Source organism: Mycobacterium sp., assembly GCF_046091765.1.
In the GTDB taxonomy this organism is placed as follows: Bacteria; Actinomycetota; Actinomycetes; order Mycobacteriales; family Mycobacteriaceae; genus Mycobacterium.
The window spans coordinates 1-57671 of sequence record NZ_JBJTCF010000011.1 but is presented as its reverse complement, the minus strand read 5'-3'; the positions used below and the strand labels follow the sequence as shown (position 1 = coordinate 57671).

Sequence of the window (57671 nt, the reverse complement as noted above, 5' to 3'; positions counted from 1 at the left end):
CCGGGGCCACCAGCGCGACCAACCACGCCACCGGGGCGCGGCTGGAAGCGGTCGGCGACGACCGGGTGGTGCTCAGCGTCCCGCTGTCGGGGGCCTGGATCGACATCGCCTTCACACTGCCGGCGACTGTTGTCGACGGCGGCGCACCTGTGGTGGCCACGGCCGACGCCGCCGCCGCGATGCGCGCCGTGTTGGCCGTCGCGGCCGGGGCGGAACGACCCGATGCGCTGCCCGAACTGGTCAACGCCACCGCGACCGTCACGGTGGACTGGGATCCCGAACGGGTCGCCGACCACACCGGTGTCACCGCGACCTTCGGGGCTCCGCTGGCCCCGACCCTGCACACCGTGCCCGACGCTCTCGTCGGGCGCTGCTGGCCGGCGGTGTTCGCCGCGATCGGCGCCGCGGTCACCGACACCGGTTCTCCGGTCGTCGAAGGTCTTCTCAGCCTGGTGCACCTCGACCACGCGGTCCGATTGCTACGCCCGCTGCCGACGCATCCGACCCGGCTGGTCGTGACCGCCACACCGTCGACGGCCGTCGACACCGAGGTCGGCCGGGTGGTGCCGGTCACCGTCAACGTCAGCGACGACGCCGGAGCGGTGCTTGCCGTGCTGGAAGAGCGGTTCGCCGTGCGCGGCCGGACCGGCCCGGTGAAACTGACCGACCCGGTGCGCGCCGGGGGAGCGGTGCTCGACGCCACCGAAACCCCGCGGCGGCGCCGCCGCGAGGTCACCGTCAGCGCGCCGGTCGACATGCGGCCCTTCGCCGCGGTCTCCGGTGACCACAACCCGATCCACACCGACACGACCGCGGCGCTGCTGGCCGGGCTGGAATCGCCCATCGTGCACGGCATGTGGCTGTCGGCGGCCGCTCAGCACGCCGTGACCGCGACCGACGGCAAGCCGGCCCCGCCCGGTCGGCTGATCGGCTGGACGGCCCGCTTCCTGGGCATGGTCAGGCCCGGCGACGAAGTCGACTTCCGCGTCGAGCGGGTGGGCATCGACTGCGGTGCAGAGGTGGTGGAGGTCGCGGCCCGCGCCCGCGGGGAACTGGTCATGTCGGCCACCGCGCGGCTGGCCGCACCCAAGACCGTGTACGCGTTTCCCGGCCAAGGCATCCAGCACAAGGGCATGGGCATGGAGGTGCGGGGCCGTTCCAAGGCGGCCCGCAAGGTGTGGGACCGGGCTGACCGGTTCACCCGCGACGCTCTGGGTTTCTCCGTCCTGCACGTCGTGCGCGACAACCCGACCACGCTGATCGCCGGCAGCGTGCACTACCAGCACCCCGAGGGGGTGCTCTATCTGACCCAGTTCACCCAGGTCGCCATGGCGACGGTGGCGGCGGCGCAGGTCGCCGAGATGCGCGAGCGGGGGGCCTTCGTTGACGACGCGATCGCCTGCGGTCACTCGGTCGGCGAGTACACCGCGCTGGCCTGCGTCACCGGCGTCTACGAACTCGAAGCCCTGCTGGAGGTGGTCTTCCACCGCGGCAGCAAGATGCACGACATCGTCCCGCGCGACGAGCAGGGCCGGTCCAACTACCGGCTCGCCGCGATCCGGCCGTCCCAGATCGATCTCGACGACGCCGACGTGAAGGACTTCGTGGCCGAGATCGCCTCGCGCAGCGGGGAATTCCTGCAGATCGTCAACTACAACCTGCGCGGCTCGCAGTACGCGATCGCCGGGACGATTCGCGGCCTGCAGGCACTCGAGAACGAGATCGAGAAGCGCCGGGAGGTCACCGGCGGTAAGCGCGCCTACATCCAGGTGCCCGGTATCGACGTGCCGTTCCACTCCGACGTGCTGCGGGTGGGCGTCGATGAGTTCCGCCGCGCACTGGACCGCATCATCCCGCAGGACAGCGACGCCGCCATCCTGATCGGCCGCTACATCCCGAATCTGGTGCCCCGGCTGTTCAGCCTGGACCGCGACTTCATCCAGGAGATCCGCGACCTGGTGCCCGCCGAACCGCTCGACGAGATCCTCGCCGACTACGACACCTGGATCGCCGAGCGCCCGGTGGAGCTGGGCCGTCGCGTGATCATCGAACTGCTGGCCTGGCAGTTCGCCAGCCCGGTGCGCTGGATCGAGACCCAGGATCTGTTGTTCATCGAGGAAGCCGCCGGAGGCCTCGGCGTGGAGCGGTTCGTCGAGATCGGAGTGCGAAGCGCGCCGACCGTGGCGGGCCTGGCCGCCAATACCCTCAAACTTCCCGAATACGCCTACAGCACAGTCGAAGTGCTCAACATCGAGCGCGATGCCGAGGTGCTGTTCGCCACCGACAGCGACCCCGAACCCGAATTCGAGCCCGAGTCCGAGCCCGAGTCCGAGCCCGAGTCCGCCGGTGCGCCTCCGGAGGCACCCCCCGCCGTACCGACTGCCGCGCCCGCACCCGCCGGTGCGCCCCGGCCGGACGACATCGTCTTCGACGCTGCCGACGCCACCTGCGCGCTCATCGCGCTGTCGGCGAAGATGCGGCTGGACCAGATCGAGGCGCAGGACTCGGTCGAGTCCATCACCGACGGAGCCTCCTCGCGCCGCAACCAGTTGCTGGTCGACGTCGGCACCGAGCTCAACCTCGGTGCCATCGACGGCGCCGCCGACGCCGACCTGTCGACGCTGCGCGCTCAGGTCAGCAAGCTCGCGCGCACCTACAAACCGTTCGGGCCGGTGCTCTCCGACGCGGTCAACGATCAGCTGCGCAACGTGCTCGGGCCCTCGGGCCGCCGGCCGGCCGCGGTGGCCGAACGCGTCCGCAAGACCTGGGAGCTCGGCGAGGGCTGGGTCCCACACGTCACCGTGGAACTGGCGCTGGGCACCCGTGAAGGCACCAGCGTCCGGGGCGGCCCCCTGGGCGGCCTGTGCGAGGGCGCCCTTGCCGATGCGGCTGCCGTCGACGCCGCCGTCGACGCCGCGGTGGCCGCGGTCGCCGCCCGGCACGGCGTCGCGGTGTCGCTGCCGTCGGCGGGCGGGCCGGCCGCGGGCGCGGTCGACTCGGCCGCGCTGAGCGAATTCGCCGAGACGCTGACCGGCCGCGACGGCGTGCTGGCCGCGGCGGCCCGGCTGGTGCTGGACCGCCTCGGCCTCGATGAGGCGGTCAGCGCAGCCCAGACCGGCTCGGAGCGGGAGTTGGTCGATCTGGTGACCAACGAGCTGGGCCCGGACTGGCCGCGTCTGGTCGCGCCGTCGTTCGACGCCCGCAAGGCGGTGCTGCTCGACGACCGCTGGGCCAGCGCCCGGGAGGATCTGGTCAGGCTGTGGCTTGCCGACGAGCAGCACATCGACGACGACTGGCAGCGGCTCTCCGAGCGCTTCGAGGGCGCCGGGCACACCGTGGCCACCCAGGCCGACTGGTGGCGGGCACGCGCCCTGGCCGAGGGGCGCCTCGTGCACGCGACGCTCTACGCGCGGATCGCCGCCGGCGCGGAGAACCCGGACACCGGCCGCTACGGCGACGAGGTCGCCGTCGTCACCGGTGCGTCGCAGGGATCCATCGCCGCCGACGTGGTGGCCCGATTGCTCGACGGTGGCGCCACCGTAATCGCCACCACCTCCCGACTCGACGACGAGCGGCTGGACTTCTACAAGACGCTCTACCGCGACCACGCCCGGTTCGGCGCGGCGCTGTGGGTGCTGCCGGCCAACCTGGCCTCCTATGCCGACATCGACGCGCTGGTCGCCTGGGTCGGCAACGACCAGACCGAGAACCTCGGGCCGCAGTCCGTTCACGTCAAGGACGCCCAGACCCCCACGCTGCTGTTCCCGTTCGCCGCGCCGCGGGTGGCCGGTGACCTCTCCGAGGCGGGTTCGCGCTCGGAGCTGGAGATGAAGGTGCTGCTGTGGGCCGTCGAGCGGCTGATCGGCGGCCTGTCGTCGGTGGGTGCCGAACGTGACATCGCGGCGCGGCTGCACGTCGTGCTGCCCGGCTCACCCAACCGCGGCATGTTCGGCGGGGACGGAGCCTACGGCGAGTCGAAGTCCGCCCTGGACGCCGTGGTCAGCCGCTGGGGTGCGGAATCCTCCTGGGCCCAGCGGGTGACCCTGGCCCACGCCCTGATCGGCTGGACCCGCGGCACCGGCCTGATGGGCCACAACGACGCGGTCGTCGACGCCGTCGAAGCCGCCGGGGTGCGGACCTACAGCACCGCCGAGATGGCCGAGATGCTGCTGCAGCTGTGCACCCCGGACGCGCGGGTCGCGGCGGCGGCCGCGCCGCTGCGGGCCGACCTCACCGGCGGGCTGGGCGACGCCGACCTCGACCTCGCCGAGTTGGCCGCGCACGCGCGCGCGGAGTCCGCCGGGGCGTCCGCCGACACCGACTCCGGCGCAACGGAATCCGGCACGATCGCCGCCCTGCCGTCACCCCCGCGCGGGCAGCGGGGCGCCCCGCCGCCGGTGTGGCCCGACCTCGACGTCGACCCGGCCGAGTTGGTGGTGATCGTCGGCGCGGCCGAGCTGGGGCCCTACGGCTCCTCGCGCACCCGCTTCGAGATGGAAGTCGACAACCAGCTTTCCGCCGCCGGGGTTCTGGAACTGGCCTGGACCACCGGGCTGGTCCGGTGGGAGGACGATCCCAAGCCGGGCTGGTACGACACGGCCGGCGGTGACCTCGTCGAGGAGTCCGACCTCATCGAGCGCTATCACGACGCCGTCGTGCAGCGCTGCGGCATCCGCGAATTCGTCGACGACGGCGCCATCGACGCCGATCACGCGGCGCCGTTGCTGGTCAGCGTCTTCCTCGAGCGTGACTTCTCCTTCACCGTGTCCTCGGAGGCCGAGGCGCGCGCGTTCGAGAGCTTCGATCCCGAGCACACCGTGGTGCGCCCGGTGGCCGGCGCGGGCGACTGGGAGGTGATCCGCAAGGCGGGCACCGAGATTCGGGTGCCGCGCAAGAAGAAGCTGACCCGGACCGTCGGCGCGCAGATCCCCACCGGATTCGACCCGACCGTCTGGGGCATCAGCGCCGACATGGCGGACTCGATCGACCGGGTGGCGGTGTGGAACATCGTCGCCACCGTCGACGCCTTCCTGTCCTCCGGCTTCACCCCCGCCGAGGTGATGCGCTGGGTCCACCCCGGCCTGGTCGCCAGCACCCAGGGCACCGGCATGGGCGGCATGACGAGCATGCAGAAGATGTTCCACAGCAACCTGCTGGGCACCGCCAAGCCCAACGACATCCTGCAGGAGGTGCTGCCCAACGTCGTCGCCGCCCACGTCATGCAGTCCTACGTGGGTGGCTACGGCGCGATGATCCATCCGGTCGGCGCCTGCGCGACGGCGGCGGTCTCGGTGGAGGAGGCCGTCGACAAGATTTTGCTCGGCAAGGCCGAACTGGTGGTCGCCGGCGGATTCGACGACCTGACACAGGAGGCGGTGATCGGCTTCGGCGACATGGCCGCCACCGCCGACACCGAGATGATGCGGGCGCGGGGTATCAGTGACGCCCGGTTGTCCCGCGCCAACGACCGCCGCCGGCTGGGCTTCGTCGAAGCCGAGGGCGGCGGAACCCTCCTGCTCGCCCGGGGCGATCTCGCGCTGAAGATGGGCCTGCCGGTGCTGGCGGTGGTCGCCTACGCGCAGAGCTTCGGCGACGGCGTGCACACCTCGATTCCAGCACCCGGTCTCGGTGCGCTCTCCGCAGGGCGCGGCGGGAGCCATTCGGGGCTGGCCCGCTCGCTGTCGCGGCTCGGGGTGCGCCCCGACGACGTCGCGGTGGTGTCCAAGCACGACACGTCGACACTGGCCAACGACCCCAACGAGACCGAACTGCACGAGCGCCTGGCCGATGCGCTGGGCCGCTCGGCCGGCGCCCCGTTGTTCGTCGTCTCGCAGAAGAGCCTGACCGGTCACGCCAAGGGCGGCGCCGCGGTCTTCCAGATGGCCGGGTTGTGCCAGATCCTGCGTGACGGCGTCATCCCGCCCAATCGCAGCCTGGACTGTGTGGACGACGAGATGGCCGTGGCGGCTCACCTGGTCTGGCCGCGCGAGACCCTGCACCTGGACGGTCGTTTCCCGATCAAGGCCGGGCTGGTCACCAGCCTCGGCTTCGGGCACGTCTCGGGCTTGATCGCACTCGTTCATCCCGAAGCGTTCCTCGCCGCGCTGAAACCCGAGGAGCGCGCGGACTACCGCCGCCGGGCCGGAGAGCGGGCGCTGGCCGGCCAGCGTCGGTTGGCCGCCGCGATCGCCGGCGGTCCGCCGATGTACGAACGCCCCCCGGGCCGGCGTTTCGACCGCGACGAACCGGAGAAGAGTCAGGAGGCGGGCATGCTGCTCGACCCGGGCTCCCGGCTGGGTGCTGACGGCACCTACCGTCGCACCGACATCGGCTAGGGTCGCGGGGTGGCGATCGTGGGCGTGGGCATCGACCTGGTGTCCATCCCCACCTTCGCCGAGCAGGTCGACCAGCCCGGCACGGTGTTCGCCGAGACGTTCACCCCCGGTGAGCGGCGCGACGCGGCGGACAAGAGTTCCCTGGCGGCCCGGCACCTGGCCGCGCGCTGGGCCGCCAAGGAGGCCGTCGTCAAGGCCTGGTCGAGTTCGCGTTTCGCGCAGCGTCCGGTGCTGCCCGAGGGCGTCTACCGCGACATCGAGGTGATCACCGACATGTGGGGTCGCCCCAAAGTCCGGCTGACCGGGGCGATCGCCGAGCACCTGGCCGACGTCGTCATCCACGTGTCGCTGACCCACGAGGGCGACACCGCCGCCGCCGTCGCCATCCTCGAGTCGCCTTAACCCGCGAGCAGACACAAAAGGTCCCGTAATCTCGGCGTGTTGGGGACTTTTGTGTCTGCTCGCGCGAGAGGGAAACCGCGGTGACTGATCTGATCCAGAGCGTGCGTGGGGTACTGCCTGCGGTGCGCCGCGACCTCGAGGATCTGGTGCGCATCGAATCGGTGTGGTCGGACCCGGCCCGGCGGGGCGAGGTGCACCGCAGCGCGGACGCAGTCGCCGGACTGCTGCGTGACGCCGGGTTCGCCACGGTCGAGATCGTCGCCGAGGGCGGCGCCCCGGCGGTCATCGCCCGACACCCGGCCCCGCCCGGCGCGCCGACGGTGCTGCTCTACGCCCATCACGACGTGCAACCCGAAGGCGATGCCGCGCAGTGGGATTCACCGCCGTTCGAACCGACTCAGCGCGCGGACCGGCTGTACGGCCGGGGTACCGCCGACGACAAGGCGGGCATCGCCACGCATCTGGCCGCGTTTCGCGCCCACGGCGGCAATCCGCCGGTGGGGGTGACGGTGTTCGTCGAGGGTGAGGAGGAGAGTGGATCGCCGTCGCTGGGCCGGTTGCTGGCAGCCCATCGGGACAAGCTGGCCGCCGACGTCATCGTCATCGCCGACTCCGACAACTGGACGGTCGACATCCCCGCGCTGACCGTGTCGCTGCGCGGGCTGGCCGACTGTGTCGTGGAGGTCGCCACCCTCGATCACGGCTTGCATTCCGGGATGTGGGGCGGCGCGGTGCCCGACGCGCTCACGGCGCTGGTGCGGCTGCTGTCCACGTTGCACGACGAGGACGGCAACGTCGCCGTGGCTGGACTGCACCAGAGCGCCGTCGCCGAGGTGGACCGCGATTCCGACTGGGTGCGCGCCGAGTCCGGACTGCTCGACGGGGTCGGCGAAATCGGTTCGGGCACCGCGGCCCAGCGGCTGTGGGGTAAACCCGCGATCACCGTCATCGGCATCGACACCACTGCCGTTGCGGCCGCCTCCAACACGCTCATCCCGCGCGCTCGCGCGAAGGTGAGCCTGCGCGTCGCGCCGGGCGGGGATGCGACCGACCATCTCGACAAGCTCTGCCGTCATCTCGAACAACACGCGCCGTGGGGCGCGCAGGTGACGGTGACGCCGGGCGAGGCGGGCCAGCCCTACGTCATCGACGCCACCGGGCCGGTCTACGACGCCGCCCGTGAGGCCTTCCGGCAGGCCTGGGGAACCGACGCGGTCGACATGGGGATGGGGGGATCGATCCCCTTCATCGCCGAGTTCGCCTCGGCATTTCCGAACGCGACGATCCTGGTGACCGGCGTGGAGGATCCCGCAACGCAGGCGCACAGCATCAACGAGAGCCTGCACCTGGGCGTGCTGGAACGCGCCGCCGCCGCCGAGGCGCTGCTGCTGGCCAAACTCGCCGAGGGTTAGACCGACAGCTGGCCGCGCAGCTTGGCGACGTGACCGGTGGCCTTGACGTTGTACTGGGCGACCGCGACCTTGCCCTTCTCGTCGATGAGGAAGGTCGACCGGATCACGCCCTGCACGGTCTTGCCGTACATCTTCTTCTCACCGAACGCGCCCCAGGCGCTGAGCACCGTGCGGTCGGGGTCGGAGAGCAGCGGGAAGGTCAGTTTCTCGGCGTCGCGGAACTTGGCCAGCTTCTCCGGCTTGTCCGGGGAGATGCCGACGACGGCGATGCCGGCGCCGTTGAGTTGCGCGAGGCTGTCGCGGAAGTCGCAGGCCTCCTTGGTGCAGCCCGGGGTCAGCGCGGCCGGATAGAAGTAGACGATGACCTTGCGGCCCTTGAAGTCGACGAGCTTCACGGTGTTGCCGTCAGCGTCGGGCAGGCTGAACGCCGGCGCCTTGTCGCCCACCTCGAGTCGTGTTTCTGGCACCTTCTGTCCCTTCGTCGGCCGCAGCACCGTCTAGGGTAATGCCGCAGTGCGGGATCAGGCAGGGCGGAAGTGAGGGCGACGTGGCGGACCGGGATCCGGAGATCATCAAGCAGGAGATCGCCGACGCGCGCGACCAGCTTGCGCTGACCGTCGACTCGCTGGCCGAGCGTGCCAACCCGCAGCGCCTGGCCGACGACGTCAAATCCGCGGTGCTGCGTTTCCTGAAGAAACCCGCGGTGGCCGCGACGTTGCTCGGCCTGGGGACGGTGACCGTGGTGATCGTGGTACGCGGAATCCGAAACCGCTGAATCAGCGGCTCACGCGGTCGCCCAGCGAGGGGCGCGGGGGATTGGCCTGCCGCCCCAGTCGGTTGCAGCTGAACACCGCGACCAGACGCGAATCCGGATCGGGCGACGGGGCTGCGTCGCCGTACTGGCCGGAGGTCATGGCGTCCCCCCTCTGAATTTGCTGGACGTGCCTATGAGCAGGGTCTGACGATACCACAGATCGCCGGAAAAGATTTGCTGGCGCGGGGTATCCGTCGCCCTCAGTTCGGCTGACCCGTCGTCCGCCGCCGCCGCGGGATGCGTTCGGTAACGGCGGCCAGCGAGTTGACCATCCTGTTGAGAGTGTCGACGGCGGACTGCAGGGTTTCGGCGGTGGGCGTCAACTTCTCCACCGCGGGCTGCAACCGACTGAGAATCTCAGCCGTTTCGGTGAGTTGATCGAGCGGCCCGTTTTTGGCCGTCAGCTTGTCGATAATGCCGTCCTCGACGAACACCCGCTCGATGACACCGTCCTCGGCGAATATCCGCTCCAACGGCCCGTCCTCGTCGAGCAAGCGGTCGATGAGCCCGCCGGGCGCCAGAATCCGCTCCAGAGAACTGCCCTCAACGGACACCCGATCCAGCAGACCACCGGGCGCGGTCAACATGTCCATCACTCCGCCCGGACGGGTGAGCTTGTCCGCCGGCCCGCCCCGGGCCAGCACGCGGCCCAGCGCCCGGTCGGGCTCGGTCAACTCCGCAACCCGGTTGGCGCCGATGATCGCCCCGCGCAGCGGGAGTATCTCGGTGAGCGGGTCCACTGTCTGGCCCTCGACCGTCCGCGGACCGTCCTCGCCCAACGACTGCTTGATGACCCCGAGAGCCAGGGCGCCGACCGCGAGTCCGGTGTCGGCCGCCACCAGGCCGACCCGGATGGGGGCCAGTGCCGCGCCGGCGATGAACTTCCCGATGTCCACGCCGATGAGTGTATGGCCCGGCTGTCCTCTGCGTGCCGGGTCCGTCGGGGCCGGAACAGGTGGCGCGAACGCCTACCCGAGCACGTTGACGGCGCGGGCGATGACCAGGGCGAGAGTGGAGATGGCGACCGTGGCCTGCAGTGCCATCAACGTCTTGACGCGGCGCGTCATGGGCATGGCATCGGTGGGGGAGAAGGCGACCACGTTGGTGAAGCTGACATAGAGGTAATCGAGGAAGCGCGGAGACCAGCCCGGCGGGGCGAGGTGGGGGTTCTCGGTCTGGGGGAACATGAAATCGGGATAGCGCACCTCGTCCTGCTCGACCAGTCCGGCACGGGCGAACGGGCCGCCGCGGTCGATGTTCCAGTACCAGATTCCGAAGGCGATGACGTTGGTCAGGAAGATCGCGCTGCCGCTGCCCAGCAGGACGGCCGGGTTGTTACTGACCAGACCGCTCAGGATGGCGCGGTCGAGCACCACGGCTGAAGCGACGTTGTCGAGAGTGATCGCTGCCAGCAGGATCTTCGTGGCGGCCCGCTCCACCTGCGTCGAGCGGGTCAGGTGGGTGGGGTTGATCATGACCAGCACAACCACCAGCAGGGCCTCAAGGGTGATCAGCGGCCAGCGGGGCACCACCGTGTGCTGGCGGGGAACCGCCAACTGCAACGCCATGGCGGTGACCAAGGCGATCAGGACCGGCCAGCGGTTCTCCGGGTCACCGGGGCGCAGCCAGGCCGGCAGCCGCTCGTAGCCGTGTTCGAAGCGCCCTCCGGGCAGGCGTTGTCCGCCGACGTGCGGTGCGGATTCGCCGTCCATGGGGTGATTATCCCGTTGCGGTGCGCCGTCAGGGTTTCGAACAACGAACCCGCTGAAAGAGTTCTGCGTCAGTCCTGCGATAAACTACCTGCGGGCGCTTCACGGCTGGGTCCGTTTCCGATGAAGACCCCCGTCGGGCCGGCAGTGGCTCTCGGTTGCTCGCGTCCGCCTGCCCCTTTCGCATCCGCAAGGAACAATCGTGCAGATACTGCTCCCCGACGAAGTTCAGCCGGTCGTGGCCGGGCTGCTCGGCGGTATTTCGATCAGCAGCGGTCCGAGCGCTGAGCAGATGATCGTCCTGCAGTCCATCACCAGGGACCTCTGGGGTCGCGACGACATTGACGTCCAGAATCTGGTGCCACTGTCGGCACAGGGGGTGGCAAAGAGGCTGCAGCGGCCCGAGGCACGGCTGCGCTTCGCCGAGATGATGATGACGCTCGAACTCTGCCGCCACCCTATGTCGCTCGAACAGGCCGACCTGGCTGAGAAGTACGTCTCAGCCATGCAGGTCGACAACATTGAAATCGAGACCACTCGCACCGCAATTATCAAGGGCGCGGAGGCCGCAGCCACAGATCTCGAACGCTGCTATCAGCAGATCCTGCCGGAGATTTCTGAGCTGTCGCTGCGGGACCGGTATCTACGTCTCGACGAGCCCGACCACGCTCTCGCCGAACGGCTGAAGGTGTTGCACGACCTGCCCGAGGACACGCTGGGCTATCAGTATCTCGAATTCTACCGTCGCAACAATATCGAGCTGCCCGGCGATGACACCCACCTGCCCGCGCACTACGTCAATCACGACATGAACCATGTCATCACCGGCTACGAGCCGACCGCACCCGGGGAGATCGCCAGATCAGGATTCCTTCTGGCCACCAACGACTCTCGCCATAACTGGCTTGAGTTCCTGCTGACCATGTCGATCCATGAGTCCGGCGTCCTCAATCACGGCGACATCCGGGCCAAGGTAGCCACCCTGGACCGTGCGGGAGTCCCGGAATTCCTCGGCGAGGGTCTCGCGCGGGGTTCGAAATGCACGGCCGACCTCAGCCAGGTGGATCACTTGTCGATTGCGCACCTGCCCCTCGAACAGGTGCGCGAGCAGTTCTCGGTGGTGCCACTGAAGTCTCCGCAAGACCCGCCGGTCTAGCCCAGGGCGGCCCGCCAGTGGACGACGACCTTCAGACCCACCCGTGGTGGCCTGCCGCGCTGCGTTGACGTCGCTATGGCGATGCAGCCAAAGTGCCCGGCGCCTGAGCGATGGGCGTCGGTGAGATTCCGGAGATCGCCCGCTGGGTGCTGCAGCGCAGGAGTCCGCGCCGGGCAGAGCATGACCGTCATCCTGGTGACCCGCGACGGCCTGCGAACGGAAGCGATACCGCAGACCACCTGAGGATTCTCGGCGAAATGCTCTGCTCCGCCACACGGATCTCCCTCATTAACCGGAGTGTCGAGGATCAGCCGAAACAGCTGTCAAGCACCGGCCGAGGACGCAATGGCAGGTACCAAACGAAGTAGTACACCCGTTGCGGTGCGCCGTCAGGGTTTCGAACCCCGGACCCGCTGATTAAGAGTCAGCTGCTCTACCAACTGAGCTAACGGCGCGTCGACTGCGTCAGCGAGAATACACGACGCACAGCCCGGACAAACCTCCCGATGACCTGCGCAGTCGTCGCTGGCCTCGGACCGCCTTACAATAAGGAACCGGATTTCACCAGTACGGAAAGCGAGGTAGCGCGCGCCATGGGGCAGCTTTTTTCCCGGCTTCGGGCCCGAAAGCCGGTGCTCGTTGCCCTGCTGCTGGTGCCCGTAATGCTCGTCGGAATCAGCGGCTGTTCGGGTTCGTCCTCGGTCAAGACGCTGGTGGACAAGGGCACGCCGTACAGCGACCTGCTGGTCCCCAAGCTCACCGCGTCGGTCACCGACGGCGCCGTCGGGGTTCCGGTCGACAAGCCCATCACCATCTCCGCCCAGGGCGGCGTGCTGGGCAAGGTCAGCGTCGTCGACGAGGCCGGCGAGTCGCTGCCCGGAAAAATCAGCCCCGACGGGCTGAGCTGGCTGACCACTGAGCCGCTGGACTACAACGAGCGCTACACCATCACCGCCCAGGGTCTGGGTCTGGGCGGGCTGACCGCTGAGACCATGACATTCCAGACCCATTCCCCGGCCAACCTCACGATGTCCTATCTGGTGCCCGGCGACGGCGCCGTGGTTGGAGTGGGCCAGCCCATCGCGGTGCTGTTCGACGAGAACATCCCCGACCGCCTCGCCGCCCAGCGGGCGATCACGGTGAAGACCGTCCCCCCGGTCGAGGGAGCCTTCTACTGGCTGAGTAACCGCGAGGTGCGCTGGCGTCCGAAGGACTTCTGGGCCCCCGGCACCAAGGTGACGGTGAGCGTCAATACCTACGGCGTCGACCTCGGCGACGGGCTCTACGGTCAGCAGAACCTGACCTCGGAGTTCAGCATCGGCGACGAGGTGATCGCCACCGCCGACGACAACACCAAGACCCTGACCGTTCGGCGCAACGGCGAGGTGATCAAGACCATGCCGATCTCCATGGGCAAGAACAGCACGCCGACGTCCAACGGTGTCTACATCGTCGGTGATCGCTACCCGAACCTGATCATGGATTCGGCGACCTACGGCGTGCCGTCCAACTCGCCCAACGGTTACCGCCTCGAGGTGGACTGGGCCACCCAGATGTCCTACGGCGGCATCTACGTCCACTCCGCGCCATGGTCGGTCGGCTCGCAGGGGTACTCCAACGTCAGCCACGGCTGTCTGAACGTCAGTCCCGCCAACGCGCAGTGGTTCTTCAACAACACCAAGCGCGGCGACATCGTCGAGGTGCGCAACACCGTCGGGGGCACCTTGGGCGGCCTGGACGGGCTGGGCGACTGGAACATCCCGTGGGCGCAGTGGAAGGCCGGAAACGCCACTGAGGCCCGATAAGGGGCCCGATAGGTGGCCCGATAGGGGCCCCGATAAGGCGTCGGCGGCCCTCGTCGGGGTGGCTGACGGGACTCGAACCCGCGACACCCAGGATCACAACCTGGTGCTCTACCAACTGAACTACAGCCACCATCGCCGCGCTGCGCGGCATTTTCAGTGTAGTCGTCCGGTCGTTATTGACCGAATTCGCTCTGCGCGTCCGCGGTTCCGCTCAACTCGGCCGCGATCTCGGCGATCTCGCCGCTCGACGGTCCCGGCGGCGGGACGAACACCGTCCGCCGGTAGTAGCGCAGTTCGCGGATGGACTCCTCGATGTCGGTCAGGGCCCGGTGGGAGCGGTCCTTGTCCGGCTGCCCATAGTAGATCCTGGGGTACCAGCGCCGGCACAGTTCCTTGATCGAACTGACGTCGATCATGCGGTAGTGCAGGTAGCTGTCCAGCGTCGGCATGTCCCTCGCGATGAAACCGCGATCGGTGGCGATGGAATTCCCGGCCAGCGGCGCGGTCCGGGGTTGTTTGACGTGGGCGCGGACGTAGTCCATCACCTTCTCCTCGGCGGCGGCCAGGTCGAGTGTCGAGGCCCGCACCTCCTCGGTGAGCCCCGAGCGCCGGTGCATCTCGGCGACCACCTCGACCATCCCGTCGAGCGCGGCGTCGTCGGCGTGGATCACCAGGTCGATCCCCTCACCGAGGACGTTGAGCTGGGCGTCGGTCACCAGGACGGCGATCTCGATGAGCCGGTCGGAGTTCAAGTCCAGCCCGGTCATCTCGCAGTCGATCCACACCAGTTCGTCCCGCACAGCGCTCAACAGTAGGCGCACCGGCCAAGTAGGGTCGTAGCGGCTGAGCTCAGTGACGGCGGCAAGGAAGGAACGGGCAGATGACCGGCGAGTCGAGCGAAACCCCCGCCCAGCAGATCGCCGGCGGCTACGCCACCACCGGACAGGCGCTGGAACTGGGTTCAGTGGTGGTCGGGGGCGAGGTGGACCCGGCCGCCCAGATCCGCATCCCGCTGTCGATGATGAACCGGCACGGCCTGGTCGCCGGGGCGACCGGAACCGGAAAGACCAAGACCCTGCAACTGATCGCCGAGCAACTCTCCGCGGCCGGGGTCCCGGTGGTGATGGCCGACTTCAAGGGCGACCTGTCCGGGTTGTCGCAACCCGGTAAGGAGGGCGAGAAGACCGCCCAGCGTGCCACCGAGACCGGCGACGACTGGGTCGGCACGCCCTACCCGGTGGAGTTCCTGTCGCTGGGCACCGGCGGGATCGGGGTCCCGGTGCGCGCGACGATCTCCGCCTTCGGCCCCATCCTGCTGTCGAAGGTGCTCGGGCTCAACCAGAATCAGGAGTCCACCCTCGGGCTGATCTTCCACTACGCCGATCAGCAGGGCCTGCCGCTGCTGGACCTCAAGGACCTCCGTCAGGTGATCACCTTCCTGACCACCACCGACGAGGGCAAGAAACAGCTCAAGACGCTGGGCGCGGTCTCGCCGCAGACCGCCGGGGTCATTCTGCGCGCGCTGGTCAACCTCGAGGCCGACGGCGGCGACACCTTCTTCGGCGAGCCTGAGATCAAGCCCGCCGATCTGCTGCGGCTCGACGAGCAGGGTCGCGGCATCATCACCCTCTTCGAAGTCGGCGACCAGGCCGCCCGCCCGGTCATGTTCTCGACGTTTCTGATGTGGGTGCTGGCCGACCTGTTCAGCTTCCTGCCCGAGGTCGGCGACGTGGACAAGCCCAAGCTGGTGTTCTTCTTCGACGAGGCCCATCTGTTGTTCAAGGACGCCTCCAAGGCGTTCCTGGAGCAGGTCGAGCAGACCGTCAAGCTGATCCGCTCCAAAGGTGTCGGGGTGTTCTTCTGCACCCAGCTGCCCACCGACATCCCCAACGCGGTGCTCTCTCAACTGGGTGCGCGCGTGCAGCACGCGCTGCGCGCGTTCACCCCCGACGATCAGCAGGCCCTGGCCAAGACCGTGCGCACCTACCCCAAGACGGCGTTCTACGACCTGGCCGCGGATCTGACGTCGCTGGGCACCGGTGAGGCGATCGTCACGGTGCTCTCCGAGAAGGGGGCGCCGACCCCGGTGGCCTGGACCCGGTTGCGCGCACCGCGCTCACTGATGGACACCATCGGGACCGAGTACATCAAGTCCATCGCCACGGCCAGCCCCCTGTTCCTCACGTACGGCGCGTCCGTGGACCGCGAGTCGGCCTACGAGATGCTGATGAAGAACATGGCCCCGCCGCCGTCCGAACCCGCCCAGCCGACCGACCTGCCGCCGCTGCCGACCGGGATCGAGATCCCCCCGATGCCCGCGCCGGTGGAAAAAAACGAGCCGGGAATGCTGGAGAAGATGATGGAGAACCCGGCGTTCAAGAACGCGATGCGCTCGGCCGGCACGGTGATCGGCCGGGAGATCACCCGGTCCATCTTCGGCACCGGCAGACGCCGGCGCTGATTTCAGTCGCCGCCCAGTTTTCGGTACACCGCGCCGACGATCGGGGTGACAATCGCCCGCGGAGCGTATCCGCTGGCGACCGACATCAACTTGGACGTCACCCCCGGAACGACGCGCATCTTGTTGCGCGCCAAGCCATCCAGCGACAGCTGCGCGGTGTGCTCGACCGAGATCCACAGGAAGTCCGGGATCAGCCTGTCCACCAGGGACGCCTCGTCGGGGTCGGGGATCTCGGTGCGCACCGGACCGGGGGCCAGCAGGGTGACGTGCACACCGAAGTCGCGCACCTCGCCGCGCAGCGACTCGCTGAAGGTGTTGACGAACGCCTTGGTCGCCGCGTAGGTGGCGTTGTTGGGGATCGGCGAGTTGCCGGCGGCCGAGCCCGAGATCAGAATGCCGCCGGCCCGCCGCGACACCATGCCGGGCAGCACCGCCAGCACAAGATCGTGCACGCCGAGCACGTTGAGCGCGACCTGCTCGCGCTCACCAGCCGGATCCAGCCGGGCCACCGGACCGAAGGTGGCGGTGCCGGCGTTGGCGCACAGGATCGATATCTCCCGGCCGGCCAGTTCCTCGGCGAGCCCGGCGCGCTGCCCCGCGTCGGCGAGGTCGACGGCCCGCACCTCCACCGTCACGCGGTAGTCGCGGGTCAGCCGGGCTGCGAGTTCGTCGAGCACCGCGCGACGGCGCGCGGTGAGGATCAGGTGGTGGCCGCGGGCCGCCAACTCGGTGGCCAGCGCCTCACCGATGCCCTGGGATGCGCCGGTGACGACGGCACGGCCGTCGGGGGAGGGCTCGGGTACGGGCATGGGGCAATCGTAGGGGTCGGGAAAGCCTGGAAAGATCGTCCGGCATGAGCGGGCTCCGGCCGGCCGCGCGGTCGAAGGTCCTGGCGTGGGCGTTGTGGGACTGCGGCGCCACCGGACTCACCGCGATCACCGTGACGTTCGTGTTCTCGGTCTACCTGACCGGCACCGTGGGCCGGGATCTGCCCGGCGACGCCTCGCCGGCCAGTTGGCTGGGCCGGGCGCTGACGATCTCCGGGGTGGCGGTCGCTCTGCTGGCTCCGCTCACCGGCGTCATCGTGGCTGCTCCGCACCGCCGTCGGGTCGTGCTGACCACCCTGACCGTGTTGGCCGCGGCGTGCACCGCGTCGATGAGTCTGATTCGCGACGATCCGCGCTACCTCGTGGCCGGGCTGGCCCTGCTCGCGTTCACCGCCGCCTGCGGTGATCTGGCCAGCGTTCCCTACAACGCGATGCTGCGGCAGCTCTGCGACCCCCACACCGCCGGGCGCGTCTCGGGATTGGGCTGGGCTGCCGGTTACACCGGCAGCGTCGTGCTGCTCGGGGTGATCTACGTCGGCTTCATCCGCGGAGAGGGACCCGACCGCGGTCTGCTGAGTCTGCCCGTGCAGGACGGCCAGAACGTGCGGGCCGCGATGATCCTGACCGCGTGCTGGTTCGTGCTGTGCGCGCTGCCGTTGCTGCTGAGGGCCCACACGTTCGGACCCTCGTCATCAGAGCAGGTCCCCGCGGGACGCTTCCCCGGGGTGCTGGGCGGCTACCGGCAGCTGTGGGCCGACCTTGCCGCCGAGTGGCAGCGTGACCGCAACCTCGTCTATTACCTGGTGGTCAGTGCCGTGTTCCGGGATGGTCTGGCCGGCGTGTTCGCCTTCGGCGCGGTGCTCGGTGTTCGGGTGTACGGCATCTCCCCGGCCGACGTGCTGGTGTTCGGTGTCGTCGCGTCCACCTTCGCGGCCGCGGGCGCGGTGCTCGGCGGGCGGTTGGACGATCGCATCGGCGCCAAGCCGGTCATCGTTTTCTCGTTGGCCTCGATGATCGTGGTGGGCATCGTCATGATGGCGTTGTCGGGTCCGGTCGCCTTCTGGGTCTGCGGGCTGATGCTGTGCCTCTTCGTCGGGCCCACCCAGTCGGCCGCGCGGACCCTTCTGCTGCGGATGTCCGGAGAAGGCAAGGAGGGCATGGTGTTCGGGCTCTACACCATGACGGGCCGGGCGGTCGCCTTCCTCGCCCCGTGGCTCTTCTTCGTGTTCGTCGACCTCTTCGGCACCGACCGGGCCGGTCTGGCGGGGATCTGTCTGGTGCTGGCGGCCGGACTGCTGGGCATGCTGGCGGTGCGGGTGCCCCGCCACGCCCGGGCGGACTCTGGTTAGCCGGCCCCGGCGCAGATGGTCAGGCCCCGCCCGGAGCGCTGACGCACCTGTGCGCCGTCGATCGTGACACTGCACGTCACGTCGCGCCCCACATTCACGACGGCGACGCTCGCGGAGTTCTTGGCCGGTTCGGCGAGTTTGACCTCGCGGCGCCAGGGCAGTGCGACGTTGAACTCGGTCTGCATCACCCCGCCGGTGTCGACGTAGGTGATGTTGATGGCCCGGCCGTCGCCGGTCACGGAGTAGACGACGGTCTCAGTCGCGGCGGGATTGGCCGGCGTCCGGGGTCCGGGTGCGGTCGTCGGCGCCGGCCGCTCGGTTGCGGTCGGCAGCGGCAGGGGCAGCGGGATCGGGCTCTGGGTCGGCACCGACGTGGGCGCGCTGGTCTGCGGCAGCGGCGCCACCATCGTCGAGTCCTTGGTCGAGGTGCTCACGATCACCAGGGCGATCACCAGTGCGGTGACCAGCAGCACGGCCGCTGCCGCGGCGATCCACAACCATCGGGGGGACTTCGGCGGCGGCGGGGGCGGCGGCGGTCCGCCCGGATAACCCGCGCCCGGCTGCCAGTAGGTCGGCATCTGACCCGTCGCCGGTCCGGTCGCGGGTCCGGTCATCGGGGAGGTCACCGGCGCTCCGTAGCCGGCGGGATAGGTCGGCGGCGCCCAGTACTGCCCGGAATACGCCGGATCCGACGTGGCACCGTGTGCGTCGGCCTCGGTCGGGTCGGACCACCCTGTTCCGCGCGGGTCGCTCATCGGCTGCTCACGGTGAGCAGGCTACCCGTGCGGCACCCCGGCCGGACAGCGCCGCCAGGGTCATGGCCTTGAGCACGTCTCGCGACCGCTGCAGTTCAGCCGGGCGGGCGGGGGCCGGTTTGATGCTGTGCGGGGTGGAGTTGAGCAGTCCGAAAGCGGCGTGGGCCATCACCCTGGCGTCCGACTCGGCGAGGGTGGGGTCCAGCGCGCGCAGCGCGGACACCCACGTCTCGACGTAGCGGCGCTGGGCGCGGCGGACCTGAGTGCGCGCCGCGGCCGGGAGGTTGGCCAGGTCGCGGTCCTGAATGCGGATCAGGTCGGGCTCGCCGAGGGCGAAATCGAGGTGGAAGTCCACGAGCCCGTCCAGAGCGGCGGCGGGGTCCGGCGCCTGGGCCACCACGCCGCGCGCACCGGCCAGCAGTCGCGTGCTGATGCCGACCAGCAGTTCGACCAGCAGCGCCTCCTTGTTGGGGAAGTGCCGGTAAATGGCCGGTCCGCTGACTCCGGCGGCCGCGCCGATGTCCTCCAGCCGGACCGCCAGAAAGCCCCGCTCGGCCATCTGCGCCTCGGCGGCGGCCAGCAGCTGCGAGCGCCGGTCGGACTTCTGCCGGTCGCGGCGGGTCAGCGTCGTCACGCCGGCGTCCCGGCGGCCGGCTGTACGTTTGAGTTAATTGCGACTAACATGATCCCAATCTAGCATCAGTTAGCCGTGATTAACCAAGGATCCCGATGACGACCCTGGCCGCCAACCGCGAGGCCCACGAGCGCCTCGTCGGGCAGTTGCGGGCCAAGCTGGCATCGGTGGCGCGGGGCGGCCCGGCCACATCCCGCGAGCGCCACGTCGCCCGCGGCAAGCTGCTGCCGCGCGACCGGGTGGACGGACTGCTCGATCCGGGCAGCCCGCTGCTCGAGGTGGCCCCACTGGCGGCCGACGGGATGTACGACGGCGACTGCCCGGGGGCGGGGATCATCACCGGTGTCGGCCGGGTGTCCGGCCGCGAGTGCATGATCGTGGCCAACGACGCCACGGTCAAAGGCGGCACCTACTACCCGGTGACCGTGAAGAAACATCTGCGCGCACAGGAGATCGCCGCCCAGAACCGGCTGCCGTGCATCTACCTGGTGGATTCGGGCGGCGCCTTCCTGCCCCGCCAGGACGAGGTCTTCCCCGACCGGGAGCACTTCGGGAGGATCTTCTTCAACCAGGCCACCCTCAGCGCCGCGGGCGTGCCGCAGATCGCGGCGGTGCTCGGTTCCTGCACCGCCGGGGGAGCCTACGTCCCGGCGATGAGCGACGAGACCGTCATCGTCCGCGAGCAGGGCACCATCTTCCTGGGCGGTCCGCCCCTGGTGAAGGCGGCCACCGGCGAGGTCGTCACGGCCGAGGAACTCGGCGGCGGCGATCTGCACGCCAAGAAATCCGGTGTCACCGACCACCTCGCCCGCGACGATCGCGACGCGCTGCGGATCGTGCGGGACATCGTGGCCACCCTGGGCCCGCGTCCCGCGGCGCCGTGGGAGGTCCGCGCGCCCCTCGACGCCCCAGCCGACCAGCGCGAGCTCTACGACGTCGTGCCCGTCGACTCCCGAATCGCCTACGACGTTCGCGAGGTGATCACCCGCCTCCTCGACGGCGGTGAATTCGGCGAGTTCAAGGCCGAGTACGGCACCACGCTGGTCACCGGATTCGGTCACATCCACGGCCACCCGGTCGGCATCGTCGCCAACAACGGCGTGCTCTTCGGCGAGTCCGCGCTCAAGGGCGCGCACTTCATTCAGTTGTGCGACAAACGCTCGATCCCGCTGGTCTTCCTGCAGAACATCACCGGGTTCATGGTCGGCCGCGACTACGAAGCCGGCGGGATCGCCAAACACGGCGCCAAGATGGTCACCGCGGTGGCCTGTGCGAGGGTGCCCAAGCTGACCGTCGTCATCGGCGGATCCTTCGGCGCGGGTAACTATTCGATGTGCGGCCGGGCCTACTCGCCGCGCTTCCTGTGGATGTGGCCCAACGCGCGGATCTCGGTGATGGGCGGCGAGCAGGCCGCCTCGGTGCTGGCCAGCGTCCGCGGCGAGATGACAGCCGAGGAGGCCGAGGCGTTCAAGGTGCCGATCCGGGCCCAGTACGAGGAGCAGGGCAACCCCTATTACTCCAGCGCCCGGCTCTGGGACGACGGGGTGATCGACCCCGCCGACACCCGGACCGTGCTCGGCCTGGCTCTGTCGGTCGCGGCCAACGCGCCCCTCGAGCCGGTCTCCTACGGCGTGTTCCGGATGTAGCGATGAGCACAACTTTCAACACCGTCCTGGTCGCCAACCGCGGCGAGATCGCCGTGCGCGTGATCCGGACCTGTCGGGCACTGGGGATCCGCACGGTGGCGGTCTTCAGCGACGCCGACGCCGACGCACCGCACGTTCGCGACGCCGACATCGCGGTGCGGATCGGCCCGCCGCCCGCCCGGGAGAGCTACCTGAACATCGACGCCGTCATCGACGCCGCGCTGCGCACCGGTGCGCAGGCCGTCCATCCCGGCTACGGATTCCTCTCCGAGAACGCCGATTTCGCCGCCGCACTGCAGCGGGCCGGGGTGGTGTTCGTCGGACCGCCCGTCGGTGCCATCGCGACGATGGGTGACAAGATCGCCGCCCGGGCGGCGGTATCGACGTTCGGTGTCCCGGTCGTGCCGGGGGTCTCGCGGCCGGGCATGTCCGACGCCGAACTGGTCGCGGCAGCCGGGGAGATCGGGTTCCCGATTCTGGTCAAGCCGTCGGCCGGCGGGGGCGGCAAGGGCATGCGCCGCGTCGATGATCCCGGCGAAGTTCCCGCCGCGCTCGCCGCATCCCGCCGGGAGGCGAAGGCCGCCTTCGGTGACGACACCCTCTTCCTGGAGCGATTCGTGCTGGCGCCCCGGCATATCGAAGTCCAAGTCATCGCCGACGCCCACGGGACCGTACTGCACCTCGGTGAGCGGGAGTGCAGCCTGCAGCGCCGCCACCAGAAGGTGATCGAGGAGGCGCCCTCGCCGCTGCTGGACGAGCAGACCCGAGCCCGCATCGGAGCGGCGGCGTGCGAAACGGCCCGCAGCGTCGACTACGTCGGCGCGGGAACGGTCGAGTTCATCGTCTCCGCCGATCGCCCCGACGAGTTCTTTTTCATGGAGATGAACACCCGACTGCAGGTCGAGCATCCGGTCACCGAGATGGTGACCGGATGGGATCTGGTCGAATGGCAACTGCGGGTGGCCGCGGGTGAGCGCCTGCGCCACACCCAGGCCGACATCGCCTTGCGCGGCCACGCCATCGAGGCGCGTGTCTACGCCGAGGACCCGGCAGCCGGGTTCCTGCCGACCGGCGGGACGGTGCTCGCGCTCGAGGAGCCGGCGGGTGCGGGAGTCCGTATCGATTCGGGCCTGTCGGTGGGCATGACGGTCGGCTCTGACTACGACCCCATGCTGGCGAAGGTCATCGCACACGGCGGCGATCGCGCCTCGGCGCTGCGCGCACTGGACACCGCGCTGGCGGAGACGGTGGTGCTCGGCGTGGGCACCAACATCGACTTTCTGCGCTACGTGCTGACCGACCGTGACGTCGCGGCGGGACGGATCGACACCGGACTGCTTGAGCGGCTTGAGTATTCACCCGGCGATGCGTGCGACGAGGACCTGATCGCCGCGGCGGCCTACCGCTGGTTGCAGCGCTGGCCGAGCGGGCCCTCGGGGCTGTGGGATATCCCGTCCGGATGGCGGCTGGGCGAACCGGCCCCGACCGATTTCCGGCTGGGCGGCCGGACCCGTGTCGACCACGTGCGCATCACCGGAAACCCGCAGCGGGCGCAGGCGTGGATCGGCGACGGTGAACGGCGCTCCCTGGCCGCACACCTCGACGGCGGGAATCTTGCGGTGACCCTCGACGGGCTGCGTCGCCGCTACCGCGTCGCCGGCGGCGATCACCGGATCTGGCTGTGCGGCGAGGGGCGCACCGTCGCACTGGCCGAGGTCGCCGCGGAGCCGGTGCGGGCCGACGACGCGCACACCGGTGACGCCGAGCTGACCAGCCCGATGCCCGGATCGGTGGTCGCGGTCGGCGTCGACGACGGCGGCCAGGTGGACGTCGACGGTGTCGTCGTCGCGGTCGAGGCGATGAAGATGGAACACGCACTGCGCTCGCCGGTCGCCGGAGTCGTCGAACTACTCGTCGCCCTGGGCGACCAGGTCACCGTGGGCCAGCCGCTGGCCCGCATCACCGCTCGACAAGAAAGTGCCGAAAGATGACCGAATACCTCTCCACCGCAAGCCTGCCCGACGAGTACCAGCAGTTGGCGAAAACGGTGCGCGACTTCGCCCGCGAGGTGGTCGCCCCGGTGGCGGCCCAGCACGACGCCGAACACAGCTTCCCCTACGAGATCGTCGCCGGGATGGCCGAGATGGGACTGTTCGGCCTGCCCTTCCCCGAGGAGTACGGCGGGATGGGCGGCGACTACTTCGCGCTCTGCCTGGCGCTGGAGGAACTGGGCAAGGTCGATCAGAGCGTGGCGATCACCCTGGAGGGCGGAGTGTCCCTCGGCGCGATGCCGGTCTACCGCTTCGGCACCGAGGAGCAGAAGCAGCAGTGGCTGCCCCCGCTGGCGGGCGGGGTCGCGCTCGGCGCCTTCGGCCTCACCGAGGCCGGCGGCGGCACCGACGCCGGGGCGACCAAGACCACCGCCCGGCTCGAGGGCGGGCACTGGGTGATCAACGGCTCCAAGCAGTTCATCACCAACTCCGGCACCGACATCACCCGTCTGGTCACCGTCACCGCGGTCACCTCCACCTCCGGTGACTCCCGGGAGATCTCGGCGATCCTGGTTCCGGTGCCGACCCCCGGTTTCGTCGCCGAACCGGCCTACAACAAGGTCGGCTGGAACGCCTCAGACACCCATCCGCTGTCCTTCACCGACGTCCGGGTGCCCGAGGAGAACCTGCTCGGCGAACGCGGTCGCGGCTACGCCAACTTCCTGCAGATCCTCGACGAGGGCCGCGTTGCGATCGCCGCACTGGCCACCGGTGCGGCCCAGGGGTGCGTCGATGAGTCGGTGAAATACGCCCGCGAGCGCACCGCCTTCGGCGCCGCGATCGGGCGCTTCCAGGCCATCGAGTTCAAGATCGCCCGCATGGAAGCGCGGGCGCACGCCGCGCGCACCGCCTACTACGACGCCGCCGCGCTGATGCTGGCCGGCAAGCCGTTCAAGAAACAGGCCGCGATCGCCAAGCTTCTCGCCAGCGAGGCCGCGATGGACAACGCCCGCGACGCCACCCAGATTCACGGTGGCTACGGATTCATCAACGAGTTTCCGGTCGCCCGGCACTACCGGGACAGCAAGATCCTCGAGATCGGTGAGGGCACCAGCGAGGTCCAGCTGATGCTCATCGCGCGGGAGATCGGACTGCGCTGAGACTCAGGCCTGCGGATAGGGCGCGTAGCGCGCGCTGTACCCGAGCTGCCGTTGGGCGATCTGGGCTTGGCGCTGCAGCGGCGTGACGTAGACCGTGGTCGGCGGCAGCACAGTGGCGAGCTGATCGATCGGCACCACCTGCGTCTGCACCTTCGTGGTCCGCTCCGAGAGGAGAAAATCCTGGAATCGCATCGAGATCGTGCCCTGGTTGAGCCCGCCGGTGGAGACCCAGTTGGCCACTCCCGGATCGGTCGGGGAGACGACCAGGGTGTACCGGCCGTCCGGGTCGGCGATCGCCTGGTTGATGTTCAGACTGGTTTGTTCGTTCCAGTAATCCCCGGTGATGGTCCAGTCGTCGGTGACCGGCAGGTTGAAGTACCGGGCGTTGCCGGGATCGACGGTGACGACCAGCGCCTGATCGTCGTCCAGCTGGAAGTAGCCGGCGCTCTGCAGCTGGGTCGACAGGAACTGCGCGTTGCGGTCGGGGTCGGAGAGGGTATTCGGGGCGCGCAACTCACCACTGTCGGGGTCGGTGGTGGCCACCTGCATGTACTGGTTCTCCCCGCTGATGCCCAGCAGCAGCATGATCACCGCGGCTTCCAGCGACTGCACCGGGTTAGGGGTCGGCAGCGGCGGGATCAGCGACACCAGCGACGTCAGCAGCGGGTTCGCGGCGACCAGCGACCCGATCCCGGGGAAGGCGAAGCCCCCGAGTTGGCTGAACAGGCTCGGCGGCGGCCCCGTCAGTTTGAGAATCGACAGGCTCATCGGCGCCTGGGAGTTCCAGTCCGACAACGTGTTTCGGGTGGTGATCAGTGTTGTTCCGGCGGGCAGCTGCAGGTGATTGGTCTGGCCCGGGGCAGGCGGATCCGCGCTGGCGGTGATCGTGAACGAGCCGTCGGGGTTCAGCTCTAGGTCGCGGCCGTTGAGGTTGGTCGCGGTGGTGCCGCCCAATCCGGTCAGCACGCTGAAGTTGGTGTCGGCGGGGGTGCTCTCGAAGCGGCCGGTGAGGACGTAGGACGACGCGCTGTTGACCCCGACGAAGCGGTAGATGGTGTCGGGGTTGTCATACCAGATCCGCGACCCCTGAACCGGCTGCAGGTACCAGTCGTGCGGCGGCGCCACCTGCTGGATCACGATCGGGTCGGCGGAGTTGAGCAGCTGAACCTGAAACGCCGCGGCCATCGCGTACTCGTCCACCGCCTGGTCCAGGCGGGCCAGGTTCTCCGCGTCCGGACCCCCGACCCGTGCGTAGTTCTGCTGAGCCGCCAGCAGCCACCCCGCCTTCAGCACCAGCTTGGCCACCTGCATCGGCAGCGAGGCGACGAGCTGGGTGGCCGCGGCCTCGGCCGCGAGTTGGCCGGTGGTCGCCAGCACACTCGGCGGGAGGGCGGGTCCGGGATTCTCCAGGACGGTGACGCTCGCGGTCGCGGTGTGGCCGGCGTCCGGGGCCAGGAAGGTCTGCAGCCCGTGCCAGTGTTGCGGGTTGTCCGGCCGATCGTCGGCGGTCACGGTGAAGGTGTCGGTGCCGCCGAGGGCCGCGAACTCCGGTGTCGGGGTGTAGGCGAACGTGCCGTCGGCGGCGATCGTGACCGACCCGCGCCGGGGAGCGCTGGTGACCGTCGTTGTCAGCGGGTAGCCGTTGGCCTGGGTGGGGTTGAGCGTTCCGGTGATGACCCCGGCGGGTGACTGGACGTTCTGGGCGGCGTTGTAGGCCAGGACCGGCCGGCGCGCCAGGATCGTGCTCTGCACGCTCTGGTCGGCCCGGGCCGGGGTGCGCGCGCGGGTCGCGGTCCGGGAGGCGGCTGCCCTGCCGGGTTCGGCGGCGGCGCGCGTGGCGGTCACCGGATCGGAGTCGGTGTCGGCGTCCGCGGTACCGGCGGTGAGGATCGCCACGCCGGCACCCAGCGCGGCCATTCCGGCAACCATGCGGACCACCATGACCTTAACAGTAGGCGAGTCGGGCAACGTGTCACAGGGTGTCGATACAATCGAAAATATGTTCGAAGAGTTGATCGGCCGGGCGGCGGGTGCCGACGAGTCGGCGATGGTGGCGGCGATCGCGACGCTGGAACGGGCCAAGGCCGCCGCGGCCGCCGGGCAGGCGCGATTGACCGCCGCCCTGGATCGTGTCCGGCGTGCCTCGGAGGCGGCCGCGGGAGTGCCGGCGGCGCGGCGGGGCCGCGGGGTGGGCGCCGAGGTGGCACTGGCGCGCCGGGAGTCTCCGGTGCGTGGCGGGCGCTATCTGGGATTGGCACACGCATTGGTGGACGAGATGCCCTGCACCCTGGCGGCGTTGGAGTCCGGCGCGCTCTCGGAGTGGCGGGCGATGCTCATCGTGCGGGAGTCGGCGTGTCTGGATCGCGACGACCGGACCCGCCTCGACGCGGAGTTGTGCGCGGATGCGCGGGGACTGGACGGCAAAGGCGATGCGGCACTGACCGCAGCCGCCAAGGCGATCGCCTATCGGTTGGATCCGCGGGCGGTGGCGGAGCGTAACGCCCGGGCCGCCCAGGACCGCACGGTGACGATCCGCCCGGCTCCCGACGTGATGACCTATGTGACCGCGCTGCTGCCGGTGGCGCAGGGGGTGTCGGTGTACGCCGCTCTCAAGCGGGAGGCCGACGTCTGCTGCGACGGCCGGTCGCGGGGCCAGGTGATGGCCGACACCCTGGTGGAGCGGGTCACCGGCCGGCCGGCCGATCAGGCCGTGCCGGTGGCGGTCAATGTGGTCATCTCCGATCAGGCGCTGCTGGCCGGACAGGACAGTGCGGCGCTGATCGGCGGGTACGGTCCGGTGCCCTCGGCGAGCGCACGTGAACTCATCGCCTCGGCCGCCGCCGACCCGCGCTCGCGTGCCACGTTGCGGCGGCTCTACGGCCGGCCCGCGTCGGGGGCGCTGGTCGCCCTCGAGTCGCGATCGCGGATCTTTCCCAAGGGCCTGGCCGACTTCATCGGGCTGCGGGACCAACGCTGTCGCACCCCCTACTGCGACGCCCCGATCCGCCACCGCGACCACGCCAGCCCGCATCGCCGCGGGGGACCCACCAGTGCCGCCAACGGTTCAGGGCAGTGCGAGATGTGCAACTACACCAAAGAAGCACCCGGCTGGGACGTCCGCACCGACGTCGACGACGACGCTTTCACTCACACCGCGGTTTTCACCACACCGACCGGCGCGCACTACCGGTCCACCGCGCCGCCCCTGCCGGGAACCCCGCCGACCGCCGCCTAACGCTGCCGCCGGGCGGCGGCCAGGCGTGCGGCGAACTCCGGAGACTCGATCGAGGCGGCCTGCGGCGGAAGTTCGATGTTCTTGGCGGCCTCGTGATGGTCGGTATCGATGAAGCCGGGGATGGCGGTCGCGCGCATCGAGGCCTTGGTGGCCAGGACCACCTCCCGGGGGGCGGCGGCGGGTCCGGCCGCCAGTTCGAGGGCGGCGGCGACCGGGTCGTCGGCCACGCACAGTGCCAGACCGTGGCGCACCGCTTCCTCGGCGTCGAATCGCATCCCGAACAACAGCGCGGCACGGGCCACCTGAGGACCGACCGCCCGGTGCAACATCCACGTGGCGCCACCGCCGGGATGGATGCCCAGCTTTTGGAAGCGGGGGTCGAACACGGCCGCCGGCCCGGCGATGCGGACGTCGGCGGCCAGCGCCAGGTTCAGCCCGGCGCCGACGGCCGCGCCGTTCACCGCCGCGACGGTGGGCAGCGCGCAGCGGGCGACGGCCATGAAGCCGGCATAGATGCGCTCCAAGCCCTGATCGGTCGCCGCACCCAGCGCCGAGAGGTCCGCGCCGGCGCAGAACGCCTTGCCCGCGCCGGTGATCACGACGGCGTGCGCCTCCGGATCGGATTCCGCGCGCCCCACGGTGTCCCGAAGCAGCGCCGACATCGCCTCGGTGACCGCATTGCGCCGGTCCGGGTCGTTGACGGTGATGACGGCGACGCGGTCGGCGACGGTGTAGTGCACCAACTCGTCCACGGGACATGAGGCTAACAGCGGTGCCCTGCCTGCGGCCCCCTGGCCGGGACCATCCGCGTGATCGTCTGGGTACGCGACCACCACTGCCGCCGCGGCCATGGGCCGGCATCACCTTTCAACCCTTTGCCGCGTCCACATCCTGGTTGCGCTGCGACTTCAAGTGCTTCTCGGCGGCGCTGACCATCTCCTCGAAAGTGGTTCGAGCCGGGTCGGCAGTGCAGATGCCGATCGAGACCGTCACCGGGATCTTCCCGATGTCTGTTCCGCAGGCGTGAATGCCATCGGCGACGCTAGCGCCGAAGGCCTCGGGCTGCGGACCTGTTCCTACCCCCAGAACGACGAATCGGCTGCCGGTCCACCGGCCGACGAGATCGCCCGGGTGACAGCAACCGTGCAGCACCTCCGCGGCGGTGCGCATGACGGCGTCGCCGTACTCGTATCCGTAAAGCCGGTTCAGATCGGCCATCGGCCCGATCTTCACCATGGCTACGAAGACCGGTGACCCCACCCGCTCCGCGGTGTCGGCCAGGCCTCCGGCGAGGCTGAGGAGCCCGCGCCGTGAGAGCGAACCGACCACGGGATCCGCGCCGGCGACGGATTCCAGCGCCTGCTCGTGCGCAGCCATTTTCGCGACCACCGCCAGGCGAAGCTCGAGCTGGACAACGGCGATGGCGAGGCTCAGCACGCCCAGCACGACGATGAAGAGGTCGTCTCGGCCCTCCATGAACAGGATCTGCCCTGCCACGATGACAGTGAACATCAGCAGTCCACCGATCAGTGCGGGAGCCCAAGCCAACGTGACGGGCACCGCGAAGACCATGACGAGCAGCCCGAAGAAGATGAGCAGTTGATTAGACGTCAGATACGAATCCCAGACCAGATTCACGACCACGGCCGTACAGGCGAGCACCCAGACCCACATCAGCACCCGGGGATTGACGTGGTGGTGGCCGAGGAGCACGGAGCCGAAGATCAGCATCGCCCCGATGGCGACGGAGGCCGCAAGGTGAGCCGGATGCGCGAAGCCTGTCGCCACACCGCCACCGAGCGCGAAGAGGATTTCGACGCCACCGAGGAACCCGAAAGCCAGCGGAATTTCGGTGCGCGCAAGGGCCAGTGGCAACGGTTCCTCATCGGGCAAGCTCTGGCCGGACTCGAGGGCGTGCCGGGCGTGGGAATCGCGCGGGCGGATTCCCAACCGTGCCAGGGCGGCGCGGGTCTGATCAGGGCGTAGCTGATGCGGCCAGGGGGTCATTTTGGCGATCGACAAACCCACGTAGATGATCGTGTTGACCGCCACGATGGTGGCCAGTACGAGGAAGGCCGGCGATGTGAGGAATGTCGTCGGCAGCAGCAATCCGGTAGGCGCGGTCACGGTGTAGCCGTCCGCTGGAGATGCCCCCAGTGTTGACGTCGACCCAGGGTGATGTTCATCAGGCTGGTCACGAACACCGATTGGAGGAACATGTCGTAACCCAGTTCGGGAACCATCAGGACCGCAAGAGCCCTCGCCCGCCAGCCGCCGGCCCACACGGTGATGACGCGTTCCGCGACGAACACCGCGCCTGCTGTGAGCCAAAACGGGAACCAGATCCAGGTGTCCACGGCCAGCACTGTCAGCAATAGAAGCAACAAGGCCAGCCACAGGGCGATGACTCCGTAGCCGAGCCCCAGTTGCTGGCCCCAGTAGCGGGCGGTGGCCCGGGTGATCCCGTAGGTGGCGATGTTCTCGAGCGCGCCGCGTTGCCAGCGCATACGCTGGCGCCGAAGGTCCCGCCAGGTCGGCATCAACTCGGTGATGACGCGGCACTGGGAGGGCGAGATCATGGTGGCTCCCAGAGACTTCAGGGCGAGCGTCAACTCATTGTCCTCAGTGAGGGCCTCGGTGTCATAGACACAACCGGGGTCGCCGGGGAGGTAGGTCCCGCGCGCTGCAGCGACGTCAAGCAGCGCTTCGGCCCGGAACATGGTGGCCGTCCCGGTGAGCACGAATACCCGTCCGTTGCGTGCGCGCAACTGCAGGCCGTACCGGGTGTACTCGTTGCGCTGGAACTGGCCAACCAAACCGTGGCTCTCTTCGCCGTAGAAGATTCCACCGACCGCCGACAGCATCGGGTCGCGCTCGAGGTGACCGGCGCCGACCTCGATGAAACGGGGCTCCAGGACGGTGTCGGCATCCATCACCAGCACGACGTCGTTGCGGACCACCTTCGGCAGGAGCTGCAGAAGAGCCTGATTCAGCGCTCCGGCTTTGCGACGAACGACTCCGTGCGTGTGGAACACCTCTGCGCCCGCCTCGGCGGCAACCTCGGCCGTGCGGTCGGTGCAGTTGTTGACGACCACGATCACCCGGTCCGGAGGCCTGGTCTGGGAGCGCAGGGCTGCCAGAGTTCGGCCTAGGCAGAGCTCCTCGTTGCGGGCCGGGATCAGAACGGTGGTGCGCACACGGCCGGCACCGGGGCGCAGCGGTGGCCGATGCCCAAGACCGCGAACCCGATCACGTGAGCGGTCGGCCGCTCCTATGAGACCCAGATGATCCAGCCGCCGAACGGCACGGGTTCAGGGGTCCGCGGCACGGTGCGGTCGACCGCCCGGAAACCCACCATGGCCACAAGCGCGCCGATGGCAATCATGGTGGCTACGACTGAGGCGACGACCAGTCGCGAATTCCCCGCCTCGACGCGTCGCCGGGCCGACACCGTGAGCCGGGGGACGCTGGCGAACGGAGCGCGGGCGAATCTGCCGGATTCGCCGTCTGATGTTGGCACGCCCGAGACAACGGACATACGGTCCTCCCTGAGCAGGGACGCTAGCAGAGCGGTGGTGGCCAATCGCCGTTTTGACCATGGCCGCCGGATGATGAGCGTGCGCGGCACACCAGGCTGCGCTGACCTGCGCCCCCGGCACGACTCGAACGTGCGACCTAGGGATTAGAAGGCCCTTGCTCTATCCACCTGAGCTACGGAGGCATCGAGTTCCAAGCTTATCCGCCGTGTCGTGTCGGGCAATTTTGCCGCTCCGGCCTGCTGAAACGAAATTCCGGACGCCGGAAGCGCCGGAAAATCCCGCCTTGGCCGCGGCGGCGTGGCTACTGTGTCGAGCCAGACCCGTCATGGCAAGGGAGCCGACTGGCAATGAGCGGTGCGATCGACGAGATCGGTGTCCTGTGTGAACGCGCTTTCCGGACCGGCTCACTTCTGGTCCGCGGCACGCCGACGATAGCCGGATGGGTGCTGGGCTGGCTGGCCGCCGAATTCGGACCCCAGGTCCTCACCGGGCACGCGCTCGCGGCGGTGCCCTCACCCCTGGAGAAGATGGCATGCGGTCTGGCGGCGCAGCGGGCCGATACCGCCCTCGACGGCGCCCTCCGCGACGCCTTCGGCGACGACTACACCGCCTCGGTGCATCATCCCCTGGAGCCCTACACGGCTCGACAGCCAAAACTTGCGGGCGTCGTCGACGCCATGCGACACCGCCGTCGCTACGCAGCCGAGACCACGAACATCTCCTACGGTCCGGGCGGACGCAGCCACCTGCTGGACATCTGGCGCCGGCCGGATCTGCCGGCCGGGATGCGCGCTCCCGTGCTGATCCAGATCCCCGGCGGCGGCTGGTCGATCAATCACAAACGCGGCCAGGCCTATCCGCTGATGAGCCGGATGGTCGAACTGGGCTGGATCTGCGTGTCGATCAACTACAGCCGCAGCCCGCGCAACGCGTGGCCGGCCCACATCGTCGACGTCAAGCGGGCGATCGCCTGGGTGCGCGCCAACATCGCCGAGTACGGGGGCGATCCGAACTTCATCGCCGTCACCGGCGGCTCGGCCGGCGGGCATCTGTGCTCGCTGGCTGCGCTGAGCGCCGGTGAGCCCGGCCTACAGCCCGGCTTCGAGCAGGCCGACACCAGCGTGCAGGCCGCTGTGCCGCATTACGGTCTTTACGACCTCACCAACCACGAGGCCATGCACGAGTTGACCGTGCCGCTGCTGGAGACGCTGGTGATGCGGGCCAGCTTCGCCGACAACCGCGAGTTGTTCGAGCAGGCCTCCCCGATCTTCCGGGTTCACCGGCAGGCGCCGCCGTTCTTCATCCTGCACGGCGAGAACGACGCCGTGGTGCCGCACTCGCAGGCACGGGCCTTCCACGCCGCGCTGCGAGACGCCGGTGCCCGCTCGGTCGCCTACGCCGAAATCCCCAACGCGCACCATGCCTTCGACGTCATCGCGACCCTGCGCTGCCAACTGGCCGCTGAGGCGGTCGCGGCGTTCCTCGGCGTCGTCTACGGCCGCCACGCCGCGGCGCGCCGCAGGCGGGCGCCGGTCAGCTCGGCGAGTTGATTTTCGCCGGCTAGCTTCGCGACCGTCCCGGTCGGACTAGCGTGGGGTCACACCCGGTGGGTGGACTCGCGGGAAGGTGCGGACGGTGAGGCGGTACGGATGAGCGGCCCGGTCGACGCCGCCGGCCTGCCGTCCGAGCTCGGCGCCTTCGACATCCTCATGCACCGCGGGGAGGCCAACCCGCGTACCCGCTCGGGCATCATGGCCCTGGAGATCCTGGACACCACCCCTGACTGGGAGCGCTTCCGGACCCGCTTCGAGAACGCCTCCCGCAAGGTGCTGCGGCTGCGGCAGAAGGTGGTCATGCCGACCCTGCCGACCGCGCCCGCGCGATGGGTGGTCGACCCCGACTTCAACCTCGACTTCCACGTGCGCCGGGTGCGGGTACCGAGCCCGGGCCGGCTGCGCGAGGTGCTCGATCTGGCCGAGGTGCTGCTGCAGTCGCCGCTGGACATCTCCCGGCCGCTGTGGACGGCCACTCTGGTGGAGGGCCTGCACGGCGGCAAGGCCGCCACGCTGCTGCACCTGAGCCACGCCGTCACCGACGGGGTGGGGGCCACCGCGATGTTCGCCGAGATCTACGACCTGGAGCGCACCCCGCCGACCCGGCCGGCACCGCCGATCCCGGTGCCCGAGGACATCACGCCCAACGACCTCATGCGCGAGGGCATCGGGCACCTGCCCGCCGCGATCGCCGGCGGTGTGCTCGGTGCGGTTTCCGGCGGCTTCTCGCTGCTGGGCCGCGTCGTCCGCAGCCCCGGATCGGCGATCTTCGACGCCGTCGACTACGTGCGTTCGGGCCGGCGCGTGGTGCGCCGCGCGGCCGAACCCTCGCCACTGCTGCGCCGGCGCAGCCTGTCCACCCGCACCGAGGCCATCGAGATGAAACTCGGCGATCTGCATCGGGCCGCCCACGCCGCGGACGGTTCGATCAATGACGCCTATCTGGCCGGACTGTGCGGCGCCCTGCGGCACTATCACGAGGCCCTCGGGCTGCCGATCAACAGCCTGCCGATGGCGGTGCCGGTCAACCTGCGGGCCGATGCCGACCCCGCCGGCGGCAACCGGTTCGCCGGTGTCAACCTGGCGGCACCCATCGGCGTCGCCGACCCGGCGTCCCGGATCGCCAAGATCCACAAGCAGATGATCGCCCGCCGCGAGGAGGCGGCGATCGACCTGCTCGGCGCGGTGGCGCCGCTGCTCACACTGCTTCCCGACGCGATCCTGGAGTCCCTGAGCGGATCGGTGATCGCGTCGGACGTGCAGGCCAGCAATGTGCCGATCTATCCCGGCGACACCTTCATCGCGGGGGCCAAAGTGCTGCGCCAGTACGGGCTGGGACCGCTGCCCGGTGTGGCGATGATGGTGGTGCTGGTCTCTCGCGGCGGGTTCGCCACGGTCACCGCACGCTACGACCGCGCCTCGATCGCCTACCCTGAACTCTTTGCGCAGTGCCTGCGGAAGGGGTTCGACGAGGTGCTCGCACTCGCCGGTGACCCGCAGCCTCGCGTCTACCCGGCTTCCTTCCCCGATGACAGCGAGTCCGCTCCGCCCAGGAAGGGATCGGTGGCCTACTCATGAGCAGCGCGAAAAGTGCCGCGTCCCAGGTGCGCCTGCCCGGTTCGGTGGCCGAAGTCATGGCCAGCCCGCCCGGTCCGGGCGTGGGGGCGTTCTTCGATCTCGACGGCACCCTGGTCGCCGGATTCACCGCGGTGATCATGACCCGGGAACGGCTGCGCCGTCGCGACATGGGGCTGGGCGAGCTGGTCAGCATGGTTGCCGCGGGTCTGGATCATCACTTCGGGCGGCTGGAGTTCGAGGCTCTGATCAACCGGGCCTCGGAGATGCTGCGCGGACGCCCGTTGAGCGATCTGCAGCAGATCGGTGAGCGGCTGTTCCACGAGAAGATCGAGAAACGGATTTACCCGGAGATGCGCGAACTCGTGCAGGCGCACCTGGACCGCGGACACACCGTGGTGTTGAGTTCGTCGGCGCTGACCATCCAGGTGGAGCCCGTCGCCCGATTCCTCGGCATCCCCAACACCTTGACCAACCGGTTCGAGATCGACCTCAACGGAGTGCTCACCGGCAAGGTGGTTCCGCCGATCGTCTGGGGTCCCGGCAAGGCCAACGCCGTGCAGAAGTTCGCCGACGAGCAGGGAATCGACCTGAAGGAAAGCTACTTCTACGCCGATGGCGACGAGGACATCGCGCTGATGCATCTGGTCGGTAACCCGCGGCCGACCAATCCCGGGGACAAGATGGCCGCGGTCGCGCGCAAGCGTGGCTGGCCCATCCTGGAGTTCAACAGCCGCGGCAGCGGAGGCCTGCTGGGACAGGTGCGCACCCTGCTCGCGGCCGGGTCGCTGGTGCCCGCGCTGTCCGGGGCGATCGGTTGGGGAGTGCTGACCGGTAGCAGGCGTCGCGGTGTCAACTTCTTCACCACGGCCTTCCCTCAGCTGCTGCTGGCCGCCAGCGGTGTGCGGGTCAACGTGCTCGGCAAGGAGAATCTCCGCAAACAGCGCCCGGCGGTCTTCCTGTTCAACCACCGCAACAACTTCGACGGGGTGATCGTCGCCTCGCTGGTCCAGGACAACTGGACAGCAGTGGGTAAGAAGGAACTGCAGACCGACCCCATCGTGGGCACCCTCGGCCGGCTGGTCGACACGGTGTTCATCGACCGGGACAACCCCAAGGCGGCCATCGAGTCGCTGCGCGAAGCCGAGGAACTCACCCGCAAGGGCCTCTCGGTGGTGATCGCACCGGAGGGGACCCGGCTCGACACCCGGTCGGTGGGGGCGTTCAAGAAGGGCCCCTTCCGGCTGGCCATGTCGGCCGGGGTGCCGATCGTGCCGATCGTGATCCGCAACGCCGAAGCGATCGCGGCGCGCAATGCCTCGACGATGAACCCGGGCTCGGTCGACGTGCTCGTCTACCCGCCGCTGTCGGTGGCCGACTGGACCCTGGAGGATCTGCCCGACCGTATCGAGGAGGTGCGCCAGCTCTACGTCGACACTCTCAAGGACTGGCCGCTCGACGAGGTGCCCGAGGCCGACCTCTACACCGGATCCACCCGGCGCCAAAAGGCGCCGCCGAAGAAGACCGCCCGGAAGGCACCAGTAAAGAAAGGCGCTAAGACAGCCGCGCAGAAGGTCCCGGTGAAGGCCGCGAAGAAGGCCGTGAAGAAGGCCGTGAAGAAGGCCCCCGTGAAAGCCAGCACTACGGCACTGAAGGGTCGCCGATGACAGCCGCCGATCACCTCGCCGACTTCAGCACCACCGACGACACCCTGGTGCTCGCCTCGGCGTCGTCGAAGGCCGAGCTCGACCTGCTCGACGACTGGTTGCACGCCCAGCGCCGCGCCCACCCCGGCACCCGGGTCGAGGTTCTGCCGCTGCCGCACACCGATCCCAGCCCGCAGGTGATCAACCGACTCGTCGGGGAACTCGACTCCGGCGGGGACCGCTCGGTCGTCCCGGTCCGGGTGTTCTGGGTCCCAGGGGGGCTGCCCACCCGGGTGAAGGTGGTGGGCCTGCTCTCCGGGCGCGACACCTACCGGCCGCCCGAGATGCTTCAGCGCGCCATCCTGCGCAAGGACCCGTCGCGGGCCCGCATCGTCGCCGGGGAGCCGGCGACGGTGTCCGAACTGCGTGACCAGTGGCAGGAAAACAGCGCCGGCAAGAGCCCGCAGGACTTTGCCCGGTTCGTGCTGCGCCGGGCCGAACTGGCGATCGAGCGGATGGAACTTCGCCTGCTGGGACCGGAATACAAGTCGCCGCGCCTGATCACCGACGAGTTGATGGCGTCCTCGCGATTCGTGGACGGCCTGAAGGGAATTCCCGGGGCGACCCCGGAGAAGGCCGAAACCATGCTCAACGAGCTTGCCACCGGGTGGAGCAGGTTCTCGGTGGACCTCATTCCCAACCTCGGGCGGGCGATCTTCAGCCGGGGTTTCGATCCCCGAATCGACTACGACACAACCGAAATCGAGGCCATGCGCAGCTCCTTGGAGGAGCACCCGGCGGTCCTGCTGTGGTCACACCGCTCCTACCTCGACGGCGTCATCGTGCCGGTGGCGATGCAGGAGAACAAGCTGCCCCCGGCACACACCTTCGCCGGCATCAATTTGTCCTTCGGGTTCATGGGTCCGTTGATGCGACGCTCGGGGGTCATCTTCCTGCGCCGCAAGCTTGACGACCCGCTGTACAAGTATGTACTGCGGCAGTTCGTCGGCTACATCGTGCAGAAGCGATTCAACCTGAGCTGGTCGATCGAGGGCACCCGGTCGCGGACCGGGAAGATGCTGCCACCCAAGCTCGGTCTGCTGAGCTACGTCGCCGACGCCTACCTGGACGGCCGCAGCGAGGACATCCTGCTGCAGCCGGTGTCGATCAGCTTCGACCAGCTGCACGAGACCGCCGAGTATGCCGCGTATGCCCGCGGCGGCGAGAAGATCCCCGAGGGTGCGGAGTGGCTGTTCAACTTCATCAAGGCACAGGGCGAGCGCAACTACGGCAAAATCTATGTCCGCTTCCCGGCAGCGGTGTCGATGCGGCAGTATCTCGGCGAGCCGGACGGTCCGATCGCCACCAACGTGGACTCCAAGCGGTTGGCCATGCAGAAGATGGCCATCGAGGTGGCGTGGCGAATCCTGCGGGCGACCCCGATCAACGCCACCGGGCTGGTGTCTGCGGTTCTGCTGGCCACTCGCGGCCGGGCATTGACCCTGCGGCAGCTGCATCACACCCTGCAGGACTCGCTGGACTATCTCGAGCGCAAGAAGACGCCGATGACCAACAGCGCGTTGCGGCTGCACTCGCCGGATGGAGTCCGCACCGCGGTCGACGCGTTGTCCAACGGCCACCCGGTGACCCGGGTCGACGGCGGTCACGAACCGGTCTGGCGGATCGCGCCCGAAGACGAACTTGAGGGAGCCTTTTACCGCAACTCCCTGATCCACGCCTTCCTGGAGACCTCGATCGTCGAGCTGGCACTCGTTCACGCCGCGCGGGCAGCCGAGGGGGAGCGGGTGGACGCCTTCTGGGCGCAGGCGATGCGGCTGCGCTCGCTGCTCAAGTTCGAGTTCTATTTCGCCGACTCGGCCACCTTCCGCGCGAACATCGCCGAGGAGTTGGAGTGGAACGACTCCTGGGAGAGCCAGCTCGCGGCCGGTAGTGCGGCGGTGGGCGCGATGCTGCGCGCCAAGCGACCGCTGATGGCCAACGCAATGCTGCGCCCCTTCATCGAGGCCTACGAGATCGTTGCCGATGTTCTGTGCGACGCCCCCGCCGACATCAGCCTCCAGGATCTGACCACGTCAGCCCTCGGGGTCGGCAATCAGTACGCGGCGCAGGGCCTGGTGCGCAGCAATGAGTCGGTCTCGGCGCTGCTGTTCGCCACCGCACGGCAGTTGGCGGCCGATCAGAAACTTTTAGAGCCCGCTCCGGATTTACGCGAGCGCCGCCACGGTTTCCTGCGCGAGTTGCGCACCATCCTCGGCGACATGGACCGGGTGCACGAACTGTCGGCCGAACAGTTCTACGAGCGCGAGGCAGCACTGGCCGCAAAACCCCACTGACCGGGGAAATCACTGCTAACGTCGCTGCCGGTGAATCCCGGAACAGCGCGCGCAAGCGACGAATAATCACGGAGGTCAACGGTGGCACTCACACGGATAGCAGCCAGTGGTGCCGCGGTCGCCGCGGCAGGAATTCTCGGGATCGTCCTGTCCGGCTGTTCGGTGTCGTTCCAGGCGGGCAAACGGGAGGTCAGTGCCGCTGACCTGCAAACGGATCTCACCGACCGGCTCACCAAAGCCAACAACCCCGCCAAGTCGGTGAATTGCACGCAGGGCCTCAAGGGCGAGGTCGGCGCCACCGCCCGCTGCGAGGTGGTGTTCAGCGGCACCAACAGCGTCGAGGCGGTCTTCACCGCCACCAAGGTCGAGGGCAAGACGGTCAGCTACGACATCGCACCGGAGCTGACGCAGGAGCAACTCGAAAAGGCTGTTTCCGGCCTGGCCCAGGCCCAGTCGGCATCCTGCGATGCGGGCCTGGCCGGGAAGGTCGGCGACTCCACCCAGTGCACGGTGACCGCCGACGGCAACCAGTCCCAGCGGATGGTCGAAGTCAGCAATGTCGACGGCCTGTCGATGGACCTCAGTGTCATGCAGGTAATTCCCAGGGATCAGCTCGCGGACCTGTTGTTGCAGCGGATCACCGTCGACTCCGGGATCCAGCCCGACTCCGTCGAGTGCATGGCGGGCCTGCCGGCCAAGCCCGGCAGCACGGCCGATTGCACGGCGGTCACCGACGGAGTAAGTCAGCCGTTCGTCGTGACCGTCACCACGGTGGAGGGCGACACGGTCAATTTCGAATACAAGGCGCAGTCGTAGGCGGCCGGACCGGCGATATCCACAGAGCCCACTTGATCCACAACGCACCGGATTGATCACGCTTTCCTTCCGGGTGTGTCGGTCTCGGCCCGCATCGTAGGTCCACTGCAGTGATCACTGCGGCTACCGCATTGCTTGCCGAGAGAGGACCATCATGTTCGAGACACCCATCACCGTCGTCGGCCGGATCATCACCGATCTACGCCGCCGCGTCGTGGCGGGCCAGGAGGTGATCAGCTTCCGCGTCGCCAGCAATTCCCGCCGGCGCACCGCGGAAGGCACCTGGGAGCCCGGCAACACCCTCTATATCACCGTCAACTGCTGGGGAAAGCTGGTCACCGGGGTCGGCGCGGGCCTGTACAAGGGTGCCGCCATCATCGCGGTCGGCACCGTGCACACCAGCGAGTACGAGGACCGTGACGGCGTGAAGCGGTCGTCACTGGAGATGCGCGCCAGCGCGGTCGGCCCGGATCTGGCCTGGACGATCGCCCGCATCGAACAGCCGCCCCAGCCGCGCGGTGCCGCCGAGACGGCTGAAGCCGGCGGAACCGACGGCGATCCCGACGGCGATTCCGACGGTGAGCCGGGCAGCGAGGCCGATCCTGGGACCGACTCCGACTCCGCAGCGCTGTCACTTTCGGCCTGAGGAGGGTCCGCCGGCGGACCGTGCCTAGGATGACTGCCGTGGCGGATTTCATCTACACCATGCGCAAGGTCCGCAAAGCCCACGGCGACAAGGTGATCCTTGACGACGTCACGCTGAGCTTTCTGCCGGGCGCCAAGATCGGCGTCGTGGGACCCAACGGGGCAGGCAAGTCCAGCGTGCTGCGCATCATGGCCGGACTCGACCAACCCAACAACGGTGACGCGTTCCTGGCTCCTGAGGCCACCGTGGGGATCCTGCTGCAGGAACCTCCGCTCAACGAGGACAAAACCGTCCGGGAGAACGTCGAGGAGGGCCTCGGCGACATCAAGGCCAAACTCGACCGGTTCAACGAGGTGGCCGAACTGATGGCCACCGACTACACCGACGACCTCATGGAGGAGATGGGCCGGCTGCAGGAGGAGCTCGATCACGCCGACGCCTGGGATCTGGATTCCCAGCTCGAGCAGGCCATGGATGCGCTTCGCTGCCCGCCGCCCGACGATCCGGTCACCCACCTGTCCGGGGGGGAGCGGCGCCGGGTTGCGCTGTGCAAGCTGCTGCTGAGCAAGCCGGACCTGCTGCTGCTCGACGAGCCGACCAACCACCTCGACGCCGAGAGCGTGCAGTGGCTCGAGCAGCACCTCGCCGAGTACAAGGGCGCCATCCTGGCCGTCACCCACGATCGCTACTTCCTGGACAACGTGGCCGAGTGGATCCTCGAACTCGACCGCGGCCGCGCCTACCCCTACGAGGGCAACTACTCGACCTATCTGGAGAAGAAAGCCGAACGCCTCGAGGTCGCCGGCAAGCGGGACCAGAAATTGCAGAAGCGGCTTCGGGAGGAGCTCGCCTGGGTGCGTTCGGGTGCCAAGGCACGCCAGGCCAAGAGCAAGGCCCGCCTGCAGCGCTACGAGGAGATGGCGGCCGAAGCCGAGAAGACCCGCAAGCTCGACTTCGAGGAGATTCAGATCCCCACCGGCCCGAGGATGGGCAGCCTGGTCGTCGAAGTCGAGCACCTCGACAAGGGTTACGACGGCCGCGTGTTGATCAAGGACCTGTCGTTCACCCTGCCGCGCAACGGCATCGTCGGGGTGATCGGGCCCAACGGCGTGGGCAAGACCACCTTGTTCAAGACGATCGTCGGGCTGGAGAAGCCCGACAGCGGCACCGTTCGGGTGGGCGACACCGTCAAACTGAGCTACGTCGACCAGGGCCGGGCCGGCATCGACCCCAAGAAGACCGTGTGGGAGGTCGTCTCGGACGGACTGGACTTCATCGAGGTGGGCCAGAACGAGATCCCGTCGCGGGCCTACGTGTCGGCCTTCGGCTTCAAGGGGCCCGACCAGCAGAAGCCGGCCGGGGTGCTGTCCGGAGGCGAACGCAATCGGCTCAACCTCGCGCTCACCCTCAAGCAGGGCGGCAACCTGCTGCTTCTCGATGAGCCGACCAACGACCTCGACGTCGAGACCCTCGGCTCGCTGGAGAACGCGCTGGAGAAGTTCCCCGGCTGCGCGGTGGTGATCTCCCACGATCGGTGGTTCCTGGACCGCACCTGCACCCACATCCTGGCCTGGGAGGGGGATTCCTCCAACGAGGCGAAATGGTTCTGGTTCGAGGGCAACTTCGGGGCCTACGAGGAGAACAAGCTCGAGCGGCTCGGGGCGGAAGCCGCCCGTCCGCACAGAGTGACCCACCGCCGACTCACTCGGGACTAATGTCGGCGCCATGACGGTCGACCGGACACCCGCCGATCTGGCCGCCCTCGCCGGCGCCTACGCGGCCACCTACCACGGCCAGCACGGGCAGCCCTTCGGGGACGACGCGGCCGGCCCCGACGGAGCGGTGTCGCCGGCGCTGATCGCCGCCCAGGAGCGCCTGGCTCATCGACGCCCTCCCGGGGAGACCCTGGTCGAGGTGTACGACGGTGATGACCCGGGCGGTTTCGGCCCGGCGCTGCAGATCGTCACCGACCAGGTCACCACCCTTATCGACTCGGTGACGGTGCTGCTGCATCGGCTCGGGGTCGCCTACGTCGCCCTGATGCATCCCCTCGTGCACGTGCGCCGGGACAGCGAGGGGGTGCTCGTCGACGCGATCAGCGGCGGCTCCCCGCCGCCCGGCGCCATCGACGAGTCCTGGATTCACGTCCAGCTTTCCCCGGCGGTCGACCAGGGGGCTCTCGCCGAGGCCGCACGGCTGCTGCCGCTGGTGGTCGCCGACGCCAGACTGGTCGCCGGGGACTCCGCCGAACTGGCGGCCACGCTGGCGCGACTCGCCGACGAGATCGACGCCGACGACGGTACCCGCTTCGCCGGCCCCGATCGCACCGACGTGGCCGCGCTGCTGCGCTGGCTCGGCAACGGCCACTACGTCGTCCTCGGCGCCCAGCAGTGCTCGGTCCGAGATGGCCGCGTCACGGTCGATCCCGATACCCGGCTGGGGGTTGCCCGGCTGCGCACCGAGCTGTTGCCCGAGCTGACAGATACCGGTGAGCTGCTGATGCTCGCCCAGGCCACCATGCCCAGCTTCCTCCGGTACGGCGCGTTTCCCTACATCATCGCGGTGCGCGAACAGCCCGACCTCGAGCACCGTTTCGTGGGGCTGTTCACCGTGTCGGCGTTCAACGAGAATGTCCTCGACATCCCCCTGCTGTCGCGTCGCGTCCAGAACGTGCTGGCGATGTCGCAGGACGATCCGAGTCATCCCGGTCAGCTGATGCTCGACGTCATCCAGAACATGCCGCGTTCGGAGCTGTTCTCCCTCACGTCCGAACAACTGCTGAGCATGGCCAGCCAGGTCATCGACCTGGGTTCGCGACGCCGTGCTTTGCTGTTCGCGCGCGCCGATCAGTTCGGCCATTTCGTCTCGTGCCTGGTCTATCTGCCCCGCGATCGCTACACCACTGCCGTGCGGCTGAGGATGCAGGAGATCCTGCTGCGCGAATTCGGCGGTACCAGCATCGACTACGCGGCGCGGGTCGGCGAATCACTGTGGGCCGTCGTGCATTTCACCGTTCGATTGCCCGATGCGGCGGATCGCCCGGCAATCGACACCTCGGAGGACAATCGGATCCGGGTCCAGGATCTGCTCACGGCGGCAACCCGCACCTGGTCCGACCGGCTGCTGAGTGCCGGTCAGAATCGAAAGATCGACATTGCCGTTCTGGAGCACTACGCGGACGCACTGCCCGAGGAGTTCAAGCAGGCGGTTACCCCGGATGAGGCGCTCAATGACATCGGCCTGATCGAGTCAGTGGCCAAGGATTCGGTGATTCTCCAGCTCGAGCCCGGCGAATCCGGGCGGGAGGTGTTCCTCACCTGGTATCTGGGCGATTGCTCGGCGTCGCTCAGCGAGCTGCTGCCCATGCTGCAGAGTATGGGCATCGAGGTGCTCGAGCAGCGCCCCTTCACGGTCGATCGCCGCGACGGGCTGGAGGTCTGGATCTACCAGTTCAAGATCCGCCCCGAGCCGACCGCCCCGGAGTTCGCCGCCGAGCAGGACTGGGATGCCACCGCGAAGCGGTTCACCGATGCCGTCACCGCCATCTGGCACGGCCGAGCGGAGATCGACAGGTTCAACGAACTCGTCCTGCGGGCGGGGATGACCTGGCAGCAGGTCACGGTGATCCGCGCCTACGCCAAGTACCTGCGGCAGGCCGGCTTCCCCTACAGCCAGTCCCACATCGAATCGATACTGAAAGAGAACACCGCGACCGCGAAGTCACTGGTCGCACTGTTCGAGGCGATGTTCGACCCGGACGCGGCGGCCAAAGGACTGGACGCCCGGGCTGCCGCGGCGGCCGTCTCCACCGGCATCGACGCGCTGACGAGTCTGGACACCGACCGCGTGCTGCGGGCATTCGCCTCGATGATCCAGGCCACCCTGCGCACGAACTTCTATGTCACCGAACCCGACTCGGCCCGGGCCAGGAACGTCGTGTCGGTCAAGGTGAATCCCGAGTTGATCACCGAATTGCCGCTGCCCCGGCCGAAATTCGAGATCTTCGTCTACTCGCCCCGGGTCGAGGGCGTGCACCTGCGGTTCGGCAACGTCGCCCGCGGTGGGCTGCGGTGGTCGGATCGACGCGAGGACTTCCGCACCGAGATCCTCGGATTGGTCAAAGCCCAGGCGGTGAAGAACGCGGTCATCGTCCCGGGTGGCGCAAAAGGCGGATTCGTGCTCAAGCAGCCGCCGGTGCCGACCGGCGATGCCGCAGCTGACCGTGAGGCCTTCCGCGACGAGGGAGTCACCTGCTACCGACTCTTCGTCAGCGGACTGCTGGACGTCACCGACAATGTCGATCGCTCCGGCGGCGGGATCGTGGCACCCGCCCGGGTGGTTCGTCGCGACGAGGACGATTCCTACCTGGTCGTTGCCGCCGACAAGGGCACCGCGACCTTCTCCGACATCGCCAACGACGTGGCCCACTCCTACGGGTTCTGGCTGGGCGACGCATTCGCCTCCGGCGGTTCGGTGGGCTACGACCACAAGGCGATGGGAATCACCGCCAAGGGAGCCTGGGAGTCGGTCAAGCGGCATTTCCGGGAAATGGGAATCGACACCCAGTCAGAGGACTTCACCGTGGTCGGCGTCGGCGACATGAGCGGCGACGTCTTCGGCAACGGGATGCTGCTGTCGCGGCACATCCGGCTCATCGCGGCGTTCGACCACCGCCACATCTTCATCGATCCGGACCCGGATTCGGCCTCCTCCTTCGTCGAACGCCAGCGGCTCTTCGAGCTCCCCAGGTCCAGCTGGGAGGACTACGACGCCGCCCTGATCAGCGCGGGCGGCGGCGTTTTCAGCAGGCAGCAGAAGTCGATCGAGATCACCCCGCAGATGCACGAGGCGCTCGGCATCGACGCAGGAGTCACCGAGATGACACCGCCGGATCTGATTCGCGCGATCCTGCTCGCCCCGGTGGATCTGCTGTTCAACGGCGGTATCGGCACCTACATCAAGGCGGAGGCCGAATCGCACGCAGCGGTCGGTGACCGGGCGAACGACACCGTCCGGGTCGATGCCAACGCGCTGCGGGCGAAGGTCATCGGTGAAGGCGGCAACCTCGGCGTGACGTCCCTGGGGCGGATCGAGTTCGATCTGTGCGGGGGTCGGGTCAACACCGACGCGATGGACAACTCCGCGGGCGTGGACTGCTCCGACCACGAGGTGAACATCAAGATCCTGGTCGACTCGCTGGTCAACGTCGGCAAGGTCGAGCCCGAGCGGCGCAGCGACCTGCTGGCCTCGATGACCGACGAGGTGTCGCGGCTGGTGCTGACCGACAACAGCGACCAGAACGACCTGATGGGCACCAGCAGGGCCAACGCCCCGTCGCTGCTCAACGTGCATGCACGACAGATCCAGCAGCTCGAGGAGCAACGCGGGCTCAACCGCGAACTCGAGGCCCTGCCGACCGAAAAGGAGATCGCCCGCCGCCACGAGATCGGCATCGGCCTGACTTCCCCGGAGCTGGCGACGCTGATGGCGCACGTCAAACTCGCGCTCAAGGATGACGTGCTGGCCAGTGACCTTCCCGATCACGAGGTCTTCGCCGCCAGGCTGCCGTCGTATTTCCCCGCCCAGCTGCGCGACAACTTCGTCACCGAGATCCGCTCCCACCAGCTGCGCCGCGAGATCATCACCACCATGCTGGTGAACAACGTCGTCGACACCGGCGGCATCACCTTCGCCTATCGGGCGACCGAGGACGCCGGGGTCGGCTACATCGACGCGGTGCGGGCCTTCGCCGCCACCGACGCCATCTTCGGGATCGAGCGGACCTCGCGGCTGATCCGGGCCGCCGCCCAGCTCAACGGGATCGCCTCGGACGTCACCGACCGGATGACCCTGGACTTGCGGCGGCTGCTCGACCGCGCCTCCCGCTGGTTCCTGAACTTCCGGCCGCAGCCGCTGGCGGTCGGCGCGGAGATCAACCGATTCGCCGCGACCGTGGCGGAACTGGCGCCGCGGATTCCGGAGTGGCTGCGCGGCGACGATCACGCCATCGTCACCAAGGAGGCAGGCGAGTTCACCGCCGGCGGCGCACCGGAGGACCTCGCCTACACCGTGGCCACCGGGCTCTACCAGTTCAGCCTTCTGGACGTCATCGACATCGCCGACATCGTCGAGCGCGATCCCGCCGAAGTCGCCGACGCCTACTTCGCCCTGATGAATTACCTCGGCACCGACGGCCTGCTGACCGCGGTCTCCGGCCTGCCGCGCGACGACCGCTGGCACGCGCTGGCCCGGCTGGCGATCCGTGACGACATCTACGTATCGCTGCGCGCGCTGTGCTTCGACGTGATCGCCGCCGGTGAACCCGGAGAGACGGGGGAGGAGAAGATCTCCGAGTGGGAGCACAGCAACGGCTCGCGAGTCCAGCGGGCGCACCGCACGCTCACCCAGATCTACGCGACTGACGCGCTGGACCTGGCGACCCTGTCGGTGGCGGCCCGCCAGATCCGCAGCATGACCCGGACGACCGGAAAAGGCACGAGTGGCTGAGGCGTGAGTAACGGTTTCACTACCGGCGTACACGTGCGCTGGTCGGACATCGACACCTACCAGCACATCAACCACGCCACGATGGTGACGATCCTGGAGGAGGCGCGGGTCGATTTTCTCCGCGAGCCCTTCGCTGCCGACATCACCACGATCGGGCTGCTTATCCACGAGGTGCGGGTGCTCTACAAAGGCCAGTTGCGCCTGGCCGACTCGCCCCTGCAGGTGACGATCCGGACCAAGCGGCTGCGCGCGGTCGACTTCACCCTGGACTACGAAGTCCGTTCGGTCAGCGCGGAACCGGGTTCGCGGCCGGCGGTGATCGCCGAGACGCAACTGGCGGCGGTGCACATCGAGGAGCAGCGGCTGGTGCGGCTCTCGCCGACCCATCGGGAATACCTTCAGCGCTGGCTGCGATGACCCTGCGGCTGGCCGACCCCGCTCACCGGCAGGACCTGGTTGTTTTCGTCGAGCGAGCGCTGCGGATGGACGAGGCTGCCGTCATCCGGCTGCGCACCCGCAACGATGGACTGGTCGGGGTCTGGGTGTCGACCGGTCTGGGGGTGCTGGCCGGGCGGGTGGTGGCCGGGGGCGTGCGCCCGGCGGACCTCTCGTGCGGGGCGGATCTGCTGCTACGCGGGTTGCGCGGCGCCACGGGGTCCACTGACATCGACCCCGGGCCTCCGATGCACTCGGGCTGGCGCGGCGCGCTGCCGCCCGAGGCGGGATTCGTGCATCTCGACGACGTCCCGGCCCACGTGGTCGGTGAGCTCGCGCGAAGCGGCGCGGAACTGGCCCGCCAGCATCGGGGGCCCGTCGGTCCCGCCGCCTCGCTGCTCGATCAGGAGGTGCTGCAGGTCAACTCGGGGGCGACCGGAGTGGCGGTGCCGATGCGCTGCGTGCTGGCCCTGGCCGCGATGGGTTTCCTGCCCGAGCCTGCGGGTGCCGGGGACGTGGTCCGGGTCCGGGCGCTGCCCGGCTGGCTGCGTCTTGACGCGCGCTTCGGGTCGGTGTTCCGCCGCCGCGGCGATCCGGCGCTTCTGCTCTGAGGGGCTCAGAACCCCGAGTTCACCATCGAGTGCGCAGCCATCTCCAGATAGGCCAGCAGCTCACGGCGGTGCTCGTCGTCGAGGGTCGCCGAATCGACCGAGGCGATCGCGGTCCGCATGCAGCGCAGCCAGGCATCGCGCTCGATGAAGCCGATCCGGAACGGGGCGTGGCGCATCCGCAGCCGCGGGTGACCGCGCTGCTCGGAGTAGGTCCGGGGGCCGCCCCAGTACTGCTCGAGAAACATCCGCAGCCGCTCCTCGGCGCCCTCTAGGTCGTCCTCGGGGTAGAGCGGGCGCAGCACCTCGTCATCGCGCACCTGCTCGTAGAAGCGCGAGACGATGGTGCGGAATGTCTGCGCGCCGCCCACGGCTTCGTAGAAGGTCTGTGGTGTCTGATCCACCGGCTCATTGTGGTCCATCCCGCGTGGTCCATCCCGCGTGGCCCATCGCGCCCCGGGCGCCCAACGCCGCACCAACACCGGGGCAATGACGGGGGAACACGGCACGAATACACGTGCGATCGGGGCCGATCCGTGGTGCACTGGTAGCTGGAGGACGTATGGCGCAGCGCAAACGGAACCGCGGACACCGCGCCGCGGCGGGTTCAGTCGGGCTCGCGTCCACGTCTACCCTGCACCCGGTCGAGACCCGTTCGCCGCTGGAGGGTTCGCTGTGGGGGCGCCGGCGGGTGCTGCTGCTGAACTCGACCTACGAGCCGCTCACCGCCCTGTCGATCCGGCGGGCGGTGGTGATGGTGCTCTGCGGGAAGGCCGACGTCGTGCACGAGGATCCCGCCGGACCGGTGATCCACTCGGCCACCCGGGTCATCTCGGTGCCCTCGGTGATCCGGTTGCGCTGCTACGTGCGGGTGCCCTACCGGGCCCGTATCCCGATGACCCGGGCGGCGCTGATGCACCGGGACCGCTTCCGCTGCGCCTACTGCGGGGCCAAGGCCGACACTGTCGACCACGTGGTCCCGCGCAGCCGCGGCGGCGAGCACACCTGGGAGAACTGCGTCGCCGCCTGCTCGACCTGCAACCACCGCAAGGCCGACCGGCTGCTGACCGAATTGGGCTGGACCCTGCGCCTGGTCCCCAGCTCGCCCCGCGGTCAGCACTGGCGGCTGCTGAGTGCCGTCAAGGAACTGGATCCGGCGTGGATGCGGTACCTGGGCGAGGGCGCGGCCTGAATTTTTCCGCGCCGCGCCCCCGCGGCGGGGCACCTGCGTTACGGTTTTCCTCGTGAGTAACTCTGCACTCGTGCACGCGCTCTACGTCGCCGTGCCGGTCGGCCTGGGTGGCCTGCTCTACGCGCTGTTCGCCAGCTCGGACCGCCATCCGCCGACCTACACGCTCTCCGAGCGCTGGACGCACCCGCCGATTCTGTGGGCGGCCACCGACGAGGCGCTGCCCGGCGGGCACGGCGGCACCGGGGTGACCGTGGGGGGTGGCGCCAGTGGCCGGTGGTGATCGCGCCGTAGCGCGAACCGACCAGAAACTGCCGGTGGGCTGGGCGGTGACGTCCAGCGGCCGGATCTCGGCGGTCAGTCAGCCCGAGGAGCTGCCGGTCCAGTACCCGTTCCCGATCAAGGATCTCGTCGTCCTCGACGACGCGCTGACCTACGGAAGCCGCCGCTCGGGTGCCCGCTTCGCGGTCTACCTCGGCGATCTGGGCAGCGACACCGCGGCCAGGGCGCGCGAGATCCTTGCCGACGTGCCGACCCCCGACAACGCCGTGCTGCTGGCGGTCTCGCCCGACCAGCGGGCGATCGAGGTGGTCTACGGCGCCGACCTGCGGGGCCGGGGCGCGGACGCGGCGGCACCGCAGGGGGTGTCCACGGCGGCGGCGGCCTTCAAGGACGGCAAGCTCATCGCCGGCCTGGTCAAGGCCGTCGAGGTGATGTCGGCGGGCATCTCGCCGGCCTGAAGAGTGTCCAGCGGTGGCTAGCCGCCCGATGCGTCGCGGCGGCGTGCCCGCAGCGATCGTTCGACCCCGGCCCGGCCCTCCACCACCAGCCGGCGCAGCGGCGGCGGCACGTGCAGGCCGCCCAGGAACCAGTCCGCGGCCGCCAGGCCGTCCTCGCTGACGTCCCACGACGGGTAGAGCCCGACGACCACGGTCTGGGCGACCTCGCTGGAGCGACGCTCCCAGATTGCCCCGATCGCCTCGAAATACCGCCGGGTGAAAGGCCCCAGAACCTCGGCCTGGCCCGGTTGGGCGAACCCGGTGATGATCGCCCGGGCGGTGATGTTGGGCAGCGTGTCGTCCTCGATCACCTCGCGCCAGGCGGCGTGTTTGACGTCGGCCTGCGGGCGGGCCGCCGAAGCCGCCGCAGCGTGGCGCTTGCCGGCAGCGGTGGGGTCGCGGGTGAGTTCTGCGTCGATGAAGGGCGTTGCCGGACCGTCGGCGTCGATCTGTCCGCCGGCCGCCAGCGCGGTCACGATCCGCCAGCGCAGGTCGGTGTCGATCTGCAGTCCGCCCAGTCCGAGGCCTGCGGGGTCGTGGTCGAGCAGGTCGGCCAGCAGCCGCAGATGCCGATCGGGCAGCACCGAGGAGCACAGTGCGTTGACGAAGGCCAACTGGTGATCCGATCCCGGGTCCGCGCCGCGGGCCAACTCGACCAGCCGGTCGGTGAATGCCGGCCAGCCCTGCCCGGCCGCCCAGGCGGGTTCGGCGTAGGCGTTGAGTGCGGTCTGTGCCTGCATCAGCAGCCGCTGGGCGACCCCCACCTCGGTCTCGGCGTGCACACCCCGGGCGACCAGCGCGACGAAGTCGCGGGCCCGCATCTCGGCGTCACGGGTCATCTCCCAGGCCGAGGACCACACCAGCGTGCGCGGCAGCGGATCGGCGATGTCGGTGATGCGGTCGGTCGCGATCCGCAGTGACTCCGGGTCCAGGCGCATCGAGCAGTAGGTCAGGTCGTCGTCGTTGACCAGGATCAGGGCCCCTCGCGAAACCCCCTGCAGCACAGGGACGTCGGTGATCTCGCCGGCGACGTCGAGTTCCTCGCGGTGCACCCGGATCAGCTTGCCGTCGGTGTCGTCGTAGATCCCGACCGCCAGCCGGTGCACCCTGGTCTCACCGGCACCCGGTGTCGCCCCGCCCTGCACGATGGCGAAGCGCGTGAAGCGGCCCGCCGTGTCGACCTCGAACTCCGGGCGCAGCGTGTTCAGCCCGGTGGTCTTGAGCCACTGCCGCCCCCAGTCCGACAAATCCCGCCCGGACGCCTTCTCCAGCGCACCCAGCAGGTCGCCGAAGGAGGCGTTGTCGAAGGCGTGCGCGGCGAAGTACTCGCGCAGGCCGGCCAGGAAGTGCTCCAGACCGACGTAGGCGACCAGTTGCTTGAGCACGCTGGCACCCTTGGCGTAGGTGATGCCGTCGAAGTTCACCTCGACGGCGTGCAGGTCGGGGATGTCGGCGGCCACCGGGTGGGTGGAGGGCAGCTGGTCCTGGCGGTAGGCCCAGGATTTCTCGACGTTGGCGAACGTGGTCCAGGCTTGGGTGTACTCGGTCGCTTCGGCTTGGCAGAGCACCGAGGCGAAGGTGGCGAAGGATTCGTTGAGCCACAGGTCGTCCCACCACCGCATGGTCACCAGGTCGCCGAACCACATGTGCGCCATCTCGTGCAGCACGGTCTCGGCGCGGCGCTCGTAGGACGCCCGGGTGACCTTGCTGCGGAACACGTAGTCCTCCAGGAACGTCACCGCCCCGGCGTTCTCCATCGCGCCGGCGTTGAACTCCGGCACGAAGAGCTGGTCGTACTTGCCGAACGCGTAGGGCACGCCGAAGTTGCGGTGGTAGAAGCCAAAGCCCTGCTTGGTCTCGGTGAACAGCCGCTCGGCGTCCATGTGTGCGGCCAGTGACGCGCGGCAGAAGATTCCCAGCGGTATCTCGCCGAATTCGTCGCGATAGACGTCGCGCCACACCGCGTACGGCCCGGCGATCAGCGCCACCAGATACGTGCTCATTCTCGGGGTGGTGGCGAAGGTGTGCACGGTCGCATCCCCGTCGCGCCGGGCTGAGACCGTTGCCCCGTTGGACACCACCTCCCAGTGCGCGGGCGCGGTCACCGTGATGTCGAAGGCGGCTTTGAGGTCGGGCTGGTCGAAGCAGGCGAACATCCGCTTGGCGTCGGCGGTCTCGAACTGCGAGTACAGGTAGACGTGCCCGTCGACCGGGTCGACGAAGCGGTGCAGGCCCTCGCCGGTGTTGGAGTAGGAGCAGTCGGCGCTGACTACCAGAACGTTGCCGGCCGCCAGACCGACAAGGGGGATTCCGGTGGACTCGTCGTAGCCGGACACGTCGACGGGGTGGCCGTTGAGCACCGCACTGTGCACCCGGTCGGCGGCCAGGTCGATGCGGGTGTCCGCGCCGGGAAGGGCCTCGAACTCCACAGTCGTCGTCGAGCGGAAGGTCTTGTCCGAACCGGTCAGATCCAACTCGATCCGATAGCGATCCACGGTCACCAGGGCCGCGCGCTCGACGGCCTCGTTGCGGGTCAGATTGGGAAGCACGGACTCCAACCTATCCTTAGACCATGACCGCCAAATCCCGCGCCGATTTCTGGTTCGACCCGCTGTGCCCCTGGGCCTGGATCACCTCCCGCTGGATCCTGGAGGTCGAGAAGGTCCGCGACATCGACGTGCGGTTTCACGTGATGAGCCTGGCGGTGCTCAACGAGGGGCGCGACCTTCCCGAGCAGTACCTGGAGCTGATGAAGAAGGCCTGGGGGCCGGTGCGGGTGGCCATCGCCGCCGAGCAGGCGCACGGCGCCGAGGTGCTCGCCCCGATCTACACCGCGATGGGAACCCGCATCCACAACCAGGGCAACCGGGAACTCGATCAGGTCATCGCCGAGTCGCTGGCCGAAGCCGGGTTGCCGGCCGCGCTGGCGGCCGCGGCCAGCGACGGCTCCTACGACGAGGCGCTGCGCGCGAGCCACCACGCCGGGATGGACGCGGTGGGAGCCGACGTCGGCACCCCCACCATCCACATCAACAACGTGGCGTTCTTCGGCCCGGTGCTGTCGAAGATCCCCCGCGGCGAGCAGGCCGGCGTGCTCTGGGACGCCTCCGTGGCGCTGGCGTCCTACCCGCATTTCTGGGAACTCAAGCGGACTCGCACCGAGCCGCCGTCCTACGAGTGAGCCTCGTCTAGTCTGACCGCCATGCGCGTCTACCTCGGCTCCGACCATGCCGGATTCGAACTCAAGCAAGCGATCATCGCCCATCTGGAGAAGACCGGCCACGAACCGGTCGACTGCGGTGCCTTCAGCTACGACGCCGAGGACGACTACCCGGCGTTCTGCATCGCAGCCGCGGCGGCCACCGTGGCCGACCCGGGCAGCCTGGGCATCGTGCTCGGCGGGTCGGGCAACGGTGAACAGATCGCCGCCAACAAGGTGCCGGGTGCGCGCTGTGCGCTGGCGTGGAGCACCGAGACCGCCGCCCTGGCCCGCGAGCACAACAACGCCCAACTGATCGGCATCGGGGGGCGCATGCACACCGAGGCCGAGGCGCTGGCCATCGTCGACGCTTTCCTGGCCACCCCGTGGTCCAAAGCCGCACGGCACCAACGCCGTATCGACATCCTCGACGAGTACGAGCGGACTCACGTCGCACCTCCGGTCCCCGGCGGATAACCCGTGCCCGAGGGCCACACGCTGCACCGGCTGGCCCGGCTGCACCAGCGCCGCTACGCCGGCGGACCGGTGCAGGTGTCCAGTCCGCAGGGCCGCTTCTCCGACGCCGCGACGGTCGACGGCCGGATGTTCACCGCCGCGTCGGCGTGGGGCAAGCATTTGTTCCACCACTACGAGGGCGGGCCCATCGTTCACGTGCACCTGGGTCTCTACGGCACCTTCCGGGAGAGCCGTACCCCGCTGGCCGCACCGGTCGGTCAGGTACGCATGCGCATCAGCGGGGCCGAGTACGGCACCGATCTGCGTGGCCCGACCGCGTGCGAGGTGATCGACGAGGCGCAGATGTCGGCGATCCTGGCCCGGCTCGGGCCCGACCCGCTGCGCGGTGACGCCGAGCCGGCCCTGGCGTGGACGCGTATCGCGAAGTCCCGCAAGGCGATCGGGGCTCTGCTGATGGACCAGAAGGTGCTGGCCGGGGTGGGCAACGTCTACCGCAGTGAATTGCTTTTCCGGCACGGCATCGACCCCTACCGCGCGGGCTGCGACGTCGAGGAAAGCGAGTTCTACGACGCGTGGGCCGATCTTGTGGAGCTGATGAAGGTCGGCGTGCGCCGCGGCCGGATCATCGTGGTGCGCCCCGAGCACGATCACGGCGACGCGTCCTACGGCCCGAAACGGCCCCGCACCTACGTCTACCGCCGGACCGGGGAGCCGTGCCGGCTGTGCGGAACCAAGGTCCGTACCGCGGAGATGGAGGGACGCAACCTGTTCTGGTGCCCGACCTGCCAGAGGTGAGCCGGCTCAGAAGTCGCCGAATCCGCCGCCGAAGTCGCCCCCGCCGAAGTCGCCGCCCCAGCCGCCGTCGCCGGCGTTGCCCATGTCGAACCCGGGGTCACCGCCCTGGCCCCCCTGGTCCAGACCCTGTTCCAGACCCTGGTCGAAACCCTGGTCGTATCCCTGGTCGAACCCCGAGCCGAAGCCGCTCTCGAACCCGGCGGCGTCGTAGCCCACCCCGGACATCCCGGAGAACAGCGCATCGAAGAGCAGGACCGAGCCCAGTCCCCAGGCGCCGGCCACCAGGGCCGGCCTCCACCAGGGCTCGGAGTACCAGCCGGCCGGGACCGGCCGGCCCGCGACCCGCCCGCCGGGGTAGTAGTTCGTGGTGCGACTGGTCGGCACCGGGGAGGCTTCGATCTCGCGGCCCTCGAACTGAATCCGGCGGTCCTCGGTGACCGCGCCGGCCGCTTTCTGGCCCGCGGTGGACTCCAACTCGGGGCCGGGATCCATGCCCATCGCCAGACGGGCCGCGCGCACGTAGTACAGCCCCTCCATCGCGCTCTCCTTGGCCAGCATCGCCTGCTTGGCCGTGGCGGCCTGGTCGATCTGGGAGGAGGCCGCGGTGAACCGCTCGGAGGCGTCGGCCAACGCCTGCCGGGACGGCTCGTCGGTTCCGTTCAGGTTGAGCACCTGCCCGCCGAGCCGCTCGATGACCCGCCGGGCGTCGGCCTTGGCATCGGCCAGGCTCGCCGCGGCCCGGTTGCCGGTCGCGCGCGACGAACTCCAGACCGCCAGCCCGATGACCGCCACGACCAGCAGGATGAGGATCAGCAGCGCAGAGTTCATGGCACCCACAGTACCGATCGCCGGGCGATGCGTGCCGTGGGTTTCCGGACTCCCGGCGGGCCCCTAGAGCACCCCCAGCACGCGGTAGACCTCGTCGCTCAGCGACCGGCTGCGCGGGTCGGCGTTGCACTGCGTGGCGTCGAAATAGTTCATCACGTACCCGTAGCCGATGCGATGTTCGAGATCGACGAAGCCGTAGGACCCGCCGGAGCCGCCGTGGCCGAAGCTGCGCGGGTTCGGGCCGGCCACCCCGCGCTGGTTGAGCATGTAGCCCAGACCCCAGCCGTGGTCGGCCACCCGCGGGCCCAGGACGACGTCGGCGTCGAAGCCGCCCCGGGGTGTCCGCGCCGACTCCATCTGCTCGCGGCTGAGCAGCTTCTCCTGCGCCAGGCCGTTGTAGAAGCTGGCCAGGCCCAGCGCCGAGACATGGGCGTTGGTGCCGGGGAACTCGCCGGCCCGCCACAGCGCCAGGTCGTGGGACCCGAGTTCGTCGTCGGGCACGAACCCCATCGCCACCGAGAGCGCCGCCAGCCGGTGCTCGCTGATCGAAGCGGGGTGGCCGGGCGCACCGCCCTCGGCGAGAACCTCGCGGATGTGCGGCTTGTTGACCATCTCCGCGCAGCGGCGGTGTTCGGACCGCGGCAGCCCGATGTGCACGTCGATACCCATCGGTTCGGCGATCTCGGTGCGCAGGTACTCGCCGAGGGTCCGGCCGGTGACGCGACGGACCACCTCGCCCAGGATGAACCCGAAGCTGACCATGTGGTAGCCCTGCGCCGTTCCCGGTTCCCACCACGGTTCGGTGGCGGCCAGCCGCTCGCACACCAGGTCCCAGTCGGTGACGGCGCGCCAGTGCATCGGGTTCGCCGGTCCGATCACGCCCGACCGGTGGCTGAGCACCGACGCGACGGTGATCGCCTCCTTGCCGGCCTGTGCGAACTCCGGCCAATAGTGCGACACCGGGGCGTCGAGGTCGATCTCGCCGCGGTCGGCGAGCAGGTGCAGACAGGTGCTCGTCACGCCCTTGGTTCCGGAGAAGATGCTGGCGAGGGTGTTCTCCTGCCACGGGCGCCGCCGTCGCGCGTCGGCGTGGCCTCCCCACAGGTTGACCACCAGATCGCCGTCGACCCAGACCGCGACCGCCGCTCCGACCTCGCCGCCGGTCGCGAAGTTGCTCTCGAAGGCGCGTCGGACCGATTCGAAGCCGGGCGCGCAGGTGCCGTTCGAGGGGACGTGGTCGCTCACGGCGCCTCCTGGTCTCACGGCAACCCGGCCGAAACCGGGCGAACCCTGAATCTACGGACACCGTGCCGCCGGGAGAATCCGTCGGACGGATCGGGTCCGAACCGCGACCGTGTCGTTACTGGTACGCGGCCCGGAACTCGGGGATTGCCGTGGAGCGGGCGACGGGAATCGAACCCGCGTATCTAGTTTGGAAGACTAGGGCTCTACCATTGAGCTACGCCCGCGTGGTGACCTACGCGAGCTAAATGTACCGGCGTCGGCCAGTCCGGTTCCACTGGGATCCGTGCTTGGCCGTAGGATCGCGCGATGCACAGCAGCGGGGTGTAGCGCAGCTTGGTAGCGCATCCGCTGTGGGAGCGGAAGGCCGCAGGTTCAAATCCTGTCACCCCGACCCGCTCACCGAGCCCGCCGCTGTAGGACGCCAGACCATTCCGAGGAGCACCGTGAAGAGCAGCGTGGAGAAGCTGAGCCCCACCCGGGTTCGCATCAACGTGGAGGTGCCCTTCACCGAGCTCAAGCCGGACTTCGACCGGGCCTACAAGCTGCTGGCCCGGCAGGTCCGGCTGCCGGGGTTCCGGCCGGGCAAGGCGCCGGCCCGGCTGCTGGAGGCCCGGGTCGGCCGCAGCGCGGTGCTCCAGCAGGTCCTCGACGAGGCGCTGCCCAGCCGCTACACCGAGGCGATGAGCACGACCGAACTTCGGCCGCTGGGCCAGCCGGACATCGAGGTCACCAAGATCGAGGACGGCCAGGAGGTGATCTTCACCGCCGAGGTCGACGTGCGGCCCGAGATCGCGCTGCCCGACCTCAACGAGCTGAAGATCACCGTGGATCCGGTGGCGGTGTCCGAGGAGGAGGTGGAGTCCGAGCTGACCGCCCTGCGCTCCCGGTTCGGCACCCTCAAGGCCGCCGAGCGGCCGGCCCGCGACGGAGACGTCGTGACCATCGACCTGTCCGCAGTCGTCGACGGCGAGGACATCCCCGAGGTCCGGACCGGCGGACTGACCCACGAGGTCGGCGCCCGCCAGCTCATCGAGGGGCTCGACGAGGCGATCGTCGGTCTCTCCGAGGGGGAGTCGGCCACCTTCGTCACCAAGCTGATCGCCGGCGACCGCGCCGGTGAGGACGCGGAGGTGACCGTGACGGTGACCACGATCAAGGAACGCGAACTCCCCGAGGCCGACGACGACTTCGCTCAGCTGGCCAGTCAGTTCGACACCCTGACCGCGCTGCGCGAAGGGCTCTCGGAGCAGTTGCTGCGGGTCAAGCGGATCCATCAGGCCGAGAAGATCCGCGACGACACCCTGGAGACGCTGCTCGAACTCGTCGAGGTGCCGCTGCCGGAGGCGATCGTGCAGGCCCAGGTCAACGCCGCGCTGCACGAGGCGCTGCACCCGCTCGACCATGACGAGGACCGGTTCGCCGAGATCCTGGAAACCCAGGGCAGCTCGCGGGAGAAGTTCGACGCCGACAACCGCGAGGCCGCCGAGAAGGCGGTGAAGACCCAGCTGCTGATGGACGCCGTAGCCGACGACCTCAGTATCCGGGTGGGGGAGAACGACCTGACCGAGCGGCTGATGCTGATGTCGCGCCAGTACGGCATCGAACCCCAGCAGCTGGCCCAGATGCTCCAGCAGAACAACCAGCTGCCGGCCATCTTCGCCGACGTGCGTCGGGGTCTGGCCGTGGCGGCCGTGGTGGAGGCGGCGACGGTGACCGACACCGCCGGCGAGGTCATCGACACCAGCGAGTTCTGCGGCCCGCCGGCGGGCCGAAGAACTCGCTGGTGTCG

The 57671-nt window shown here is 69.1% G+C and carries 45 protein-coding genes and 5 tRNA genes (1 of these 50 running past the window's edge); 30 read left to right on the top strand and 20 right to left on the bottom strand.

Translation table 11 applies throughout. The annotated features are described in order from the left end of the window. The 3 genes from ACKOB8_RS01080 to ACKOB8_RS01070 all read left to right on the top strand — a co-directional run. Positions 1–6335 carry the 3' portion of a fatty acid synthase subunit beta domain-containing protein gene (locus ACKOB8_RS01080; protein ID WP_526374751.1) on the top strand. 2884 nt of this gene lie to the left of the window's left edge, so only the last 6335 of its 9219 coding nucleotides appear in the window; the start codon falls outside the window, past its left edge; it ends in the stop codon at positions 6333–6335. A 9-nt stretch (positions 6336–6344) separates the two neighbouring features. Beyond that, entirely contained in the window at positions 6345–6737 is a 393-nt protein-coding gene (gene acpS / locus ACKOB8_RS01075) for a holo-ACP synthase AcpS (RefSeq protein ID WP_526374749.1), read from the top strand. Positions 6738–6817: 80 nt separating this feature from the next. Next, positions 6818–8149, top strand: a complete 1332-nt coding sequence (locus ACKOB8_RS01070; RefSeq protein WP_526374747.1) for a dipeptidase — start codon at positions 6818–6820, stop codon at positions 8147–8149. Here the strand turns inward: ACKOB8_RS01070 and bcp are convergent. Continuing rightward, on the bottom strand, positions 8146–8616 hold the full coding sequence (bcp, locus tag ACKOB8_RS01065; RefSeq protein ID WP_526374746.1) for a thioredoxin-dependent thiol peroxidase: 471 nt from the start codon (positions 8614–8616) through the stop codon (positions 8146–8148). The genes ACKOB8_RS01070 and bcp overlap by 4 nt on opposite strands. Before the next feature lie 80 nt (positions 8617–8696). On the opposite strand from bcp, the gene ACKOB8_RS01060 reads away from it, so the two are divergent. Continuing rightward, on the top strand, positions 8697–8924 hold the full coding sequence (locus ACKOB8_RS01060) for a DUF3618 domain-containing protein (RefSeq protein ID WP_526374744.1): 228 nt from the start codon (positions 8697–8699) through the stop codon (positions 8922–8924). A 1-nt stretch (position 8925) separates the two neighbouring features. On the opposite strand, the gene ACKOB8_RS01055 is transcribed toward ACKOB8_RS01060, so the two are convergent. The 3 genes from ACKOB8_RS01055 to ACKOB8_RS01045 all read right to left on the bottom strand — a co-directional run bounded on the left by ACKOB8_RS01055 (position 8926) and on the right by ACKOB8_RS01045 (position 10675). Then, positions 8926–9063, bottom strand: a complete 138-nt coding sequence (locus ACKOB8_RS01055) for a hypothetical protein (protein WP_526374742.1) — start codon at positions 9061–9063, stop codon at positions 8926–8928. A 100-nt stretch (positions 9064–9163) separates the two neighbouring features. Then, entirely contained in the window at positions 9164–9859 is a 696-nt protein-coding gene (locus tag ACKOB8_RS01050) for a hypothetical protein (protein WP_526374740.1), read from the bottom strand. A gap of 72 nt (positions 9860–9931) precedes the next feature. Continuing rightward, complete coding sequence (locus ACKOB8_RS01045) at positions 9932–10675, bottom strand: hypothetical protein (RefSeq protein WP_526374738.1); 744 nt, start codon at positions 10673–10675, stop codon at positions 9932–9934. A gap of 199 nt (positions 10676–10874) precedes the next feature. Between ACKOB8_RS01045 and ACKOB8_RS01040 the strand changes: the two genes are divergently transcribed. Then, positions 10875–11828, top strand: coding sequence for a hypothetical protein (locus ACKOB8_RS01040; protein WP_526374736.1), 954 nt, complete (start codon positions 10875–10877; stop codon positions 11826–11828). Between the two features lie 382 nt (positions 11829–12210). On the opposite strand, the gene ACKOB8_RS01035 is transcribed toward ACKOB8_RS01040, so the two are convergent. Beyond that, a tRNA-Lys gene (locus ACKOB8_RS01035) sits at positions 12211–12283 on the bottom strand. A 138-nt stretch (positions 12284–12421) separates the two neighbouring features. Here ACKOB8_RS01035 and ACKOB8_RS01030 point away from each other — a divergent pair. Then, a complete protein-coding gene (locus tag ACKOB8_RS01030) occupies positions 12422–13633 on the top strand; it encodes an Ig-like domain-containing protein (protein WP_526374734.1) in 1212 nt (403 codons plus the stop codon). Between the two features lie 57 nt (positions 13634–13690). On the opposite strand, the gene ACKOB8_RS01025 is transcribed toward ACKOB8_RS01030, so the two are convergent. Continuing rightward, a tRNA-His gene (locus tag ACKOB8_RS01025) sits at positions 13691–13763 on the bottom strand. A 43-nt stretch (positions 13764–13806) separates the two neighbouring features. After that, positions 13807–14433: an oligoribonuclease gene (orn, locus tag ACKOB8_RS01020; RefSeq protein ID WP_526374732.1), complete on the bottom strand. Its 627-nt coding sequence runs from the start codon at positions 14431–14433 to the stop codon at positions 13807–13809. A gap of 80 nt (positions 14434–14513) precedes the next feature. Between orn and ACKOB8_RS01015 the strand changes: the two genes are divergently transcribed. After that, positions 14514–16094 (top strand): helicase HerA-like domain-containing protein, encoded by a 1581-nt coding sequence (locus tag ACKOB8_RS01015; RefSeq protein WP_526374730.1) that lies wholly within the window; start codon positions 14514–14516, stop codon positions 16092–16094. A 2-nt stretch (positions 16095–16096) separates the two neighbouring features. On the opposite strand, the gene cmrA is transcribed toward ACKOB8_RS01015, so the two are convergent. Next, a complete protein-coding gene (gene cmrA / locus ACKOB8_RS01010; protein WP_526374728.1) occupies positions 16097–16903 on the bottom strand; it encodes a mycolate reductase in 807 nt (268 codons plus the stop codon). A gap of 44 nt (positions 16904–16947) precedes the next feature. Between cmrA and ACKOB8_RS01005 the strand changes: the two genes are divergently transcribed. Next, the gene (locus ACKOB8_RS01005; protein ID WP_526374726.1) at positions 16948–18270 is read left to right on the top strand and encodes an MFS transporter; all 1323 of its coding nucleotides are present in this window, start codon (positions 16948–16950) and stop codon (positions 18268–18270) included. Here the strand turns inward: ACKOB8_RS01005 and ACKOB8_RS01000 are convergent. Both ACKOB8_RS01000 and ACKOB8_RS00995 read right to left on the bottom strand, forming a co-directional pair. Next, entirely contained in the window at positions 18267–19025 is a 759-nt protein-coding gene (locus ACKOB8_RS01000; RefSeq protein ID WP_526374724.1) for an MmpS family transport accessory protein, read from the bottom strand. The two genes, ACKOB8_RS01005 and ACKOB8_RS01000, sit on opposite strands and share 4 nt — an antisense overlap. Before the next feature lie 7 nt (positions 19026–19032). Then, complete coding sequence (locus tag ACKOB8_RS00995) at positions 19033–19659, bottom strand: SACE_7040 family transcriptional regulator (RefSeq protein ID WP_526374722.1); 627 nt, start codon at positions 19657–19659, stop codon at positions 19033–19035. A gap of 95 nt (positions 19660–19754) precedes the next feature. Here ACKOB8_RS00995 and ACKOB8_RS00990 point away from each other — a divergent pair, with 95 nt between their 5' ends. The 3 genes from ACKOB8_RS00990 to ACKOB8_RS00980 are packed head-to-tail and all read left to right on the top strand — an operon-like array spanning position 19755 to position 24456. Next, positions 19755–21305: a carboxyl transferase domain-containing protein gene (locus ACKOB8_RS00990; RefSeq protein WP_526374720.1), complete on the top strand. Its 1551-nt coding sequence runs from the start codon at positions 19755–19757 to the stop codon at positions 21303–21305. Between the two features lie 2 nt (positions 21306–21307). Further along, positions 21308–23296 carry an acetyl/propionyl/methylcrotonyl-CoA carboxylase subunit alpha gene (locus ACKOB8_RS00985; protein WP_526374718.1) on the top strand — a complete coding sequence of 663 codons (1989 nt, stop codon included), beginning with the start codon at positions 21308–21310 and terminating at the stop codon, positions 23294–23296. After that, positions 23293–24456: an acyl-CoA dehydrogenase family protein gene (locus ACKOB8_RS00980; protein WP_526374716.1), complete on the top strand. Its 1164-nt coding sequence runs from the start codon at positions 23293–23295 to the stop codon at positions 24454–24456. Before ACKOB8_RS00985 ends, ACKOB8_RS00980 begins: the two co-directional genes overlap by 4 nt. 3 nt (positions 24457–24459) lie before the next feature. Here the strand turns inward: ACKOB8_RS00980 and ACKOB8_RS00975 are convergent, their stop codons facing one another. After that, positions 24460–26397: a DUF1214 domain-containing protein gene (locus ACKOB8_RS00975; protein WP_526374714.1), complete on the bottom strand. Its 1938-nt coding sequence runs from the start codon at positions 26395–26397 to the stop codon at positions 24460–24462. 58 nt (positions 26398–26455) lie between these two features. On the opposite strand from ACKOB8_RS00975, the gene ACKOB8_RS00970 reads away from it, so the two are divergent. Next, positions 26456–27691: a DUF222 domain-containing protein gene (locus ACKOB8_RS00970; RefSeq protein ID WP_526374712.1), complete on the top strand. Its 1236-nt coding sequence runs from the start codon at positions 26456–26458 to the stop codon at positions 27689–27691. On the opposite strand, the gene ACKOB8_RS00965 is transcribed toward ACKOB8_RS00970, so the two are convergent. The 4 genes from ACKOB8_RS00965 to ACKOB8_RS00950 form a co-directional block, all read right to left on the bottom strand. After that, complete coding sequence (locus ACKOB8_RS00965; protein WP_526374710.1) at positions 27688–28443, bottom strand: enoyl-CoA hydratase; 756 nt, start codon at positions 28441–28443, stop codon at positions 27688–27690. The two genes, ACKOB8_RS00970 and ACKOB8_RS00965, sit on opposite strands and share 4 nt — an antisense overlap. 115 nt (positions 28444–28558) lie before the next feature. After that, on the bottom strand, positions 28559–29800 hold the full coding sequence (locus ACKOB8_RS00960; protein ID WP_526374708.1) for a GGDEF domain-containing protein: 1242 nt from the start codon (positions 29798–29800) through the stop codon (positions 28559–28561). Positions 29801–29814: 14 nt separating this feature from the next. Beyond that, a complete protein-coding gene (locus ACKOB8_RS00955; RefSeq protein WP_526374706.1) occupies positions 29815–30888 on the bottom strand; it encodes a glycosyltransferase family 2 protein in 1074 nt (357 codons plus the stop codon). Positions 30889–31338: 450 nt separating this feature from the next. After that, positions 31339–31412 (bottom strand) — tRNA-Arg (locus tag ACKOB8_RS00950). A gap of 165 nt (positions 31413–31577) precedes the next feature. On the opposite strand from ACKOB8_RS00950, the gene ACKOB8_RS00945 reads away from it, so the two are divergent. The 10 genes from ACKOB8_RS00945 (at position 31578) to ACKOB8_RS00900 (ending at position 47373) form a co-directional block, all read left to right on the top strand. After that, positions 31578–32780, top strand: coding sequence for an alpha/beta hydrolase (locus ACKOB8_RS00945; protein WP_526374704.1), 1203 nt, complete (start codon positions 31578–31580; stop codon positions 32778–32780). A gap of 99 nt (positions 32781–32879) precedes the next feature. Next, on the top strand, positions 32880–34361 hold the full coding sequence (locus ACKOB8_RS00940) for a wax ester/triacylglycerol synthase family O-acyltransferase (RefSeq protein WP_526374702.1): 1482 nt from the start codon (positions 32880–32882) through the stop codon (positions 34359–34361). Continuing rightward, complete coding sequence (locus ACKOB8_RS00935; protein ID WP_526374700.1) at positions 34358–36025, top strand: HAD-IB family hydrolase; 1668 nt, start codon at positions 34358–34360, stop codon at positions 36023–36025. The genes ACKOB8_RS00940 and ACKOB8_RS00935 overlap by 4 nt, the downstream gene beginning before the upstream one ends. Then, complete coding sequence (locus tag ACKOB8_RS00930) at positions 36022–38358, top strand: glycerol-3-phosphate 1-O-acyltransferase (protein ID WP_526374698.1); 2337 nt, start codon at positions 36022–36024, stop codon at positions 38356–38358. Before ACKOB8_RS00935 ends, ACKOB8_RS00930 begins: the two co-directional genes overlap by 4 nt. 81 nt (positions 38359–38439) lie before the next feature. Continuing rightward, on the top strand, positions 38440–39174 hold the full coding sequence (locus ACKOB8_RS00925; protein ID WP_526374696.1) for a DUF4333 domain-containing protein: 735 nt from the start codon (positions 38440–38442) through the stop codon (positions 39172–39174). Positions 39175–39328: 154 nt separating this feature from the next. Next, entirely contained in the window at positions 39329–39820 is a 492-nt protein-coding gene (locus tag ACKOB8_RS00920; protein ID WP_526374694.1) for a single-stranded DNA-binding protein, read from the top strand. 38 nt (positions 39821–39858) lie between these two features. Further along, entirely contained in the window at positions 39859–41535 is a 1677-nt protein-coding gene (ettA, locus tag ACKOB8_RS00915) for an energy-dependent translational throttle protein EttA (RefSeq protein WP_526374692.1), read from the top strand. A 10-nt stretch (positions 41536–41545) separates the two neighbouring features. Next, entirely contained in the window at positions 41546–46327 is a 4782-nt protein-coding gene (locus ACKOB8_RS00910; RefSeq protein WP_526374690.1) for an NAD-glutamate dehydrogenase, read from the top strand. A gap of 3 nt (positions 46328–46330) precedes the next feature. Then, complete coding sequence (locus ACKOB8_RS00905; RefSeq protein ID WP_526374688.1) at positions 46331–46744, top strand: acyl-CoA thioesterase; 414 nt, start codon at positions 46331–46333, stop codon at positions 46742–46744. After that, positions 46741–47373 (top strand): DUF8010 domain-containing protein, encoded by a 633-nt coding sequence (locus ACKOB8_RS00900; RefSeq protein ID WP_526374686.1) that lies wholly within the window; start codon positions 46741–46743, stop codon positions 47371–47373. Before ACKOB8_RS00905 ends, ACKOB8_RS00900 begins: the two co-directional genes overlap by 4 nt. 5 nt (positions 47374–47378) lie before the next feature. Here ACKOB8_RS00900 and ACKOB8_RS00895 read toward each other — a convergent pair whose 3' ends face one another. Further along, entirely contained in the window at positions 47379–47792 is a 414-nt protein-coding gene (locus ACKOB8_RS00895) for a globin (protein ID WP_526374684.1), read from the bottom strand. Between the two features lie 140 nt (positions 47793–47932). Here ACKOB8_RS00895 and ACKOB8_RS00890 point away from each other — a divergent pair, with 140 nt between their 5' ends. From ACKOB8_RS00890 to ACKOB8_RS00880, 3 genes are read left to right on the top strand one after another with little or no spacing between them, the layout of a single operon-like run. Then, complete coding sequence (locus tag ACKOB8_RS00890; protein WP_526374682.1) at positions 47933–48562, top strand: HNH endonuclease signature motif containing protein; 630 nt, start codon at positions 47933–47935, stop codon at positions 48560–48562. Between the two features lie 52 nt (positions 48563–48614). Then, positions 48615–48842, top strand: coding sequence for an aa3-type cytochrome oxidase subunit CtaJ (gene ctaJ / locus ACKOB8_RS00885; protein ID WP_526374680.1), 228 nt, complete (start codon positions 48615–48617; stop codon positions 48840–48842). Next, on the top strand, positions 48829–49299 hold the full coding sequence (locus tag ACKOB8_RS00880) for a DUF5130 family protein (protein WP_526374678.1): 471 nt from the start codon (positions 48829–48831) through the stop codon (positions 49297–49299). Before ctaJ ends, ACKOB8_RS00880 begins: the two co-directional genes overlap by 14 nt. 17 nt (positions 49300–49316) lie before the next feature. Here the strand turns inward: ACKOB8_RS00880 and pepN are convergent, their stop codons facing one another. Then, positions 49317–51896 (bottom strand): aminopeptidase N, encoded by a 2580-nt coding sequence (gene pepN / locus ACKOB8_RS00875; protein ID WP_526374676.1) that lies wholly within the window; start codon positions 51894–51896, stop codon positions 49317–49319. A 14-nt stretch (positions 51897–51910) separates the two neighbouring features. Between pepN and ACKOB8_RS00870 the strand changes: the two genes are divergently transcribed. Genes ACKOB8_RS00870 through ACKOB8_RS00860 form a run of 3 tightly spaced genes read left to right on the top strand, consistent with a single transcriptional unit; the run spans position 51911 to position 53809 of the window. Continuing rightward, positions 51911–52519, top strand: coding sequence for a mycothiol-dependent nitroreductase Rv2466c family protein (locus tag ACKOB8_RS00870; RefSeq protein ID WP_526374674.1), 609 nt, complete (start codon positions 51911–51913; stop codon positions 52517–52519). A 21-nt stretch (positions 52520–52540) separates the two neighbouring features. After that, a complete protein-coding gene (locus ACKOB8_RS00865; protein WP_526374672.1) occupies positions 52541–53014 on the top strand; it encodes a ribose-5-phosphate isomerase in 474 nt (157 codons plus the stop codon). 3 nt (positions 53015–53017) lie between these two features. Then, on the top strand, positions 53018–53809 hold the full coding sequence (locus tag ACKOB8_RS00860; protein WP_526374670.1) for an Fpg/Nei family DNA glycosylase: 792 nt from the start codon (positions 53018–53020) through the stop codon (positions 53807–53809). 6 nt (positions 53810–53815) lie between these two features. Here the strand turns inward: ACKOB8_RS00860 and ACKOB8_RS00855 are convergent, their stop codons facing one another. From ACKOB8_RS00855 to ACKOB8_RS00845, 3 genes are all read right to left on the bottom strand, one after another. Next, positions 53816–54637 (bottom strand): DUF1542 domain-containing protein, encoded by an 822-nt coding sequence (locus ACKOB8_RS00855; RefSeq protein WP_526374668.1) that lies wholly within the window; start codon positions 54635–54637, stop codon positions 53816–53818. A gap of 63 nt (positions 54638–54700) precedes the next feature. Beyond that, positions 54701–55882, bottom strand: a complete 1182-nt coding sequence (locus tag ACKOB8_RS00850; RefSeq protein WP_526374666.1) for a serine hydrolase domain-containing protein — start codon at positions 55880–55882, stop codon at positions 54701–54703. 150 nt (positions 55883–56032) lie between these two features. Next, positions 56033–56106 (bottom strand) — tRNA-Gly (locus ACKOB8_RS00845). A gap of 93 nt (positions 56107–56199) precedes the next feature. Between ACKOB8_RS00845 and ACKOB8_RS00840 the strand changes: the two genes are divergently transcribed. Further along, a tRNA-Pro gene (locus ACKOB8_RS00840) sits at positions 56200–56273 on the top strand. 52 nt (positions 56274–56325) lie between these two features. Then, the coding region (gene tig / locus ACKOB8_RS00835) for a trigger factor (protein WP_526374664.1) at positions 56326–57671 on the top strand (1346 nt) is incomplete at its 3' end.

Coding starts and splice junctions, on each gene's coding strand:
- ACKOB8_RS00945 (WP_526374704.1), top strand. CDS start 31,578: ATGAGCGGTGCGATCGACGAGATCGGTGTCCTGTGTGAACGCGCTTTC.
- ACKOB8_RS00975 (WP_526374714.1), bottom strand. CDS start 26,397: ATGGTGGTCCGCATGGTTGCCGGAATGGCCGCGCTGGGTGCCGGCGTG.
- ACKOB8_RS00870 (WP_526374674.1), top strand. CDS start 51,911: ATGACCGCCAAATCCCGCGCCGATTTCTGGTTCGACCCGCTGTGCCCC.
- ACKOB8_RS01045 (WP_526374738.1), bottom strand. CDS start 10,675: ATGGACGGCGAATCCGCACCGCACGTCGGCGGACAACGCCTGCCCGGA.
- ACKOB8_RS00930 (WP_526374698.1), top strand. CDS start 36,022: ATGACAGCCGCCGATCACCTCGCCGACTTCAGCACCACCGACGACACC.
- ACKOB8_RS01000 (WP_526374724.1), bottom strand. CDS start 19,025: ATGAGCGACCCGCGCGGAACAGGGTGGTCCGACCCGACCGAGGCCGAC.
- ACKOB8_RS00895 (WP_526374684.1), bottom strand. CDS start 47,792: ATGGACCACAATGAGCCGGTGGATCAGACACCACAGACCTTCTACGAA.
- ACKOB8_RS00990 (WP_526374720.1), top strand. CDS start 19,755: ATGACGACCCTGGCCGCCAACCGCGAGGCCCACGAGCGCCTCGTCGGG.
- ACKOB8_RS01005 (WP_526374726.1), top strand. CDS start 16,948: ATGAGCGGGCTCCGGCCGGCCGCGCGGTCGAAGGTCCTGGCGTGGGCG.
- ACKOB8_RS00985 (WP_526374718.1), top strand. CDS start 21,308: ATGAGCACAACTTTCAACACCGTCCTGGTCGCCAACCGCGGCGAGATC.
- ACKOB8_RS00890 (WP_526374682.1), top strand. CDS start 47,933: ATGGCGCAGCGCAAACGGAACCGCGGACACCGCGCCGCGGCGGGTTCA.
- ACKOB8_RS01030 (WP_526374734.1), top strand. CDS start 12,422: ATGGGGCAGCTTTTTTCCCGGCTTCGGGCCCGAAAGCCGGTGCTCGTT.
- ACKOB8_RS00865 (WP_526374672.1), top strand. CDS start 52,541: ATGCGCGTCTACCTCGGCTCCGACCATGCCGGATTCGAACTCAAGCAA.
- ACKOB8_RS00935 (WP_526374700.1), top strand. CDS start 34,358: ATGAGCAGCGCGAAAAGTGCCGCGTCCCAGGTGCGCCTGCCCGGTTCG.
- ACKOB8_RS00910 (WP_526374690.1), top strand. CDS start 41,546: ATGACGGTCGACCGGACACCCGCCGATCTGGCCGCCCTCGCCGGCGCC.
- ACKOB8_RS00980 (WP_526374716.1), top strand. CDS start 23,293: ATGACCGAATACCTCTCCACCGCAAGCCTGCCCGACGAGTACCAGCAG.
- ACKOB8_RS00855 (WP_526374668.1), bottom strand. CDS start 54,637: ATGAACTCTGCGCTGCTGATCCTCATCCTGCTGGTCGTGGCGGTCATC.
- ACKOB8_RS00970 (WP_526374712.1), top strand. CDS start 26,456: ATGTTCGAAGAGTTGATCGGCCGGGCGGCGGGTGCCGACGAGTCGGCG.
- cmrA (WP_526374728.1), bottom strand. CDS start 16,903: ATGCCCGTACCCGAGCCCTCCCCCGACGGCCGTGCCGTCGTCACCGGC.
- ACKOB8_RS00940 (WP_526374702.1), top strand. CDS start 32,880: ATGAGCGGCCCGGTCGACGCCGCCGGCCTGCCGTCCGAGCTCGGCGCC.
- ACKOB8_RS01015 (WP_526374730.1), top strand. CDS start 14,514: ATGACCGGCGAGTCGAGCGAAACCCCCGCCCAGCAGATCGCCGGCGGC.
- ACKOB8_RS00920 (WP_526374694.1), top strand. CDS start 39,329: ATGTTCGAGACACCCATCACCGTCGTCGGCCGGATCATCACCGATCTA.
- ACKOB8_RS01055 (WP_526374742.1), bottom strand. CDS start 9,063: ATGACCTCCGGCCAGTACGGCGACGCAGCCCCGTCGCCCGATCCGGAT.
- ACKOB8_RS00900 (WP_526374686.1), top strand. CDS start 46,741: ATGACCCTGCGGCTGGCCGACCCCGCTCACCGGCAGGACCTGGTTGTT.